At 71.1% G+C, this 57,671-nt stretch carries 44 protein-coding genes (1 of these 44 running past the window's edge); 22 read left to right on the top strand and 22 right to left on the bottom strand.

Annotated features, from left to right (window positions below; translation table 11 throughout):
- Positions 1–354 precede the first annotated feature (354 nt).
- The 4 genes from K8556_RS30850 (at position 355) to K8556_RS30865 (ending at position 4,808) form a co-directional block, all read left to right on the top strand.
- Complete coding sequence (locus K8556_RS30850; protein WP_223743690.1) at positions 355–2,703, top strand: GMC family oxidoreductase N-terminal domain-containing protein; 2,349 nt, start codon at positions 355–357, stop codon at positions 2,701–2,703.
- 104 nt (positions 2,704–2,807) lie between these two features.
- Entirely contained in the window at positions 2,808–3,323 is a 516-nt protein-coding gene (locus tag K8556_RS30855; protein WP_223743691.1) for a DUF2267 domain-containing protein, read from the top strand.
- Between the two features lie 45 nt (positions 3,324–3,368).
- Positions 3,369–3,626, top strand: a complete 258-nt coding sequence (locus K8556_RS30860) for an acyl-CoA-binding protein (RefSeq protein WP_014394349.1) — start codon at positions 3,369–3,371, stop codon at positions 3,624–3,626.
- 12 nt (positions 3,627–3,638) lie between these two features.
- Positions 3,639–4,808 (top strand): metallophosphoesterase, encoded by a 1,170-nt coding sequence (locus tag K8556_RS30865; protein WP_223743692.1) that lies wholly within the window; start codon positions 3,639–3,641, stop codon positions 4,806–4,808.
- Between the two features lie 8 nt (positions 4,809–4,816).
- Here K8556_RS30865 and K8556_RS30870 read toward each other — a convergent pair whose 3' ends face one another.
- The 3 genes from K8556_RS30870 to K8556_RS30880 form a co-directional block, all read right to left on the bottom strand.
- On the bottom strand, positions 4,817–5,245 hold the full coding sequence (locus K8556_RS30870) for a Mov34/MPN/PAD-1 family protein (protein ID WP_223743693.1): 429 nt from the start codon (positions 5,243–5,245) through the stop codon (positions 4,817–4,819).
- A gap of 65 nt (positions 5,246–5,310) precedes the next feature.
- Positions 5,311–6,555 carry a hypothetical protein gene (locus tag K8556_RS30875; RefSeq protein WP_223743694.1) on the bottom strand — a complete coding sequence of 415 codons (1,245 nt, stop codon included), beginning with the start codon at positions 6,553–6,555 and terminating at the stop codon, positions 5,311–5,313.
- Between the two features lie 16 nt (positions 6,556–6,571).
- Positions 6,572–8,332, bottom strand: a complete 1,761-nt coding sequence (locus tag K8556_RS30880) for a VWA domain-containing protein (protein WP_223743695.1) — start codon at positions 8,330–8,332, stop codon at positions 6,572–6,574.
- A 487-nt stretch (positions 8,333–8,819) separates the two neighbouring features.
- Here K8556_RS30880 and K8556_RS30885 point away from each other — a divergent pair, with 487 nt between their 5' ends.
- Together K8556_RS30885 and K8556_RS30890 are read left to right on the top strand one after the other, a co-directional pair.
- The gene (locus tag K8556_RS30885; RefSeq protein WP_223743696.1) at positions 8,820–9,491 is read left to right on the top strand and encodes an RNA polymerase sigma factor; all 672 of its coding nucleotides are present in this window, start codon (positions 8,820–8,822) and stop codon (positions 9,489–9,491) included.
- 46 nt (positions 9,492–9,537) lie between these two features.
- The gene (locus K8556_RS30890) at positions 9,538–10,728 is read left to right on the top strand and encodes a zf-HC2 domain-containing protein (RefSeq protein ID WP_223743697.1); all 1,191 of its coding nucleotides are present in this window, start codon (positions 9,538–9,540) and stop codon (positions 10,726–10,728) included.
- A 49-nt stretch (positions 10,729–10,777) separates the two neighbouring features.
- Here K8556_RS30890 and K8556_RS30895 read toward each other — a convergent pair whose 3' ends face one another.
- From K8556_RS30895 to K8556_RS30910, 4 genes are all read right to left on the bottom strand, one after another.
- Positions 10,778–12,154, bottom strand: a complete 1,377-nt coding sequence (locus K8556_RS30895; RefSeq protein WP_223743698.1) for an AraC family transcriptional regulator — start codon at positions 12,152–12,154, stop codon at positions 10,778–10,780.
- A gap of 11 nt (positions 12,155–12,165) precedes the next feature.
- The gene (locus tag K8556_RS30900; protein WP_223743699.1) at positions 12,166–12,702 is read right to left on the bottom strand and encodes a zf-HC2 domain-containing protein; all 537 of its coding nucleotides are present in this window, start codon (positions 12,700–12,702) and stop codon (positions 12,166–12,168) included.
- Entirely contained in the window at positions 12,699–13,337 is a 639-nt protein-coding gene (locus K8556_RS30905) for an RNA polymerase sigma factor (protein ID WP_223743700.1), read from the bottom strand. Before K8556_RS30905 ends, K8556_RS30900 begins: the two co-directional genes overlap by 4 nt.
- Positions 13,338–13,465: 128 nt before the next feature.
- The gene (locus K8556_RS30910; RefSeq protein WP_223743701.1) at positions 13,466–13,936 is read right to left on the bottom strand and encodes a PaaI family thioesterase; all 471 of its coding nucleotides are present in this window, start codon (positions 13,934–13,936) and stop codon (positions 13,466–13,468) included.
- Positions 13,937–14,078: 142 nt separating this feature from the next.
- Between K8556_RS30910 and K8556_RS30915 the strand changes: the two genes are divergently transcribed.
- The 4 genes from K8556_RS30915 (at position 14,079) to K8556_RS30930 (ending at position 20,903) form a co-directional block, all read left to right on the top strand.
- The gene (locus K8556_RS30915; RefSeq protein ID WP_370639989.1) at positions 14,079–16,403 is read left to right on the top strand and encodes an ATP-dependent helicase; all 2,325 of its coding nucleotides are present in this window, start codon (positions 14,079–14,081) and stop codon (positions 16,401–16,403) included.
- Positions 16,404–16,669: 266 nt separating this feature from the next.
- On the top strand, positions 16,670–18,220 hold the full coding sequence (locus K8556_RS30920; protein WP_223743703.1) for a DUF1592 domain-containing protein: 1,551 nt from the start codon (positions 16,670–16,672) through the stop codon (positions 18,218–18,220).
- Complete coding sequence (locus K8556_RS30925; protein WP_223743704.1) at positions 18,217–19,644, top strand: DUF1552 domain-containing protein; 1,428 nt, start codon at positions 18,217–18,219, stop codon at positions 19,642–19,644. Before K8556_RS30920 ends, K8556_RS30925 begins: the two co-directional genes overlap by 4 nt.
- Before the next feature lie 62 nt (positions 19,645–19,706).
- Entirely contained in the window at positions 19,707–20,903 is a 1,197-nt protein-coding gene (locus tag K8556_RS30930; RefSeq protein ID WP_223743705.1) for a lytic polysaccharide monooxygenase, read from the top strand.
- Here the strand turns inward: K8556_RS30930 and K8556_RS30935 are convergent.
- The 4 genes from K8556_RS30935 to K8556_RS30950 all read right to left on the bottom strand — a co-directional run bounded on the left by K8556_RS30935 (position 20,878) and on the right by K8556_RS30950 (position 28,406).
- Positions 20,878–23,724: a carboxypeptidase-like regulatory domain-containing protein gene (locus tag K8556_RS30935; RefSeq protein ID WP_223743706.1), complete on the bottom strand. Its 2,847-nt coding sequence runs from the start codon at positions 23,722–23,724 to the stop codon at positions 20,878–20,880. The two genes, K8556_RS30930 and K8556_RS30935, sit on opposite strands and share 26 nt — an antisense overlap.
- A 156-nt stretch (positions 23,725–23,880) precedes the next feature.
- Positions 23,881–27,126, bottom strand: coding sequence for a carboxypeptidase regulatory-like domain-containing protein (locus K8556_RS30940; RefSeq protein WP_223743707.1), 3,246 nt, complete (start codon positions 27,124–27,126; stop codon positions 23,881–23,883).
- 24 nt (positions 27,127–27,150) lie between these two features.
- Entirely contained in the window at positions 27,151–27,537 is a 387-nt protein-coding gene (locus K8556_RS30945) for a hypothetical protein (RefSeq protein WP_223743708.1), read from the bottom strand.
- A complete protein-coding gene (locus tag K8556_RS30950) occupies positions 27,534–28,406 on the bottom strand; it encodes a TIGR02587 family membrane protein (protein ID WP_223743709.1) in 873 nt (290 codons plus the stop codon). Before K8556_RS30950 ends, K8556_RS30945 begins: the two co-directional genes overlap by 4 nt.
- Before the next feature lie 119 nt (positions 28,407–28,525).
- On the opposite strand from K8556_RS30950, the gene purU reads away from it, so the two are divergent.
- Positions 28,526–29,389: a formyltetrahydrofolate deformylase gene (purU, locus tag K8556_RS30955; protein ID WP_223743710.1), complete on the top strand. Its 864-nt coding sequence runs from the start codon at positions 28,526–28,528 to the stop codon at positions 29,387–29,389.
- Between the two features lies 1 nt (position 29,390).
- Here purU and K8556_RS30960 read toward each other — a convergent pair whose 3' ends face one another.
- From K8556_RS30960 to K8556_RS30975, 4 genes are all read right to left on the bottom strand, one after another.
- Positions 29,391–30,536, bottom strand: coding sequence for a hypothetical protein (locus K8556_RS30960; RefSeq protein ID WP_223743711.1), 1,146 nt, complete (start codon positions 30,534–30,536; stop codon positions 29,391–29,393).
- A 770-nt stretch (positions 30,537–31,306) separates the two neighbouring features.
- Complete coding sequence (locus tag K8556_RS30965; protein WP_223743712.1) at positions 31,307–32,107, bottom strand: tol-pal system YbgF family protein; 801 nt, start codon at positions 32,105–32,107, stop codon at positions 31,307–31,309.
- Positions 32,104–32,694 (bottom strand): RNA polymerase sigma factor, encoded by a 591-nt coding sequence (locus K8556_RS30970; RefSeq protein ID WP_223743713.1) that lies wholly within the window; start codon positions 32,692–32,694, stop codon positions 32,104–32,106. The genes K8556_RS30965 and K8556_RS30970 overlap by 4 nt, the downstream gene beginning before the upstream one ends.
- A gap of 44 nt (positions 32,695–32,738) precedes the next feature.
- Positions 32,739–33,878 carry a hypothetical protein gene (locus K8556_RS30975; RefSeq protein WP_223743714.1) on the bottom strand — a complete coding sequence of 380 codons (1,140 nt, stop codon included), beginning with the start codon at positions 33,876–33,878 and terminating at the stop codon, positions 32,739–32,741.
- A 227-nt stretch (positions 33,879–34,105) separates the two neighbouring features.
- Between K8556_RS30975 and K8556_RS30980 the strand changes: the two genes are divergently transcribed.
- A complete protein-coding gene (locus K8556_RS30980; RefSeq protein ID WP_223743715.1) occupies positions 34,106–35,368 on the top strand; it encodes an MFS transporter in 1,263 nt (420 codons plus the stop codon).
- A 4-nt stretch (positions 35,369–35,372) separates the two neighbouring features.
- On the opposite strand, the gene K8556_RS30985 is transcribed toward K8556_RS30980, so the two are convergent.
- Entirely contained in the window at positions 35,373–36,497 is a 1,125-nt protein-coding gene (locus K8556_RS30985) for a PQQ-binding-like beta-propeller repeat protein (protein ID WP_223743716.1), read from the bottom strand.
- Positions 36,498–36,579: 82 nt separating this feature from the next.
- Here K8556_RS30985 and add point away from each other — a divergent pair, with 82 nt between their 5' ends.
- Entirely contained in the window at positions 36,580–37,743 is a 1,164-nt protein-coding gene (gene add / locus K8556_RS30990; protein ID WP_223743717.1) for an adenosine deaminase, read from the top strand.
- Between the two features lie 10 nt (positions 37,744–37,753).
- On the top strand, positions 37,754–38,209 hold the full coding sequence (locus K8556_RS30995) for a hypothetical protein (RefSeq protein WP_223743718.1): 456 nt from the start codon (positions 37,754–37,756) through the stop codon (positions 38,207–38,209).
- Between the two features lie 55 nt (positions 38,210–38,264).
- Here the strand turns inward: K8556_RS30995 and glgC are convergent, their stop codons facing one another.
- The gene (glgC, locus tag K8556_RS31000) at positions 38,265–39,494 is read right to left on the bottom strand and encodes a glucose-1-phosphate adenylyltransferase (RefSeq protein WP_223743719.1); all 1,230 of its coding nucleotides are present in this window, start codon (positions 39,492–39,494) and stop codon (positions 38,265–38,267) included.
- A gap of 207 nt (positions 39,495–39,701) precedes the next feature.
- On the opposite strand from glgC, the gene K8556_RS31005 reads away from it, so the two are divergent.
- Complete coding sequence (locus K8556_RS31005) at positions 39,702–40,583, top strand: GGDEF domain-containing protein (protein ID WP_223743720.1); 882 nt, start codon at positions 39,702–39,704, stop codon at positions 40,581–40,583.
- A 5-nt stretch (positions 40,584–40,588) separates the two neighbouring features.
- Positions 40,589–40,765, top strand: coding sequence for a hypothetical protein (locus K8556_RS31010; RefSeq protein WP_223743721.1), 177 nt, complete (start codon positions 40,589–40,591; stop codon positions 40,763–40,765).
- Positions 40,766–40,792: 27 nt separating this feature from the next.
- Here K8556_RS31010 and K8556_RS31015 read toward each other — a convergent pair whose 3' ends face one another.
- The 5 genes from K8556_RS31015 to K8556_RS31035 form a co-directional block, all read right to left on the bottom strand.
- Positions 40,793–41,821 (bottom strand): NAD-dependent epimerase/dehydratase family protein, encoded by a 1,029-nt coding sequence (locus tag K8556_RS31015; protein WP_223743722.1) that lies wholly within the window; start codon positions 41,819–41,821, stop codon positions 40,793–40,795.
- Positions 41,818–46,227, bottom strand: coding sequence for an AMP-binding protein (locus K8556_RS31020; RefSeq protein WP_223743723.1), 4,410 nt, complete (start codon positions 46,225–46,227; stop codon positions 41,818–41,820). The genes K8556_RS31015 and K8556_RS31020 overlap by 4 nt, the downstream gene beginning before the upstream one ends.
- A 17-nt stretch (positions 46,228–46,244) precedes the next feature.
- Positions 46,245–47,855 carry a lactate racemase domain-containing protein gene (locus tag K8556_RS31025; RefSeq protein ID WP_223743724.1) on the bottom strand — a complete coding sequence of 537 codons (1,611 nt, stop codon included), beginning with the start codon at positions 47,853–47,855 and terminating at the stop codon, positions 46,245–46,247.
- A gap of 33 nt (positions 47,856–47,888) precedes the next feature.
- A complete protein-coding gene (locus K8556_RS31030) occupies positions 47,889–48,554 on the bottom strand; it encodes an HAD family phosphatase (RefSeq protein ID WP_223646549.1) in 666 nt (221 codons plus the stop codon).
- A gap of 104 nt (positions 48,555–48,658) precedes the next feature.
- Complete coding sequence (locus tag K8556_RS31035; protein ID WP_223743725.1) at positions 48,659–49,651, bottom strand: NAD(P)-dependent oxidoreductase; 993 nt, start codon at positions 49,649–49,651, stop codon at positions 48,659–48,661.
- A 380-nt stretch (positions 49,652–50,031) separates the two neighbouring features.
- Here K8556_RS31035 and K8556_RS31040 point away from each other — a divergent pair, with 380 nt between their 5' ends.
- From K8556_RS31040 to hemH, 6 genes are all read left to right on the top strand, one after another.
- Positions 50,032–50,364 carry an SWIB/MDM2 domain-containing protein gene (locus K8556_RS31040; RefSeq protein ID WP_014394388.1) on the top strand — a complete coding sequence of 111 codons (333 nt, stop codon included), beginning with the start codon at positions 50,032–50,034 and terminating at the stop codon, positions 50,362–50,364.
- A 187-nt stretch (positions 50,365–50,551) separates the two neighbouring features.
- Positions 50,552–53,659: a malto-oligosyltrehalose synthase gene (treY, locus tag K8556_RS31045; protein WP_223743726.1), complete on the top strand. Its 3,108-nt coding sequence runs from the start codon at positions 50,552–50,554 to the stop codon at positions 53,657–53,659.
- Positions 53,656–55,800 (top strand): glycogen debranching protein GlgX, encoded by a 2,145-nt coding sequence (gene glgX, locus K8556_RS31050; RefSeq protein WP_223743727.1) that lies wholly within the window; start codon positions 53,656–53,658, stop codon positions 55,798–55,800. Before treY ends, glgX begins: the two co-directional genes overlap by 4 nt.
- 36 nt (positions 55,801–55,836) lie before the next feature.
- Positions 55,837–56,829 carry a TerC family protein gene (locus K8556_RS31055; protein ID WP_223743783.1) on the top strand — a complete coding sequence of 331 codons (993 nt, stop codon included), beginning with the start codon at positions 55,837–55,839 and terminating at the stop codon, positions 56,827–56,829.
- 55 nt (positions 56,830–56,884) lie between these two features.
- The gene (apaG, locus tag K8556_RS31060) at positions 56,885–57,268 is read left to right on the top strand and encodes a Co2+/Mg2+ efflux protein ApaG (RefSeq protein ID WP_223743728.1); all 384 of its coding nucleotides are present in this window, start codon (positions 56,885–56,887) and stop codon (positions 57,266–57,268) included.
- 10 nt (positions 57,269–57,278) lie between these two features.
- A protein-coding gene (hemH, locus tag K8556_RS31065; RefSeq protein WP_223743729.1) for a ferrochelatase crosses the window boundary here: on the top strand, positions 57,279–57,671 show its start. It continues 678 nt past the right edge of the window; 393 of the gene's 1,071 nt are visible here — the first part of the coding sequence; the start codon lies at positions 57,279–57,281; the stop codon falls past the right edge of the window.

Below are 57,671 nucleotides of genomic sequence, written 5' to 3' on the forward strand. Positions count from 1 at the left end.
AGCTCCTGTCCCCCTTGTCGCTTGGCAGCCGGCCAACTGGCCTCGCTATTCCGCGCAGACCTCCAGTCGGACAGGTTCTGGCTCCTCGCTCCGGTGGGCGCCGGGTCGATTTCGGCTCAAGGATGCGAGCCCTTCGCGTCTGTCCGACAGGAATGACCCCGCGGGTTGGCGGTCTGCCGTCCTGGCGGGCAGAGGGGCCCCTGTCCTCGCGGACAGGCGGTAGGCATGGGGACGGACGGCGAGTGGATCCGCGCCGCTGGACCGCGCAGCATGCGGCCCCCGTCCCGGATGTCACCGGTGGGGAATAAAACCCGCATCTGGAAGATGGCGGCGGTCAGGCCGCCCGAGGTGAGCATGCGCAGGCTGTCATCCCCGTGGAGTGAGCTGGCATCCCACTACCCCGTGGTCGTCGTGGGGTCGGGCTATGGCGGAGGCATCACCGCCAGCCGGCTGTCACGCGCGGGGCAGCAGGTCTGCGTGCTGGAGCGTGGCCGGGAAATGCACCCGGGGGAGATGCCTCGCACGCCCGCGCAGGCGGTGGCCGAGTTCCAGCTCCACTGCGCCCCGGGCCAGGGCGACCTGGACGTGGGCAGCCCCACCGGCCTCATCGAGGTCCACCGCAACGGTGACGTGTCCGTCATCGACGGCTGCGGCCTGGGCGGCACGTCGCTCATCAACGCCGGCGTGACGATGCGGCCCGACCCCCGCGTGTTCGAGGACCCCCGCTGGCCCCAGGCCCTGCGCGACGACGTGCACGGCCTCCTGGAGGACGGCTTCACGCAAGCGGAGCTGATGCTGCGGCCCCTGCCGTACCCGGAGGACCACCCGCCGCTGCAGAAGCTCAAGACGTTCGGCATCTCCGCGGAGAAGCTGGGCGGACGGCTGACGCGGCCTCCGGTGGCGGTGACGTTCGAGGCGGGCGTCAACGCCGCGGGCGTGCGGCAGCCGGGGTGCTCGCTGTGCGGTGACTGCGCCACGGGCTGCAACACCGGCGCGAAGAACACCGTGCTGATGAACTACCTGCCGGACGCGCACGCGCACGGGGCCCGCATCTTCACCGAGGTGTCGGTGCGCGCGGTGGTGCCGGACGGCGCGAAGTGGCGCGTCTACTACCGCCCCCTCAACACCGGCCGCGAGCGCTTCGACGCGCCCGACGCCTGGCTCACCGCGGACCGCGTCATCCTGGCGGCCGGCACCATGGGCACGGCGGAGATCCTGCTGCGCTCGCGCGAGCGCGGCCTGTCCGTGTCCTCGAAGCTGGGCCACCGCTTCAGCAGCAACGGCGACGTGCTGGCCTTCGGCTACAACCTGGACATGCCCGTCCACGGCGTGGGCCACGGCGAGCAGGACCACGAGACGCGCGACCCGGTGGGCCCCTGCATCGCGGGCGTCATCGACCAGCGCGACACCGCGCGCCTGGACGAGGGGATGATCATCGAGGAGGGCGCCATCCCCGGCGCGCTCGCGTCGCTGATGCCCGCGGCGCTCGCGGGGGCCGCGGCGCTGGTGGGCGAGGACACCGACGAGGGCATCCTGGACTGGGTCCAGGAGCGGCTGCGCCAGGCGGACAGCTTCGTGCGCGGGCCGGACCACGGCGCGGTGGAGCACACGCAGACGCTGATGGTGATGTCGCACGACGAGGGCAAGGGCGAGCTGCGGCTGGAGCACGACCGCGTGCGCCTGCACTGGCCGGACGCCGGCCGCGACCCGCAGCTCACCCGCATCGAGGAGCGCCTGCGCCGCGCCACCGCCGCGCTGGGCGGCACCTTCGTGCGCTACCCGCTCTGGTCCGAGGCCTTCGGCAAGGAGCTGTTGTGCACGCACCCGCTGGGCGGCTGTGTCATGGCCGAGCGGGCGGAGGACGGCGTGGTGGACCACGAGGGGCGCGTCTTCTCCGGCGCCTCCGGCCACGCGGTGCACGAGGGGCTGTACGTGTCCGACGGCTCCGTGGTGCCGCGCTCGCTGGGCATCAACCCGCTGCTCACCATCTCCGCCGTCGCCGAGCGCGCCTGCGCCCTGATGGCCCGGCGCCACGGGTGGACCATCGACTACGCGCCGCTGCCGGAGGCCTCGGCGCCCCAGGCCCCGGGGCCCGTGGGCGTGCGCTTCACGGAGACGATGCACGGCTTCCTGTCCGGTGACGTGAAGGCGCCGCACCTGGAGGCCGGCGACCCGGAGCGCGACGACGCCACGCCCCTGCGCTTCGTGCTCACCGTGACGGCCGACGACCTGGACGCGACGCTGCGCGACGAGCGCCACCCGTTGAAGCTGATGGGCACGGTGACGGCGCCGGTGCTGTCGTCCCGCCCGCTGGTGGTGACGCGCGGCGAGCTGCGCCTGATGACCCGCGAGCACGCGCGGCCGGGCGGCCAGCGGATGGAGTACCTGCTGCACCTGCTCAGCGAGGCCGGCGAGGCGTACTACCTGGAGGGCTACAAGGACCTCTACGACGACCCGGGCCTGGACCTGTGGAAGGACACCACGACGCTGTTCGTGTCCCTGCACCGGGGGGCCGGACCGGAGGCGCCGTGCATGGGCCGGGGCTTCCTGCGGCTGACGGCGGAGGAGTTCGCGCGCCAGCTCACCACCCTGCGCGTGCTCAACGCCCGGGACGGCGTGCAGCGGGCGGAGGCCCTGGCCCGCTTCGGCGGCTTCTTCTTCGGCGCCCTCTGGGACACGTACGTCCGGCGCGTGGCCGCCTAGCAGTCAGGCAGCCGGCGGACAGTGCGGCAGTCCGCGATGACGTGCCCTCCGGGGCGGGCATGGGCACCCTGTTACCCACCGGGACCGACAGGGAGGAACCCCCCATGGCTGAAGACCGTGATCCGCAGCGCCGCACCGGCGCACCCCAGGACGAGGAGCACGCGGAGGAGCGGCGCGAGCTGTCCATCGAGGAGCGGCGTGCGCGGCGCAGTGCGATGCGGGCCAGTCAGACGTATGCCCGCTTCATCGACCACCTCTGTGACAGGGGCGGCATGTCCCCGAGTGTCGCCCAGCAGGCGGCCGTCTCCGTGCTCTGCGGGCTGGAGCAGCGCATCCAGGCGGAGGAGTCCCACGACCTGGAGGCGCAGTTGCCGCGCAAGCTCACGGAGCTGTTGCACCGGTGCGAGCGCCACGACGCCGAGCCCCGTCCGTCCAGGTTCGGCCGCGACGAGCTGCTGAAGCTGGTGGGCGAGGACCTGGCCCTGAATCCGGACGCCGTGGAGCCCGTGGTGCGCGCGGTGATGGACGCCGTCCGTCATCAAATCAGCGAAGGCGAGGCGGAGGACGTGAGCGCCCAACTGCCGGAGGACATCCGCCACCTTTGGCTGCCGACGATGTGAGGCCGGCTGTTAAGGTCTCCGGCACACGCTTGCCGGAGACCGCGCATGGCCCTCGATGATGACTTCAGCGCCGCCCAGAGCCGGGTGAAGACGCTGTCCAAGGCCCCCTCGAACGACACGCTGCTGGAGCTGTATTCCCTCTACAAGCAGGGCACGGAAGGGGACGTGCAGGGCAAGCGCCCCGGCATGCTCGATATCAAGGGCCGCGCGAAGTACGACGCGTGGGCCGGCCGCAAGGGGCTGGCGAAGGACGCCGCGAAGCAGCAGTACGTGGCGCTCGTGGACAAGCTCCTGCGCGGGTAGACACGGCCCCTCATGCCCCCATGGCTCCGGATGGCGCTGTTCCTCGTGCCGGTCACCGCGCTGCTCGCGCTGGCGCACGTCTACCTGTACCGCCGGCTGGTTCGCGACGTGACGCCGAGCAGGGGCCTTCGCCGCGCGGGGATGGGGCTCTTCGCCGGGGGGCTGGTGGGCTCCCTGGGCGCCCGGATGGTCGGGGGGATGTTCTCCTCCGACGTGGCGTGGTGGACGGGCATCGCCCTGCTGGTGTGGATGGGGCTGGTGCTCTACCTGTTCATGTTCACCCTGGGGCTGGACGTGGTTCGGGGCGCTGTCACGAAGGCACGCAAGCCTCCGGAGCCGCCGTCGCCCGAGCGCCGGGCCTTCCTCGCCCGGGGGCTCGCGACGGGGGCCACCGTGGCGGGGGCGACGGTGAGCACCTTTGGCACCTGGCGCGCGTTCCACCCGCCGGACGTGCGGGACATCCCGGTGCGGCTGCCCGGGCTGCCCAAGGCGCTGGAGGGCTTCACGCTGGTGCAGCTCACCGACATCCACATCGGCGGGGTGTTGCAGCGCCGCTTCGTGGACGAGCTGGTGGCGCGCGCCAACGCGCTCAAGCCGGACCTCATCGCGGTGACGGGCGACCTGGTGGACGGCACGGTGCCGGAGCTGGGGCGCTACGTGGGCGGCTTCGGCGCGCTCAAGGCCCGGCACGGCGCGTACTTCGTCACCGGCAACCACGACTACTACTCCGGCGTGGAGGCGTGGACGCAGTTCGTCCGGGGGCTGGGCATCACCGTGCTGCGCAACCGCGCCGTGTCCATCGGGGACGCGGGCGCGTCCTTCGACCTCCTGGGCGTGGACGACTGGAGCGCGAGCCGGTTCGGTGAGGCCGGGTATGACCTGGACGCGGCGATGAAGGGCTTGAGGCCGGACCGCGCGTCGGTGCTGCTGGCGCACCAGCCCTCCAACTTCGAGGTGGTGGCCCAGCGGGGCGTGGGGCTCCAGATTTCAGGCCATACGCACGGCGGGCAGATGTTCCCGGGCAACGTGCTGGGGCAGCTCATCTGGGGGGAGCAGAACGCGGGGCTGAGCCGGTTGGGCGGCTCCCACCTCTACGTCAGCCGCGGGTGCGGCTTCGTGGGGCCTCCCATGCGCGTCGCCGCGCCGCCGGAGATTGCCCGCATCATCCTGCTGCCGGGCTGAACAACGGCTCACGGCTTGCGGTGGGCTCCGTCCAGGAGCAGGCCGTCTTCCTGGAGGATGGTGGGACCGGGACGGGGCCGGCCATACAGGAGCCCCGAGGCGATGCGCAGCGGCGCGGCCCAGGCGGGCTCGTCGCGCACCAGCACGTCCTCGCCGCCGATGCGGACCACCATGCCGTCGGGGGCCACCACGGAGAATCTCAATGGCCGGCCCAGCGCGGCCTGGAGCGCGGCCATGGTCGTCTCGTCCTCCTGCGAGAAGGCCAGCGGGCCCTCCGGGTGGCTGTGGGTGATCTCCACCAGCGTGTCCCGCAGGCTCCAGATGGCTTCCCACCGGGGGCGGGAGTCCGGCAGCGCCAGGGGGTCGTCGAAGGAGTCGCCCCACAACACCCGGTCCTCCGGTCCGATGAGCAGGCACACCTCGCGCGTCGTCGACATGAAGTCCTTCCTCCCGAATGGCCCGTACCGACGTGGGGGAAGGGCCCTGCCCGACAACGCGGGTTTCAGGCGTGCCGGGTGATGACCAGCGCGTCCGTGTCGATGGCCTCCTTGAGCACGGACGGCAGGCTCTCCAGGGTGACCCGGTGGTCCGCGCCCGCCAGGCACACGCCCGCGTCGCGCACCCGCAGCGTCGCGGCCTCCACCACCGTGACGAAGCGCTCGCCCATGAACGTGTAGATGACCTCGAGCAGGCCGTCCCCCAGACGGCGGTGGTCCAGCAGCCGCGCGCCGGCCTTGTCCAGCGCGCGCTCCACCCGCATGTCGGCCTCGGACTCCGCGCGCCAGCGCTCCTGGCGCGCGGGGCCCCGTCCGGTTCGCGTGCCGGCGCGCGCCGAGGCATCCCGCCGCGCTTCCCACGCCTCGCGCTCGCGTGCGGACGGTGTCACCCCGCGGACCCGCTCCGGCCCGGCCCACGCGGCCTCACGGACGTCCGCGCCATGAGGGGGCCGAGCCGAGCCGGGCCCCTGGCGCATCCGCGTACGGGCCCCGTCGCCGTGAAGGACCTCCCAGCTTTCGCGCTCACGCCCTGACAACGCCCGCCCGACTTCGCGTCCCTCCGCGTCCCGCCAGACCTCCGGCGTGCCGGTCTCCTGCGTCCACGCGCGCGCCGCTGCTTCGCGCCGGGCCTCCTGCTCCGCCTGCATCCGGATGAAGCGCGCACGCTCCTCCGCCAACCGGCGCAGGCAACGCTCCGCCTCCGCGCGTCCCTCGCGCGCCACGTCGAGCACCCGCGCACGGGCCTCCACCGGCGCGAACGGGATGCCCGTGGCTCGCGACGCCGTCTCCAGCACCGCGAAGCCGAACGCCGCGCGCAGCGACGCGCTCACGCCTCGCGCGTCCCCCAGCGCACGGTCCTCCTCCAACGCTCGACGGGCCGTCTCCTCCGCCTCGCCCTCGAACTCCACGCCCTCGAAGAGCAGCGTGCCGTCATGCCAGCGGCGCGCCGTCACCGGCGACAGTCGCGGAGGCTGCTCCTCCGGCATCAACGCCAGCGGCTCCGCCACCGCGCCCTCGCGCACCAGCCGCGTCCCCCAGACATGGCCCCGCACGCGCGGCAGCGCCTCCATCCCTTCGGGAGACGCCGGCTCTCGCGCGGTGGCCTCGCGGCCCTTCACCTCGAAGCGCCACCAGCCCGGGGCGACGGGACTGGTGACGCGCAGGCGGCGTGAAGGCGCGTCCACGGTCCCGCCGCCGAAATACGGCAGCACCGCCGACTCCACCTTCCCGAGCAGCTTCCGGTAGTCCACGCCCCTGCCTCCTGCTTCACGCCGCCTTCAAGAGCGGCGTGCTCATCACCCGGTCCACCCAGCCGGACTGGCTGGCCCCCGCCTCGCGCGGAGCGTCCATCAGCGCCTGGAGCACGCGCGGCACCTGGTAGGGGTCCGCGAACTGCCCCACGCTCACCTCGCTGAAGGGCACGCCCAACTGCTTCGCCCCCGAGCGCACCGTGTTGCCGCGCGCCCCCGCCACGCTCACCAGCAGCGCCAGGGCCGCCACGCTGTAGCCACACGCGTGGAAGGCCCGGGCGAACTGGTCCCCCGCCTCGCCCGCCTCGTCACCCACCACCATCACCACCAGCTTCGCCTCCGCCGGGATGCGCACCCCGGCGCGGTGCAGCGCGTGGACGCCGGCCGCGTGCACCGTGCCGCCGGACGCCTTCAGCCCGGACAGCATGTGCTGCACCGCCGTGCGGTTCGCCGCCTTGGGCCGCAGCACCGTCCCCATGGTGTCGAACGCCGCCACGTGCAGCTTGTCCATCGGGAAGCCCGCGAGGATGCGCGACAGCGCCTCCTTGGACTGCTCGATGGCGCCCTCCATGGACCCCGACTTGTCGATGAGGAACATCACCCGCACGTCCGTCTCCGCCGTCGCCTCCGCCACCGCCTTCTTCACCGCGTTGTCGCTCGCCTCCTCCAGCTTGCGGCGCACGTCCTCGCTCCGGACGTTCTTCGCGATGTTCAGCGAGCGCTGATCCGTGGCGCTCGCCACCGCCCGCTCCCAGCGCGCCTTCACGGACGGCTCCTGCAACAGGCCCAGCTCCTCCAGCGTGGGCGTCATCAGCCGCAGGTCGCGGTCCGACAACGACGGCAGCAGCGTGGCCAGGATGGCGGGCGTGAGGCCCACGTCCTTCGGCAGCCGGCCCACGACCTCCTTGTAGGAGAGCCGCTCCAGCTCAATCCACTCGCAGATCTCCGCCTCGGAGAGGCCGTCGAAGCGCTCGCGCTTCACCAGCGTGAGCCCCCGCAGCCCCACCTGCCGGTGGCCGCCGTCCGCCTGCTTCTGCTTCCAGCCGAGCACCTCGAAGAAGCCCTGCGACTGGGGCTTGTAGCCCGCCTTGCGCGCCAGCTTCTTCAGCGTCTCCTTGTAGCCCGCCTTCACCAGGCCCTGGAGCATGGGCAGGTTCGCCTCACGCGCGGCCAGCCACTTCTGGGCCACGCGCTTCCAGCGGCCCAGCGGCGGCTTGCGCGACGCAGGGTCTCCGAAGCCCGCGGCGCGGTTGAGGCGCGCGATCTCCGGCGTCTCCAGCAGCTCCGCCACGCGCAGCACGGCCTTGGGCGTGAGCATCCGCGTGGAGCGGCGCACGTAGTGCAGCACCATGGCCTCGCCGATGGCGCGGTAGTCGTCGTCGTGGAAGGCGATGGCGCCCTGGCCGTCACGCACGGGCTGGCCCGCGTGCTCCTGCACCAGCATCAGCGCGCAGGTGGCCACCTTCAGGTCTCGCCAGTCCGTCTGCGTCAGCGCGTACGACGCGAAGTGCGCCATCAGCGTCGGGTTGAGGCGGTGGAGCTCCAGCAACTGGCCGTACAGCTTCACCGCGGCGGGCACGAACAGGCCCGGCGCCACCTTGCGGCCGTGCGCGCGCGCCTTGGCGTCCGCGTTGGCGGCGGCCACCCAGGTGCCGTTCACGTCCAGGCCGGGGCGGTGGTGCCACAGGTGGGCGGAGCCGCCGAGCACCACGTCGAGCAGGCGCTCGGCGGGCCCGCGCTGCGTCTCCGGAAGGGTCGTCTGGGTGCGAGCGGTCATGGCGGTCGTCCCCCTTTCGGGGCAGAGGCATGCCCGGGAGGGCTGCCTGGAGTTGGGAGGGAAAAGGTGAGCGCCCGAGTGAGGAAGCCGGAAGGCTGAATTACGAATTCAGTGCCGGACCGCCGGCGGTCCCCCCGCCTTGCGAGCGGAGGGGTGGAGTCGAACCACGGCGTGTAGGGCCTCTTCGGCCGGGCGCTCGAAAGCGATGCGCCCCTGGACGCCCCCTGGCCGGAATCCTGACGGCGCCATTTCCAGGCCTTTTTCCGGGGCCTTGCGCGTCCGTCCGGACCTCCATGGAGGCGACCTGCCGCGTCATCCGGGGGCTTCTGGAAAAAGCGTGTCAGGAAACGCGGGGGGCCGGAGTCGGGGGTTCTGGTAACCAGTCGGAGGCTGTTCGCGGATGCAACGTGTTAATTTGCCGCGCCACATCCCCGTAACCCAACCTCCCGGGACGAGGACCTCCCGGGACAGCCTCCAGGGTCTTCCGGTGTACGAGCAGCTCACGGATGAGGAATTGTTCGCGGAGGTGACCCGGCGACGCGCCACGGGCGAGGCCGTCGGGACTCCGCTGGGGGCCCTGTGCGCGCGGTGGGCGCGCCCGGCCCGTTACGTCATCGGCAGGATCCAGGGCAGCTACGGCCGCGGTTCGCCGGCGGACGCCGACGAGCTCTTCCAGGACGCGGTGGGGAAGTTCCTCGACCGGGGCCTGGACCAGTTCCGGGGCGTGTCCGAGCAGATGCCGGGCAGGAGCGCGTCTCCCAAGACGTTCTTCCTGCGCATCGTCAAGCACGTCGCCATCGACTTCTACCGGCGGCACCGGGAGGAACTCGCGCCCGCGCCGTCGTCGCCCGATGACGTCATGGAAGAGACCCCGTCCGAGGTGGCCCGGGCGGTGGAGGGCGCACGGCGTCGCGAGGAGCGCGCCGAGGCGCAGGAAATGTACTGGGCCGCCTACGCCAGGCTCCAGCAGGAGCATCCAAAGGAGGCTTCCGCATGGGAGCTCTATCACCACGAGGACGTGGAGGATCACGAGGAATGCGCACGCCGTTTGAACATCAGCGTGGTGAACTCGTACAAGCGCGTCAGCCGCGCCCAGGCATACCTGCGTCTGTACCTGCTGGAGTTGCAGCGGGACGGAATGCCGGAGGAGCCGTCGTGACGTCTCGCGGGAGTCTGAAAGCTTCCGCCTCGCCCGGGATGTCGCGATGAAGGGCGACGCGCTGTCCCGCTACCAGGCCCGGTACACGCGCCTGGGCGCGGGCCCCCTCTCGGTGGGTGAGCTGTTGGAGGTGGTGGGGGATGTGCTGCGGCGCTCGGACCGGCTCGGCACCCACGGGGTGGAGGAGGCCTTGAAGGGCCTGGGCCGCCCCGAAGTGGAGGCCTGGCTTGGCCAGCAGAAGCCGCAGGCGCTCCAGCCGGTGCTCCTGCGCGCCGCCGAGGAGTCGATGGAGGTGGCGCTGGGCGAGGAGGGTGAAGAGGCGGAGCTGTGGCGCGCGTCCGCGCTGGAAGGACTGGCCGCCCGGGACCGGGCCGCCTCCGCCGCCCGCGCGCTCGTCACCTGGGAGCTGTTGAAGGGCCCGCTGGAGGGGGACGCGGCCGCCGCTCGCGAGCGCTTCCTCGGGGCGCTGGGCCACCTGGACTCCGCGCTGCGCTCCCGGGCGCGCTGGTTCATCCCGCTCAACGCGGAGCGCCGCGCCGAGCGCGACCTGCTGGACCCCGTGGAGCGCCCCGGCGCCTGGTGGTTCTCCGCGAGGGCCGGCTGCGATGACCTGGTGGCGTCCTGGACGGGCCGCCCCATGAAGGACCCCGAGCACCTGAAGGACTGCGCGAGCTGCCGCGCGGACCGGGCGGACACGGCGGTGGTGGATGCTCCCCCGCGTCGCCACCTCACCGACGACGAGCTGTGGAGGCTGGACTCCGGCGAGATGGGCCGCGAGGAGCGCGAGCGCGTGGAGGCCCACACGGCCGGCTGTGGCGAGTGCGCCCAGGCCGTGCTGGCGCTGGAAGAGGGCGACGCCGCCATCGACGAGGCGCTGGAGCTGGATGAGGAAGGCGCGCAGGCCCCGCGCGCGGCGCGCGACTCCCGCGCGGACGTGGCCCGGCGCCCCGGCGCGGCCCGCCTGCCGGAGCACCGCGAGGTGCTGGAGGAGCGGCGCGACTTCCGCGTGGTGCTGGTGCGCGAGCGTCAGCGGGTGAGGCTGCTGGTGCAGCCCCTGGGCGCGAGGCCCGTGACGGCCGCCGTCTTCCTGTCGCCCGGGCGTCCGTCGCTCAAGCCGACGCAGGGACCGGAGGGGCTGTCCTTCGACCTGTCCACGGCGCTGGCCACCGGCGCGCACGCGGCCCACCTCACGGTGCAGGCCGGGCAGGAGACGCTGGAGCGCGACTTCGCCTTCTGAGTGAAGCGCGGAGCGGCGGAGGGTGGGAGCCTTCCGCCTGCGCTCCGCCTCACTGGAGCTGCGAGGAGGGCACGTCCCGGCCGGACGCGTCGTAGGGCTGGGTCGAGCGCACCGGCAGGCGGGGCGGTGGGATGGGGCCCCGCGAGGCGCCGGCCCGCACGCCTCCGGACAGGAACGCCGCCACGAGCTGCGTGAGCGGCGGCCGGGTGGCGAGCGCCACGCCGCACACCTCCAGCCACTGCCGTTCGAAGCGCCCCCGGGTCTGCCGGTACGCGTTGCAGCCCTTGGGCGTGGAGGCGCTCAGGTCCCGCTCGAAGTGCTGCTCATCGGTGCCCCAGCGGATGCGGAGGGAGTCCGGCGTGAGCCGGATGCGCAGCGGCTCTCCGCCCCAGGTGCCCTCGATGAGGGTGGCGGAGCCGCCGGCGCGCACCTTCACCGAGAGGTCCCGCTGCTCGTAGGTGCCGTTCACCTCGATGCCGTGCTCGAAGAGCTCGTCGCCGAACTCGCCCTTCCACGAGGGGCCCTTGCCGAGCACGAGCGGCGTCGCCGTCTGCACGCGCCGCGTGTCGAACCAGGCGGTGCCGACCCGGCCCAGGGGCGCGTTCGCCGTGGGCTGGGGGCCGTCCTCCAGGCCCTGGGGACCGGAGGGCAGGGGCTGCGGAGGGGAGAGCAGGTCCGTGGTCTTCACCGACGCGTCCACCGTCTCGAAGCGCACGCCGCCGAGCCACGCCTGGCCGGTGCCGCTCATGATGAGGCCCGCCATGATGGTGGTGGCCTCCTTCGGCACGTCCAGCACCACGTCGTAGCGCTTGCAGCCGTGGGTGCCCACCAGCGCGCGCGACTGCATGTTGTCGAAGGCGAGCGGCTGCCTGGGGTCCGCGCCCTCCACGCGCATCCACAGCCCCGCCCAGCCCTTCACGTCCTGGTGCCGCACGGCCGCGGAGAAGCGCAGGCGCTTGCCCCGGAAGTCCTGCGCGCTGAAGGCCTGCATGAACGTGCCGAAGCTGTCCGTGGCCTGCGTGCGCGAGCGCAGGAAGGCGCTGCGCGCGCCCTCGCACGGGGAGGCCTCGTCCACGCCGGCCTCGTAGTGCTGGGGCGCGCTCTCCGTGACGTACCAGCCCTGCGGCAGCTTCGTCCGAGAGGCGTCCGGCGTGGCGGGCATGCCGCCGGATGAGGCCGGAGCCGCCGCGCCTGGCTGGGGCGTGGACGCGGCGGTGGCCGTCGTGACGGAGGCCACCTCCGCGCCGGACTTCGCCGCTGGGGTCCGGGGCGGGGGCGCCGGGCTCGGCTTTGGCGCCGCGGCTTCGGGCGTGGCCGCCGCCGTGGACGCGAGCGCCGTCGTGGCGACGGCGGGCGGAGTCCGGGCCGCCGCGAGGGGCGCCCAGAGCGCGAGCAGCAGGCCGGGGATGCGGGTACGGAGCGTCATCACGGAAGTCCTCACAGGGCGGCCGGCCGCGAGCTCAGCGCCACCTGCGTCAGCCCGCTGGACGCGTCGTAGCGGGGGACCTCGCCCTGTCCACCGGGGTGATACACGAGCAGCCCGCGCGCGCTCGCGGACCTGAGGCAGTGCTCCTGCGTGGCCAGGTCCGGGCACGCGACCACGATGTCCCGGGGCGCCTCCTCCGGCTCCCGCGCCGCGAGGACCGGCGCCTCCACGGGCGTCACGGACGGGGAGACCGCTTCCCCTCCGGGCCTCAGCAGCAGGAGCGCGGAGGCCGCCACCGCGACCAGCGCCGCGGCGACGGCGGCGGGGCGGTGCCAGCGGGCGGGGCGCACGACGACAGCGTCTCGCGGCGTGGCGGCGGCGATTTCGTACAACTGCTCCTCCAGCAGGGCCTCCTCCTGGAGCAGCCGCGCGCACGGCTCGCACGTGAGCGTGTGGGCCTCCAGCTCCGCGCAGGCTTCGGGCGGCAGCGCGCCCAGCAGGTACTGCTCCGTGCGGTCGCGGGTGAGGTGGGGCGTGGGCGCGGTCATGGTTGTTCCTCTTCGAGCGCGGTGCGCAGCTTCTTGCGGACCTCGCACAAAATCTGTCGCACGCGCTGGACGGACAGCCCGACGCGGGAGGCGACCTCGGCATGGGGAAGCCCCTGGCCGTCACAGGCCAGGAGGAAGACGTTGCGCGCGCCCGGGGACACCTGCTCCAGCGCGTCCCGGGCCCGGGCGAGCTGCTCCTCCGACACCAGGCGCTTCTCCGCGGACTGCGCGGGGTCCACCGGCTGCTGCCGCTCCGGCAGGTCCTCCACCGTGCCGTCCACCGACTCGCGCCGCGCGCGCCGGGCGTCATCCGCCGCGAGGAACGCCGCCTGCGCGAGCGCGAGCGCCGGCAGCCGCAGCTCCGTGAGCAGGCCCCGCTGCTGCTGCTGGATGAGGCGCGCCCAGGTCTCCTGCGTCAATTCCTGGGCCCGGTCCACCCGGATGCCCCGCGCGAGCAGCGACACCACCACCCGGCGCTGGTGCCGCGCGATGAGCGCGTCCCACGCGGCCCGCTCCCCGGAGAGCGCGCGCCGGGACAGGGCCTCCTCGTCCGGGGCCGCCGGCCGCGCGGCCCTGCCTGTGTCCTGCCGCGACTGGAGGGTCGTCATCCCCAAGCCCTGTACGGCTGCATCCATGCCGTCTTCCCGTTGCGCGCCGCGCTCGTCCCCCGGAGGCCGTTCCTGCCCCGGGCTTCCAGGGAAACGCGCCTCCAGGCCGGACATATCGACGGGAATGGGCAAGGGGGGCCCGGGGTGGGGGGATGTCAGTTGGTGGCGGGGCTCTCGCCAGAGGCCCACGGCTGGTTGGAGACGCGCACCACGCCCTGGCAGCGGGCGCACACCCGGCCTTCCGAGTCCATCAGCTTCGCGGAGGCGAAGAGGGTGGACGGGCCGCCGTTGTCGATGACGGCCTCCACGCGGAGGTGGTTGCCGGTGGCGGGGCGCTCGAAGCTCATGGAGAGCTGGACGGTGGCGCAGCGGCGGGTGGGGTCCCTGAGCGCCGGGGTGCAGCCGATGGCGAAGTCGAAGAGGGCGGAGAGCACGCCGCCGTTGACGGCGGAGGCCCCCAGGCCGCCCCGGTGCTGCGCCTGCACCTCCGGGAGCTCCACCACCACCATGCGGCCTTCGGGGAAGGACATCCGGGCGCCGAAGTGGCGCAGGGTGAGGCTCTGGTTGAAGAGCTCCGCGAAGCGGTCGAGCTGGGCCTGGGACGGGCGGGACGGGGTGTCGGACATGGGCGGTGGGGCCTTTTATAGCCCACGCTCCTGCCCGTCCCGAGGGCGGACGGCCCGGCGGGCGCCAGGGCTGGCGGAAGACCCGGCACCGGTGCGCGAAAGACGTTAGAAGGCGGGGTTCTTCCCCCTGGTGGAACCCTCCGTGAACGCCCACGAAACCGCCCTCCTCGAAGACCTCAACCCGCCCCAGGCGGAAGCCGTGCTCCACGGCGACGGCCCCCTGCTCGTGCTCTCGGGCGCCGGCAGCGGCAAGACGCGCGTCATCACCCGCCGTGTGGCCCACCTGGTGAAGGTGCGCCGCGTCTTCCCGTGGCGCATCCTGGCCGTCACCTTCACCAACAAGGCCGCGCGCGAGATGCGCGAGCGCCTCACCCAGTTGTTGGGCGCGCAGGCCAACGACCTGGTGGTGAGCACGTTCCACTCGGCCGCGGCCATGATTTTGCGCCGCGAGGCGGAGGCCGTGGGCCTGACGCGGTCCTTCGTCATCTACGACGACGGCGACCAGCTCAACCTGGTGAAGCGCGCCATGCGCGACACGGGCGTGGAGCCGGTGATGCAGCCGCGCGAAATCCTCCACCGCATCGACCAGGAGAAGAACGCCGCGCGGCTGCCGGAGGACATGCGCGTGGAGCAGGAGGACATCCGCGGGCAGATCGTCAAGCGCGTGTACGCGGGCTACCAGAAGCTCCTGCGCGCGGCGAACGCGGTGGACTTCGGGGACCTGCTGCTGCTGCTCGTGAAGCTCTTCCGCGACCGGCCGGACGTGCTGGACCGCTACCGCACGCGCTTCACGCACGTGCTGGTGGACGAGTTCCAGGACACCAACCCCGTGCAGTACGCGCTCCTGCGGCAGCTTGCCCCGCCGCCGTCCGCGAACCTGGTGGTGGTGGGCGACGACGACCAGTCCATCTACCGCTGGCGCGGCGCGGACGTGGACAACATCCTCCAGTTCCCCAAGCAGTACCCGGGCGCGAGGGTGGTGAAGCTGGAGCAGAACTACCGCTCCGACCAGAACATCCTCACCGCCGCGCACGAGGTCATCTCCAAGAACCCGCGCCGCATGCAGAAGAAGCTCTGGAGCGAGCGGCCCAAGGGAGAGAACCTGGAGCTGCTGCTGCACCGCGACGAGCGCGCGGAGGCGCAGGAGGTGGCCCGGCGCATCCTGGCCGTCCAGCGCGAGGGCTTCATCAAGTTCTCCAGCATGGCGGTGTTCTACCGGACCAACGCGCAGAGCCGCGTGCTGGAAGAGGCGCTGCGGCTGGCGCGCGTGCCGTACCAGTTGGTGAGCGGGCGCAGCTTCTACGACCGCGCGGAGGTGCGCGACGCGTCCGCGTACCTGCGGCTGATGGTGAACCCGCGCTCGGACGCGGACCTGCTGCGCGTGCTCAACGTGCCGGCGCGCGGCATCGGTGACACCACCGAGGAGCGGCTGACGGACTTCGCGAACGAGCAGGGCCTGAGCCTCTACGAGGCCCTGGGCGAGCGCCACCGCATCCCGTCCCTCAACGCCACCGCGCAGAAGCGCCTGGGCGGCTTCCACCAACTGCTCCAGTCGCTGCACGCCTTCTCGCTGACGGCGAAGGACGCGGCGGGCGCGGTGGACCAGATGCTGAAGGAGACGAAGCTGGTGGAGACGCTCGTCGCGGAGGGCAGCGACGAGGCGCTCACCCGCGCGGAGAACTTGAAGGAACTGCTGGGCGCGGCGCAGGAGTTCGACCTGAAGCGCGCGGCCGACATGGTGGCCTCCGCCCAGGCGGCGGAGGCGCGCGAGGAGGAGGCGCCGGAGGGCGTGGACTCCGCGCCGCTCACCGCGGACATCCCGCCCCTTCAGTCCTTCCTGGAGCAGATCAGCCTGGTGGGCGAGGCGGACGCGGAGGTGAGCGAGGGCCGCGTGGCGCTGATGACGCTGCACGCGGCCAAGGGCCTGGAGTTCGACGCCGTGTTCCTCACCGGCCTGGAGGAGGGCGTCTTCCCGCACTCGCGCGCGCTCAAGAGCGACGACCCGGACGGCGGCGAGGAGATGGCCGAGGAGCGCCGGCTCTGCTACGTGGGCTTCACCCGCGCGCGCAAGCGGCTCTTCGTGAGCCTGGCGCAGTGCCGCTCCCTCTTCGGTGAGCTCAAGTACAACCCGCCCAGCCGCTTCCTCGCGGACGTGCCGCAGGCGTTGTTCGGCTTCAAGGAGAACGACCTGCCGCCCCCGCCGCGCGCCGCCGCCATGCCGCAGCGCCGCCGCAACTGGGACGATGACGAGGCGGGCCCGCGCGTGGACCGCAGCTATTCACAGGCCTCGTCCGACATGGACGGCGTGGGCGGCGACGTGCGCGGCATGCGCGTGCGCCACGAACAGTTCGGCTCCGGCCGAATCGTCGCCGCGGAGGGGTCCGGCCCCAACGCCAAGGTCACCGTGGAGTTCGGCGGCAACGTGGGCCTCAAGCGCGTCATCGCGCGCTTCCTCATTCCCGGTTGATCCGGTGCCGGCGGCGGTTTCCAGTATTCGTGTGAGACGCCGCCTGCCCGGCCGGGGTGCGGATTGACTTCCAGACGTATCCCCAGTGGGATGACCTCCAACGAACGGAGGCGCTTCCCCCCATGGCGCAACGTCGACGCTGGAGGAGTTCCGCGCTGCTCGCGGCCTCCCTGAGTTTCCTGACTGCCTGCGAAGGCCAGATTTCTGACGCGGCGAATCCGCGCGATCCGGGCCCTGGCGGGACGAACAAACCTCCCCCGGCCGGCGTGGAGCAGCCGGCGCGCTCGGTGCGCGTCGCGCGGCTGACGCATGCGCAGTGGGTGAGCAGCGTGAAGGACCTGCTCAAGCTGGACGCGGCGCCCACGGCGCTGGCGCAGTCGTTCCGCGCGGATCCGTCCCAGAGCGGCTTCCTCTTCGACAACGACGCCCGCGCGCTGTCGGTGGACGAGGCGCTGTGGGGCGCCTACCAGCGCGCGGCGGCGGACCTGGCCGGGCAGGTGGCCACGGACGCGACGAAGCTGGGCAAGCTGCTGCCGGCGGGGAGCACCACGGACGAGGCTCGCGCGAAGGCGTTCGTGGAGTCCTTTGGCCTGCGCGCCCTGCGCCGCCCGCTGGCCGCGGACGAGGTGGAGGCGTACCTCAAGCTGTACCGCGAGGGCCCCAAGGCGTACCCGACGATGGCCGCGTTCCAGGGCGGCCTGCGGCTGGTGCTGGAGGGCTTCCTCCAGTCGCCCCTGTTCCTCTACCGCGTGGAGCGCAGCACGCAGGCGGCGGACGGCAAGGTGCCGCTGGACGCGTTCGAGGTCGCGTCCCGCCTGAGCTACGCGCTCTGGAACTCCATGCCGGACGACGCGCTGTTCGCCGCCGCCCGCGAGGGGTTGCTCGCGAAGCGCGAGGGCGTGGCCGCCGAGGCGCGCCGGATGATGGCGGACCCCCGGGCGCGCGGCGTGGTGGACGCGTACCACCAGGCCGTGTTCGACGTGCCCCGCTACGCGAGCATCCGCCCCAACACCACGCGCTTCCCCAACGTCACCGCGAAGCTGGCGGAGTCCGCGGCGAAGGAGAACGCGCTCTTCGTCCAGGACGTCGTCTTCGGGCGCAAGGGGCGCTTCGCGGACCTGCTCACGTCGCGCGACACCTTCGTCAACGACGAGCTGGCGCGCATCTACGGCCTCACCGGGACGTTCACCGCGGACTTCGTGCCGGTGACGCTGGACGGGGCGCAGCGCCGGGGCGTGCTCACGCAGGTGGGCTTCCTCGCGTCGCACGCGACGTCCATCGACCCGGACCCCATCCACCGGGGCGTGTTCCTGTCGGAGCACCTGCTGTGCCAGAAGATTGGCGCGCCGCCGGCCAACATCCCCGCGCTGCCCGCGCCCAACGGCCGCACCAACCGCGAGGTGGTGACGTCGCACACGGAGGCCCCCGGCACGGTGTGCGCGTCCTGCCACGCGACGCTCATCAACCCGCTGGGCTTCCCGTTCGAGAACTTCGACGCCGTGGGCGGCTACCGCACGACGGACAACGGGCACCCGGTGGATGCCTCGTCGGCGCCGGGCATCGGCGGACAGCAGGTGTCGGTGAAGGACGCGCTGGACCTGGCGGACGCGCTCGCGACCACGCAGGCGGTGCACGAGTGCTACGCGCGCCACTGGGTGGAGTTCCTGAGCGGACGCCCCGCCGCGGCGGAGGACGACGCGCTGGTGGCGCGGCTGGGCAAGCTGTCGCAGTCCGGGCAACTGTCCATCGTGGACCTGGTCGTCGAGGTCGTGACGGGCGTGGGCTTCGTGACTCGCCACCCGGAGGAGCTGCCGTGAAACTGAGCCGTCGACGCGTGTTGCAGGGCCTGGGTGGGGTCATGCTGGGGCTGCCGGTGCTGGAGGGGCTCTTGCCCCGCAAGGCCCAGGCGGCGGATGCGAGCGCGCTGCCCTTCGCCATCTTCCTTCGCCAGGCGGATGGCGTGGCCGCCGCGCAGAGCACCTCCGAGCTGGGCAACGAGCCGGAGCGCTTCTGGCCGGAGCCGCTGGGCAACCTCACCACCACCACGCTCGCGGGCAAGTCGCTGGTGGAGCTGGCGGACCACCGCGCGCGCCTGCTGGTGGTGCGCAACGTCAACATGAAGGACTACAACTACGGGGACGGCCACGCCCGCGGGGCGCTGCAGTGCCTCACCGCGCGGGGCCCCGCCGTGGAGGGCGCGGGCGGCGACTCCGAGGCGTCCGGCGAGTCGCTGGACCACCGCATCGGCCGCGAGCTGAACCCGCAGAAGCGCGACTCGCTCTACCTCTACGCGGGGCAATCCGGCGGGTGGCTGGGCGGCCCCTGCATCTCCCACCGGGGCAGCGCTTCACGCCGGGCCGCGCTGCACGACCCGTGGGTGGCGTACCAGACCATGGTGGGCGGCCCCGGGGGCCTCACGCCGGAGGCGCGCGAGCAACTGCTGGTGCGCCAGAAGAGCCTCAACGACCTGGTGTCGGGCCAGTTGAAGGCGCTCCAGTCGAGGCCGGAGCTGAGCAGCACGGACCGGCAGCGCCTGGACCTGCACCTGTCCAACGTGCGCGACCTGGAGGTGGCGCTGAGCTGCCGCGCCCGCGCGGACGAGGAGCTGCGGCTCCAGCAGCAGGCGCCCGGCTACAACAGCACGGACGGCGACGAGGTGCTGGCCACGGTGCGGCTGCACATGGACATCGCGGTGCTGGCGGTGGCGTGCGGCACCACGCGCTCGGTGGCCATCCAGGTGGGCAACGGCAACGACAGCGCCACGCGCTACCGCGACCCCACCACGGGGCAGTTGATGGAGAACTTCCACTACATCTCCCACCGCCGTGCGTCGCATGACGCGTCCGGCGGCATCATCGCCGGGTCGGACGTGCTGCACTCGCGCGTGGACGCGCAGTTCGCGCAGACCTTCAACTACCTGCTGGACCAACTGGCGGCGTACACCCTGCCGGACGGCAAGAAGCTGGTGGACCAGGGCGTGTCCGTCTGGTTCAACGACCTGGGCAACGGGCCGGCGCACTCGGCGCGCCACATCCCGTTCATCCTGGCGGGGAGCTGCAACGGCTACCTCAAGCAGGGCGTGGCGGTGACGGCGGCCGGCGGCAGCAGCAACCCCAACCTCAACAAGATGCTCAACACGATTGGCGCCGCGGTGGGCCTGAAGAACGCCGCCGGGGGGCCGCTGGATGACTTCGGCGACCCCACGCTGCCCAAGGGCCTGCTGACGGAGCTGCTGGCCTGAGCGGCCGTTGACCCGATTCGCCCTGGCCTTTCCTCCTTTGTTTTCGAACAGAGGAGGAAGGGATGTTCCCAGCAATCCGCAAGGCCTTCACCGCGTCGCTCGCTTTCGTCTCCCTGCTGTCCGCCGGTCCAGCGGCGGCGCACGGCTCCATGGAAGTACCGCTGAGCCGCGTCTATGGATGTTTCAAGGAGGGGCCGGAGAGCCCCAGGTCCGCCGCGTGCACGGCCGCGGTGCAGGCCGGTGGGACGCAGGCGCTGTATGACTGGAATGGCGTCCGGCAGGGCGCCGCCAACGGGCGTCACCGGGAGCTCATCCCCGACGGCAAGCTGTGCAGCGCCGCCAATGAGAGTCACAAGGGGTTGGACCTGGCGCGCACGGACTGGCCGTCCACGCTCATCACCCCGGACGCCAACGGCCGCTTCGAGTTCGTCTTCCACGCCACCGCGGTGCACGCCACGGGCTACTTCCAGCTCTTCGTGACGAAGGAGGGCTACAACCCGGCGCTGCCCCTGAAGTGGTCGGACCTGGAGTCGACGCCGTTCTGCAACGTCACCAACGTGTCCGCGGTGAACAACCGCTACCGGCTCGACTGCCCCTTCCCGGCGAGCCGGACGGGCCCGCACGTCATCTACGCCATCTGGCAGCGCGCGGACAGCCCGGAGGCCTTCTACGCCTGCACGGACGTGAAGTTCAGCAACACGCCGCCCCCGCCGGCGGCGTGGAAGGAATTGGGCCAGGTGCAGGCGCGCGAGGACCTGCCCAAGTCGAGCAAGGTGACCTTCCGCCTCTTCGACAGCGCGGGCGGCGACGCCGAGTCGCATCCGCTGACGCTCGACGCGGCCACGCCCGCGGCCACGTGGATGTACCGGCTGGCGCAGCAGGTGAACGCGGGCTCCAGCCGCGTGCAGGTGGGCGTGCTCCAGACGACGGGCGTCGTGACGCCGGTGCAGGACGCGCTGGGCAACCGCGTGTACGCGAAGGAGACGGGCTACGCGTTCCAGGTGGACATCGAGAAGCCCTCCACCGGCGGCGGGACGGCGCAGTACAAGTACCCGGCGGGCATCGACAGCTACACGGCGGGCACGCTGGTGGAGGGCACGGACGGGCTCCTCTACCGCTGCAAGCCCTTCCCGTACTCCGGCTGGTGCAAGGGCGTGGCGTCGTACTACGCGCCGGGCACGGGCATCGCCTGGCAGGACGCGTGGGAGCGCGCCAACCAGGCCTCGCGGCGCTTCAGGGGGGCCCTGCCTCCACGGTGAAGGTCACCTCGCCCCGGGGGGGAATCAGCACCTTCCGGGACGTGAAGAGGGGGCCTTCGGCCGGGTCGGCCGCGCGTGCGTCCAGCACGTACTCGCCGGGCTCGACGCCTCGGAGGACGAGGGTGCCCCCCGGGGCGACGTCCTGGTAGCGGGTCATGTGAACCCCGGGGCCCGGCTCCTTCAGCGAGATGAGCGCGGGCAGGAGCGTGCCGTCCGTGTCCCGGGCCAGGAGCCGCACCGTCGCGGCGCGGTCCAGGGCCACGGTGAGCGTGTCCACGCGGGCCGTCACCTCCTGCTCGAAGGGACGCGTGTTCCGGCTCCGGAGGTCCAGGGTGAAGGGCGGCGGCGGCAGTTGCGACAGGGTGTAGACACCGTCGCGAAGGGGGACGCTCCGGGGGCGTGTCATCGCGCGGGTCACGTCGGGGTTCCCTGGCGCGGTGAGGGTCGCCCGGAAGGAGTCCAACTGGGACAGGACCTCGCCCGTCTCCGCGTCGTGGAGCTCGAGCCGCAGCGTCCAGCCGGGGTCGAGTGTCAGCACGCCCAGGTCCAGGTCCACGCCCTCCGTCAGCGTCACGGCGCGCTCCAGCGGCATGAAGCCGGGGGCCTCCACGGTCAGGTTCGCCGGGCCCCCATCGGAGAACGGAATGTCGAAGGCGCCGTCTGGCGAGTCGTTGGGCTGTTCGACGTACGCAGGGCCGGTCACCTTGAAGGACGTGACGGCCTTTCCTCCGGGTTCCACGACGCGGCCCCGGATGCGTCCGTCGCGCTCCAGCACGAGTCGCAGGGGCGCCTCGCTGGAGTCCACCCCGAGGCCACCGGTCTCCGTGTCGGGCTCGCCTCCCTGGGAGCGCCCGGGACGGAAGGTGTATCCCGCCAACTGGGCCCACACGACGTAGCGGGGGGCCACGAGCCCGCGCAGCGTGAAGCGTCCGTCCGGGCCCGTGCGGAGGCCGGCGGGCCCCTCGTCCGGGGCGTAGCGCCACGCGGAGGACGCGCTCTCGGAGCGGTCCGCGGTGATGACGACGTCCGCGAGCGGCTGGCCCTTCCCATCCACCGCGATGCCGGAGCGCTCACGGCCTGCTTCCAGGCGCAGGGACACGTCCCGGTGTTCACCCGCCTGGAGGGTGACGGGCTGGGACACCGATGCGTCCATCAGGTCTCCCCGGACGACGGCGCCCAGCAGGTAGGTGCCCGGGGCAATCCCTTGCAGATGGAAGCGGCCCTGTTCGTCCGTCAGGGTCTGCCGCGGCTCTTGGTAGGGCGCGTCCTCCTGCGCTTCCGCCCCCAACGTCACGGTGGCTCCCCTCAGCGGCAGCCCCTGGGGGTCGGTGACGGAGCCGGACACGGAGGCGCCCCGGTCCAGCACCACGACGACATCCCGCGAGGGGACGCGCACCGCGAGGGTTTGAGGCTGGAAGGACGGGTCCTCCACGGACAGCTCCCCTGTCCCCGCGCGCTTCACGTCCAGGATGAAGTGCCCGTTGGCATCCGAGCGCCGGGCGCCGCCCGCGTCGATGTCGTCGCCCTCGCCCAGGCGATGGCCTGACAGCGACAGGAGGATGCCTTCCAGCGGAGCGCCCGACGTGTCGACGACGCGGCCCTCCACGCTTTGTGCGCGCTTGAGGGTGAAGTCCAGGGGCGCCATGCGCTGCTGGAGCTTCTGCGCGTGCTGCTCCACGTCCAGGTGATGGGGCGCGAGGATCCGGAAGGTATGCGGCCCGGGCCGCGTGGGGCCCAACTGGTAGCGGCCCCCGGCGTCCGTCACGGTGGTCGCCTCGGCGGCGACGGGACCGCCGTCCTCGCGGTAGGTCTCCACGCGCGCATGGGGGATGGGCTGGCCCGCGTCGTCGCGCACCGTGCCCGTGACGAACACGCCGGGCTGGAGCCGCAGCTCCACGTGCTCCACGGGCGGCGTCACGTCCAGCGTGGCGAACGCGCCCCCGGACTCCGCGGTGAGCTGGTGGAGGACGGCGGGCGCGGTGAAGCGGAAGCGCCCCTCCCCATCGGTCGTGGTGCGCTGGGTGGACGCCGTCGCGCTGTCACCATCGAGGTGCACCAGGATGCCCGGCACCGGGGCTCCTTCCGGAGAGCGGACCTGCCCCGTGACGGGGAGCGCGCGCGCGAGCACCACGGTCGTGAGGGAGGTGAGCGAGTCGAGCTTCGGCTGGAACCACGGGGACCGGCCCTCCGCGGTGACGAAGGCGGCGTAGTCGCCCTGGGGCAGGGGGCCCACGATGAAGCGGCCCTCGGCGTCGGTGGCCCCGTCGAAGAAGCGCGTGTGCCAGCGGGAGACGAGCGTCACCCGCGCGTCGGGGATGGGTGTCTCGCGGTCCGTGTCCGTGACGGTTCCCTCGAAGAGGATTCCCTGCTCCAGCGTCAGCGTCACGCCGTCCGAGCCCACCTCGACGCCGCCCTGTGACACCGCGCCCGTGTCGCCCAGGGCCCAGAGCGTGACGTGGCCCTCGGGCAGTCCCTCCAGCGCGAAGTGGCCTTCCGCGTCCGTGGTCGCCTCCGCGAACACGGGGGCTTCGCCGTCGCGGACCTCCACGGACTCCCACTGCATGCGCTCGGCGTCGAAGCTGCACGCGTCGCTCTTGAGGAGGGGCGCCCGCGCGTCGTCCTGGCCCGTGGTCGAGGGGCAGGGGCGCTCCGACAGCGTGACCCCGGGCTCCACGCGGGAGGCGGAGACGCGCACGCCCGCGGCCGGGCCGTGGGTTCCCAGCACGTGCCCCGTGATGCGCGCGGTGCCCGCGGGACTCGGCGGCGTGGTCACCCGTGCCGGCCGGGCCACCGGCTTCCGCGTGGGCGACCCCGTGGGCACGGGCGAGTCCTTCGCGGACGCAGGCGGCTCGGTGTTCCACAGGAGGAGGGCGAGGAGCGCGACGACGGCGAGCGCGACGGCTCCCAGCCAAGGCTTCAGTCCCCCAGGTCTGCCATTCCCCATGCGCGGCAGGATAGCGGGCCCCTGCGCCGTGCGTCAGCGCGCGAAGGGCCGCCACACCGGCTTCATGTCGCGGGACACGCTGCCTCCGGCGGGCACGTCCAGCTCTTCGCGGTGGATGCGGTCCCCTTCGCGGTTGCGCGCGAGGACGGTGTAGTGGCCGGCGGGCACACGGCGGAACGTGACGGACATGCCGGTCCATTCCTTCACGGGATGCTGCTGCATGAACAGGTGATGGAAGTCCATGCGGCTGTCGGGGAGGGGAGCCTGTCCGGACAGCAAGAACGCGGTGTCGACGTCCTCTGGCAGCCGGAGCGTGACGGTGGTGCCCGTGCCCAGGGCGTCGAATTCGAGCGTGACGTCGCCACTGCTGGGGATCCGCACGGCGCGGGGCTGGAAGAGGACGTCCGCCGACCGCTCCTCCGCCCAGGCCTCCACCGTGTAGAGCCCCGGGGGAATGGCCCTGAGCGTGAAGTCACCCGCGGGGGGCCAGCGTCGATGCGTCGTGCCATCGGAGCGCGTGAAGTGGAGCCGGGCCTTCACGGGCTGGCCTTGCGCGTCGCGGGCGTGGCCCGTCACCCGGGCGCCCTTCTCGAGCGAGAGCGTGGTGCTGTCCTGCTGCGCGCCCACCGTCACGCGCAGCGGCAGGTGGACCTGGGTGTCCACCTCGAGCGTGCACGCCGTGGTGGGCAGCCGCTCCAGCAGCAGTGAGCCGTCCTTCGCGGGCACGACTTCCGTCGGCGTCCGGAAGGAGGGGCCGTCCGCGACGCCGTCTTCCTCGACGTGATGGCTGACGGCCACCGTCACCTCCTTGCCTGAGTCGTCGCGAACGCGTCCGGTGTACGGCGCACCCGTCGCCGCCTCGCGCAGGAACACCCTCAGGGTCCTTCCCCGCGTCAGCAGGAGCGTGCCGAGGTCCACGTCGTCTTCTCCGTCCGGTGTGACGGTGCGGTCCACCGGCGCGAACCCTTCGGCCTGCACCACGATCCGCTGGGGGCCGCTGGCTTCGTACAGGGGCCGGTCGAAGCTGCCATCCGGGGTCGTGTACGGATGGCCATTCACGTCAAAGGACTTCAGGGGGGCTCCGCCCTCCGCTTGCACCCGGCCCCGCACATGCGGGATGCGCCGCAGCACCAGCCGGACCTCCGTGGTGTCCCGGTCCAGCACGGCGAAGTCGGTCCCTTCAGGACGGACGCCCTGCGAGGTCTGGACGTCCAGGGCATATTCATCGAGCGTGGCGGTGAGCTCATGGCGGGCGGCGGTCAGCGAGCGCAGGATGAAGTGGCCTTCGGCATCCGTGTGGACCCCCACGGTGCGCTGCGCTCGTGTCCTGAACCGTTCGCCACGGTAGAGGGGCCGGTCCGCGTCCAGGATGTTCGCGCGGATGAGGACTCCGTGCAGGGGGCGACCCTGGGACGTCACGACGACGCCCCGCAGGGTCCGGCCTTCCTCCACCCTCAGCGTCACGGACGGCGCCTCTCCCTGCTGGACCTCCAGCGGTCGCGAGGCGTTGACATCCACGTCCCGTCCTGGAACCAGGGCCTCCGCCACGTAACTGCCCGGAGCCACCCCCTGGAGCGTGACCTGGCCTCGCGCATCGGTGACAGCGGCATGGTCTGACTCGCCGCGCGCATCGCGCTTCCAGAGTGTCACCAGGGCGCCCCGCACCGGCGCACCCGCCGCGCTCAAGACGGTGACAGCGACGCTCGCGCCCCGGCGCAGCACCAGCCGTACGTTGTTCGACGGAAGCGTCACGGTGAAGCGCTGGGGGATGAAGGTCGCGTCCTCGACGTCCAGCCACGCGGAGCCCGCCTCCTCCGCGTCCAGGAGGAAGCGTCCGGCTTCGTCCGTCACGGTCAAGTCCGTGATGGCACCCAGGTAGGGGGGCGACGGCCGGCCCCGATGCAACTGCACTTCGAAGCCCGCGAGCGGCTGGTCCGCTTCGTCGACGAGGACGCCCTCCACGGAGACGGCGCGAGGCAGGGTGAAGTCGAGCGAAGCCTCGTCCTGTCCGGGTTCCTCGTACTCCACCGTCTTGTCGACGTGGCGCTCGGCGTGGGCCCCCACGAAGAGCGGCAGCCGGAACAGGGGCCCCAGCCGGTAATGGCCTCGGGCATCCGTGACGGTCCTGCCTCGCTGCGACGGTGCGGTCTCATTGCCGTGAAAGGCCTCGACCTGGGCGCCGGGAATCGGGTTTCCGGCCTCATCTCTGACGGTGCCCTGGACGACCATGCCGGGCCCCAGCGTGAGGATGATGTCCTCGCGCGGCTCGGTGCCCAGGTGCGCGAAGCCGTCGTGCGCCGGGGACTCCGCGAAGAACTCGGCGGACATGCCTTCAAGGGAAGGGAAGGAGAAGCGTCCCTGCGCATTTGTGAGGGCGGTGCGCCATTCGGGAGTGATGCTGGGCAGGAAGAAGCGGACGGAGACTCCGGGCGCGGGAGCTCCCTTCGCCGTCAATACCGTGCCCGCGTGCTTCGCGGGGCGGTAGAGGAGGAAGGTGGTCTTCAGCGGATCCGCTTTCACGCTCAGGAGCGGACTGAACCCCGGGGCCGTGATGAGGATGCCATGGTCGGCCGGCGGTACCGGCCCGATGCGGAAGCGTCCATCCGCGCCACTGGTCGCGGGAAAGAAGCGCGTGTGTTCCAGGGAGAAGACGGTGATGCGAGCCCCCGCGATGGGGTTGGCTTCCGGCACATCACCCAGGACCACGCCCTCGAAGAAGAGACCTTCGTCGAGCACGAGGACCACGCCCTGCTGACCCGTCGTCACGTCCGGGATCATCGCCACGCCCTGGCCGCTGGAGGCCTGGAGTGAGACCTGCCCGTCGGCAAGGCCATCCAGGACGAAGGTGCCGTCCTCCGCGCTGGTGGTCTCCGCGACGATGGGGGCTTCTCCCTCGCGCTGGTCCACCTGGTCCACGAGTTCGTCGAAGGCTTCGTTCCAGCACTGCGTCAGCCAGCGCGAAGACGCAGCGGACGCATCCTCGGAAGGGGGACACGAGCGCTCCGACAACGTGACCTCCGGCTCCGCGCGGGATGCGAATACGCGCGCGCCCGCGACAGGGCCCCGCGCGTCACGCACGACGCCGGTGATGCGCAGCGAGCCCTCCGCACGCGGAGCCCGCAGCGGAGCGAAGCGCGCTCTCGCGTGCCCTGTCTCCGCATCGCGAGCCCCCGGATTCGAGGATGCGTCCTGGCCTCGCGGCTCCCGGAAGGACACCCCGGCCACGCCCAATCCGAGGACGAGCACGGCGGCCCACCACCACGTCTTCCTGGCGCGCATGTGCCGCCAGGATAGCAGCGGGTGTCAGGGCGTGGCGAAGCCCACCGCGCGCGCCTCCACGCGCTCGGGAGTCGGCTCCTGCCGGAAGGAGACCCAGGCCTCCCGCTGGGAGTGGCGTGGCACGTACGCCAGCACGAACTCCGCCTCCTCCTTCGGCTCCTGGCCGCCTCGCGGCGACACACGCACGTGGACCTCCTCCGCCGCCGAGTCGCCGTGGTTCGTCACCGTGACGGGCACCCGCCACTCCCTCGCGTTCGCGCTGGCCACCGGCGTGCCCACCCGCACGGTCAGGTCCGGCGGACCGCTGCTCGTCGTCCACGCGTCCACCGCCAGGTAGCCCATGACCAGCGCCACCAGCACGCAGCTCGAGATGAAGACGACGCCCTCCAGCCAGTTCCAGTTCGCCTTCATGATTGGATGAGCAACCTCCCCGCCGAGGCCCCCAGCGTCGAGGCCAGTCCCAGCACCACCACCTGCGCCACGCAGACGCTCAGTCCGTTGCCGGTGAACCGGCCGAAGAACCACAACACCAGGGCGCTCGACAGCAGCGCGACCGCGTACGTGACGAACGTGCCCGCGAACACGTCCCTGCGCAGACGGCGGCGCGTGAAGCGGTGCGCGCGGGTGAAGTCGCTCTGGAAGAGGATGAGCCCGCCCAGCAGCAGCGACAGCAGCGCGAGCCCCAGCAGGCACCCGGGCTGCGTCTCCACGGCGATCATCACGATCTCCTCCGTGGGCGCCACGTTGGCCGCGAACAGCACCGCGCCGCAGAGCGAGATGACCAACTGGCCCGGGACGTGGTCCGCGGACTCCAGCCGCTTCTGGTCCTCTTCTTCGTTCTCCTCGCGGTGCTGGCCGCCCAGTTGCGCGGTGCCCACCGACACGCCGATGGCCACCGTGCCGGCCTCCACCACCACCATGCACACCGCCTCCTGCAGGGACGTGCCCTGGCCAATGCGGCCAATGAGCACGAGCACGGCCGTGGACACGAGCAGCCCCAGCCCCAGCTCCTCCAGCGAGTCCGTGAAGACGTCGAACCAGGACACGTCCCGCCGGAAGCCGCCGTAGCGGTTGTATCCGAGCAGCAGCACGTACGTGGCCACCAGGTAGCCCAGCACGTTGCCTGGATGGGACGTGAAGCCCGCCCACCACACCTCCATCGTGTAGAGCAGCGGCAGGCTGAAGAGCAGGCCCCCCGCGATGCCCCGGCCGTATTCGCGCAGGGAGTCCGGCACCGGTCTGCGGCTGCGGGGCCCGTCGGCTGTGAGGCGGTCGGCCATCTCAGGCCAGAGTCCAGGTTCGCTTTCCGGGGAGGGAAGTGTCGCGCGCATGGCACCGGACAATCCCCGCCGCGCCAGGGACGGGCCTTCCCTCCGCGGGGCTATATTCGCCACCGCCCATGACCGAGCGTCCCGCCCAATACATCCTCACGCTGTCGTGCCCGGATCAGCGCGGCATCGTCCACGCCGTCTCCGGCTGGCTCACCGAGCACGGCTGCAACATCCTCGACAGCGCCCAGTACGGCGACCCGCGGACGCGGCTGTTCTTCATGCGCGTGCACTTCGCGGATGAAGAGGGGAAGGCGGAGCCCGCGGCGCTGCGTGAGGCCTTCGGGGCGCTCGCGGGGCGCTTCGCGATGGAGTGGCACCTGCACGACGCGGCGGAGAAGCCCCGCGTGCTGTTGATGGTCTCGAAGATCGGCCACTGCCTGAACGACCTGCTGTATCGCTACCGCAGCGGCATCCTGCCGGTGGAGATCCCGGCCATCGTGTCCAACCACCGGGACTTCTACCAACTGGCCGCGTCCCACGACATTCCGTTCCACCACCTGCCGGTGACGCCGGAGAACAAGGAACGGCAGGAGGCGCGCCTGCTGGAGCTGGTGCGCGAGCAGCGCGTGGACCTGGTGGTGCTCGCCCGGTACATGCAGATCCTCTCCGCCGGGACGTGTGATGCGCTGCGCGGGCGGCTCATCAACATCCACCACTCGTTCCTGCCCAGCTTCAAGGGCGCGCGGCCGTACCAGCAGGCCTACGACCGGGGCGTGAAGCTGATTGGCGCGACGGCCCACTTCGTCACGGGCGACCTGGACGAGGGGCCCATCATCGAACAGGACGTGGAGCGCGTGGACCACACGCTGTCGCCGGAGGCGCTGACGGCGATGGGGCGCGACGTGGAGAGCGTGGTGCTGGGCCGCGCGGTGACGTGGTTCGTGCAGCACCGCATCCTGCTCAACGGTCACAAGACCGTGGTGTTCCGCTGAGTCAACCGGCGGGGCACGCGGCGCCCGCGCCGAGCACGTCCGCGTCGTGGTGCACCCGCACCGCGCCGGACGCCTCCAGGTGGCGCACGAACAGCGAGCCGAAGACCTCCGTGTTGCCGCTCAGGTTGAGCTGGGCCTGGGGCGCGTAGAGGTTGCCCGCGAGCGTGCTGCCCGCGGAGATGTCCAGCGCCTGCGAGCCCGCCACGTAGACGCGCACCCGCGAGGGCAGGGCGGCCGAGCCCAGCGTGAGGTCGCCGGACACGATGAATCCTCCCGAGAGGAAGAGGTCCAGCTCGCCGGGAGGTTGCACGTCCACGGTGAGCGCTTCCTTCAGGTCCACGCCGCCGGGGATGAACAGCGCGGTGCGGCCCCGGATGCGCAGCGTGGCGTGGCCCGGCCCCGCGATGCGCGTCAGCAGGAAGCGGCCACAAGGCAGCTCCAGCACGCGCTCGCCGGTGACGTCCGTCAGCGTCGCCGGGTCCAGGTCGATGGCCGCGTTGTCGTTGTCCACGGTGTGGTGGGCGATGAGCGCGGCCGGGTCGAAGCGGGAGCCCTCGTCGCAGTCACAGGGGATGACCGGGGGCACGGGCTCACGGCGCAGTTCCGACGCCTGTGCCGGGCCCGGGGAGAACTCCGGAGGGACGGTGAGCACGCCGCCCACGGTGAGCGCGGCGAGCCCGATATCCCCGTTCACCCGCGCGTCACCGGCGACAGTGGCGGTGGCGCCGGGGCCGGAGAGGGGGCCGTTGCTGTCCAGGCCACCGCCCACCGTGAGAGGACTGCTGAGCTGGACGCCGCCCACCTGGAGCGAGCCGCCCACCGTGACGCGGTCGTTCGCGGACAGGACGCCGTTCACGCCCACGTCGCCGCCCGGACTGCCGGGAGCGTAGGGACCCGCGCTGCTGCGGAACGCATCCACGGTGAAGGGAGCACTGAGGGACAGACCCTCGCAGGAGCACGCCGCGCGGAGGAACAGCCTCTGCGCCAACTGGCCGCTGCACACCTGCGGGCCCGCTGCGGGGTTCCCCAGCAGGAGTGGAGGTCCGCTGTCCGCGCAGTGCGCCGCCCATTCATCCGGAACATCGGTCCCCGCGTCGGGCGAACGCAGCGTGGCCACCGGATCATCCACCGTGCAAGAGGCACCCATCAGCGCGGTCCAGACCACGAACCCTGCGACGCGGAGCCGCATGGGGGCGTCACCGTGAAGCGTCATACGAGGAGTCCTCCTGCCAGAGCCAAGGGAGCCTCGTCAGGCCAATGCGCACAGCCCATGGGCCCCAGGCCCGAAGCGGCCAAACCTGTCCGACAGTCGGACCGGTTTCCAGGGCTCGGAGGGCACAGGCGCGCCGCCCGCCACGCCAGGCACTCGGGCTCGGAGCGCCCCAAACCTGTCCGACAGTCGGACAAGTTTCCATTGCTCGGAGGGAGTGGGCGCACAGCCCGCCACGCGGCGCACCCAGGAACCGACGTTCCTCCGAACCTGTCCGACAGTCGGACCCGTTTCCACAGCTTGAAGGGCGCGGGCGCGCCGTCCGCCATGCGGAGGCCCGAGACGGCGGTTTCCTTCGAAGCTGTCCGACAGTAGGACCGGTTTCCACGGCTCGGAGGGCGCTGGCGCGCCGTCCGCCACGCTGGGCCCGAGGAGGGGGCGTTCCTTCGAAGCTGTCCGACAGTCGGACCGGTTTCCGCTGCTCGGCCGGAGCGGTAGCCCCCTGCCCCCAGCGGGTGACGAGGCGGGTCCGCTGGAAGACCTCTGGGGGAGCGCGCTGGCGCGGCCCAGACCTGTCCGACTGTCGGACAGGTTCGCGCTGCTCGCCGCGGACAGGGCGGCCCCGCAGGGTTCTCACCTTCTCATCCATGGGGCGGACTTCGTGTCCGAAGGTTTGGGAGAAAGGCCGTGCCTTGGCGTTCGCAACCTCATGGCGGTGACAGCTCCCGAAGCCGCGCGCGCGACGCCGCGCTCAGCGGTGAGTCCGGATGCAGCGTGAGGAACTCTCCCAGCGCCCGGGCCTCCGCCGCGGTGTCGCCCAGCGCCCGGTGGGCCTCCGCCATGCCGTGGCGCGCCTCCGGATCCAACATGCCACCGGGTTGCAGCCGCACCGCGTCCTGGTACTGACGCAGGGCGCCTCGCGCGTCACCCAGGTGCTCCAGCCGCAGCGACCCCGACGCCACGCGCGCGACGTACGCAGCCAGCGACGATGGCTCCGCGCGGATGACGCGCAGGTACAGGCCCTCCGCGTCCCTCCACTTGCCCTCGGACCGGAGCGCGTTGGCCTGCCGCAGCAGGTCCTCCGGCTTCGATGATTCCTTCACCGTGATGCTCGGACGCAGCGGCCGGGGATGCTCGATGACGAAGGGCTCGGGCGGCGCGGGCGGGGGCAGGGGGACCGGCTCCAGCGTGGCCATCCGCGTCGGCTCCGGCACGGCCGGCTTCAGCACCTGCGGGGGCGGCTGCTCGGGCCGCGCATAGCGCCACACGGCGGCGGCCGCGGCCCCCGTGAAGACGAGCGCCGCGCCTGCCATCAACCACACGGGAGGCCGCCTGCGTCTTCGCGGAGGCTCCGGCGCCTGCTGGAGCGCCGCGTCCAGCGCCGCCTGGACGAGCGCGCTCGACCGCTGCCGGGACAGCCGCCGCGCGGGCCCGCTGCCGTTGTCCAGGGGCCGCAGCAGGTCGTCCAGCGGCTCACCGTCACCGTCGCCGGGGGGGCGGGGGCTCATGACGACTCCCCCTCGGGTGACTCGCCGTCCGAGGCCAGCGCGCGCAGGGCGGTGCGTCCCAGGCGCAGCCGGCTGCGCACGGTCTCGAAGGGGACGCCCAGCTCTGTCGAAATCTCCTGCACGCTCAATTCCAGGACGTGGTGCAGCACCAGCGCGTGCCGCTGCTCCGTCGACAACCTGTCCAGTAACGCCACCAGGTGACGGCGGTGCAGATATTCGTCCGCCGGCGCTTCGTCGGATGGCACCGCCAACAGCTCCACCGGGTCCCCACTGTAGCGGGCCTCGCGTCCGCGTGAACGCTTGAGCCACGCGAACGTGGTGCGCACCACCACCCGGTCCACCCAGCCGTGGAAACGCCCGTCGCCGCGATAGGTGGGCAGGCCCCGCACCAGCGCGATGAGCGACTCCTGGGCGATGTCCTCCACGTCCGAGTCCCCTCGCACCAGGTAGCGCACCAGGTTGCGCACGCGCGGCAGCAGCTCCAGGAGCAGGGACTCGGTCGCGTCGCGCTGTCCCCGCATGGCCGCCGTCAGCCGGGCGTCCTCGCCCCGGGGCGCGACGGTCGCATGTGAGCCCGAGCTCCTCATGCCCCCCAAGGAGAAGGGACGCCGCCAGATCGGGTCATCGGTGCTCACGGAAAAATCACCATCCCCACTCCCAGGCGGGGACGCACGGACGCCCCGTCCTCCCGGAGCACGAACTCGCCGTCCACCGAGTAGCCCAGCCGGGGCCGTCCCAGGAGCACCTCTCCCGACAGCGCCACCTCCAGCGCGAGCGCCGGCGCCACCCGCCACGCCACGCGCACCGCCGGCCCCACGACGAAGGCCGCGACCATCCGCGACGGCGTGGGCTCCACCTCCGCGGCCCGGGCCTCCGTGCGCCGCCAGAAGGCCACGACCCCCGCCCCGAGACCCACCGTGCCTTCCCACGCGCCCGCCTTCACGAAGGGCACGTCCGCCCACGCCAGCACGGCGCCCTGCATGAGGCGGATGTCCGCGTACGCGTCCCGAAGGTGCACCGGCAGCGCCGCCAGCACCTGCGCGCGAAGGCGAAGCTCCCGGCCCGCCCATCCCGCGCCCACGCTCAGCCCCTGCTGTCCCCAGGCGTGATACCCGTCCAGCGCCGCGTGCATGCCCACCTGGACGAAGGCCCCGTCCGCCGGAGCCTTGGCCACGGGAGCCTCGGCTACCTGAGCTCTGGCCACCGGAGCCTCGGCCACTGGAGCCTCGACTACCTGAGCTTTGGCCACCGGCGCCTCGGCCACCGGCGGCGCCACCACGGGCGGTGGGGGAGGGGGCGCGACCACTTCGCCCAGCGGTTCGCCCGCGTCCACCGCGCGCAGCGCCGAGCGCACCGCCAACGCCAGGGCCTCCGCGCCCACGGACCACGTCAGTGTCTCCGGCGCGCCCTCCACCCGTGCGCTCCTCACGAACAGGTGGCCCGTCTTGGGCGCCGCCACCGACACCCGCAGCGCCGCCCCGTCGCGCGTGAACCACAACACCGCGCGAGCGTCCCTGCGCGAAGCCAGCCGCTCCGCCTCACGCCACGCCCCACCAGGGCCCGCGTCCATGGACCGGCCTGCCTCCACCTCCAGCACCACCGGCAGGTCGCTGCTCTGCCCCCGCACCCGCTCCAGCAGTGCGCGGTCCTCGGCGGACACCACGCGCGCGACCACCCGCCACGGCCCGTCCGCCCACGCGGGGCTCCACAGGCCCAGCACCACGGCCAGCACCACCACGCGCTGCCTCGCCACGGCCTCCAACACGGACATGCCGTAAAACCTACCTTCCAGGGAATTCTTCTGGAAGCACCGCGCGGTGTGGATCTCCTGTCACGCCCGGATGGGGACGGCGGGAGGGCGGAGGCCCCGCGCGCCGCTTCTCCCGGGCCGCCCGGGTGGGCAGGCGTGGAGGATGTCTGTGTTTGCCCGGGCGGCAGTCAGCGCGGGCGCTGGAGTCGTCCTTCCCGCCCGGGCCAGAAGCGGTAGGGTCGCGCGCCATGAACCGCCTCCGGGAACTGCGCTCGGTCCTGAACCTCACCGTCCTCGTGGCGGGCCTGGGCTACTTCGTGGACCTCTTCGACATCACGCTGTTCGGCGTGGTGCGCGTCGCGTCGCTGAAGGACCTGGGCCTCACGGACCCTTCCGACATCTTCCAGAAGGGGCTGTTCATCTACAACGCGCAGATGGCGGGGATGATGGTGGGCGGCCTCTTCTGGGGGCTGCTCGGTGACAAGCGGGGGCGGCTGTCCGTGATGTTCGGCTCCATCCTCCTGTACTCGGCGGCCAACCTGCTCAACCCCTTCGTCTGGGACGTGAACAGCTACGCCGCCTGCCGCTTCCTCGGAGGCCTGGGGCTGGCGGGCGAGCTGGGCGCGGCCATCACCCTGGTCGCGGAGTCCCTGCCCCGGGAGAAGCGCGGCCTGGGCACCACCGTCGTCGCCACGCTGGGCATGCTGGGCGTCGTCGTCGCGGCGCTCGTCGCGCAGCACCTGCACTGGAAGACGGCCTACGTGACGGGCGGCGTGCTGGGCCTCCTGCTCCTCTTCGCGCGCTTCAAGGTGTCCGAGTCCGTCCTCTTCACCCAGAGGGCCGGCCCCGCGAAGGGGAACGCGCTCCTGCTCCTCACGGGGGGCCGCTTCTCCAAGTACCTGGGCTGCATCCTCGTGGGCGTGCCCATCTACTTCACCACCGGCATCCTCTTCGTCTTCGCCCCGGAGCTGACCGCGGGCCTGCACGTGCAGGGCACGGTGACGGCGGGCAACGCCATCCTCTTCGGCAGCGTGGGCCTGACGCTGGGGGACCTGCTGTCCGGCGTGCTGAGCCAGTGGCTCCAGAGCCGCAAGCGCGCCGTGGGCTTCAGCCTGTGCGTCTGGTTCGCGCTGGTGCTGGTGTACGGGCTCGTGCCGGGCCTCACCCCGGCGCTCGTCTACGCGCTGACCTTCCTCATCGGCCTGAGCGTGGGCTACTGGGCGGTGCTCGTCACCATGGCCGCCGAGCAGTTCGGCACCAACATCCGCGCCACCGTGGCCACGTCGGTGCCCAACTTCGTGCGCGGCTCCGCGGTCATCGCCGCCACCGCCTTCGGCCAGCTCAAGGGCTCCCTGGGCGTGGCGCACGCGGCGCTCGCCGTGGGCGCGGTGTGCTTCGTCCTGGCGCTCGCCGCCCTGGCGCGGCTGGCGGAGACCTTCCACCGGGACCTGGACTACGTGGAGTCCGCGAACCGCGAGAGCGCGGACCTCCCCACCGGCTCCGGCGCCTGAGTCCTCAGCCGGGCCGAGGCACCCGCAGGCGCCACGCCAGCACGCGGCCGTCCAGTCCCAGCACGAACACCCGCGCCCCGCGCACCACCGGCCGCGTGCGCAGCGGCGTGTCCGCCCGCACCGTGAAGGCGGGCGTCCAGCCCGGCGCCTTGAGCGCGATGAGGCGTCCCTCGTGGCCGGACGTGGGCACCAGCAGCAGGTCCTCCAGCCCCACCTGCACCCGGCCCACCAGCGGCGAGGGCAGCGCCACCCGCGCCACCTCCCGGCCCTCCGAGGTGGACAGCCCCACCAGCGAGGACGGGCCCGCGCCCACCCACAGCGCGCCCAGCGCCCGCGCGGGCGGCCCCGTCACCCCGTCCGCGAAGCGCTGCTCCCAGCGCGTGCTCCCGTCATTCACCGACAGCGCCAGCACCCGGCCCGGCCGCGTGGCCACGAACACCGTGTCACGCTCCGAGTCCAGCCCCACCACGTCCGTCACCGGCTGGGACCAGCGCGGCTCACCGCTCCGGGCGTCCAGCGCCCACAGCCCCGAGTCGAGCGGCACCACCAGCACGCCCGCCAGCAGCACCGGCGCCGCCCGGAGCCCCGGGGCCACGGACCCCCGCGGCTCCAAGGGTTTCACCGGAGCGGACCCCGGAGCGGACCCCGGAGCTGTCGCTGGCGGAGCCTGTCCCGGTGAGGTCCGCGCCGCGGCCACGGGCGCCGGCCGCTTCCAGCGCTCCTGGCCGGACTCCACCGCCAGGGCGCGGACCGCGCCGTCCGGGGCCACCAGGAAGACGGTGTGGCCCGTGTCGTCCACCACGGGCGGGGTCAGCACGGGCGGCTCGCCTCCCAGGCGCCAGCGCTCCCTGCCGTCCTGGAGCGACAGACAGGCCACCTCGCCCACCACTGTCCCCACGACGACGCTCTCGCCGGCCAGGGCGGGGGGCACCGCCACCTCGCGGCCCAGTCGGGCGGTCCACACCGGCCGGCCCTCGCGGTCCAGGCGCACCACCGCGCCCGCCTCGTTGCCCAGGAGCACCCCGTCCGCCAGGGCCGTGAGCCCCGTCCGGGAGGGCGCATCGCTGGAGTACTGGAAGGCCGGTTCCACCGGCGAGCGCTGGCACGCCATGACCGCCAGCGTCAACATCAGGCAGGTCACCAGGGGCAGGCGTGGACAGGCGCGGGACGGCATGGTTTGGGGAGGATGACGCAAGCGAGGAACTTCGACCATGCCCACGATTCGTGACGACGAAACCCCCAACGCCACCGGCATCCCTTCATCCGCCCGGCGTACGGACATCATCCCGCCCCCCACGCTGGCGGTGACGGAGGAGCTGCTCCACGCGCTCCCCAAGACGGACCTGCACTGCCACCTGGACGGGTCCATGCGGCTGAAGACCATCCTGGAGCTGGCCGAGCAGCAGAAGATCAAGCTCATGGCCGACACCGAGGACGGCCTGGCCAGGGCCATCCACATGGGCCAGGTGTGCAAGAGCCTGGAGGAGTACCTCGTCGCCTTCGACGTGACGCTCTCCGTGCTCCAGACGGCCGAGTCCCTCTACCGCGCCGCCTACGAGCTGGCCGTGGACGCCGCCGCGGAGAACGTGCGCTGGCTGGAGGTGCGCTACTCGCCCGCGCTGCACCTGCAGAAGGGCCTGAAGATGACCACCGTCATCGACTCCGTGCTGGAGGGCCTGCGCGCCGCCAAGAAGGAGACGGGCATCAAGTGCGCCGTCATCGTCTGCGGCATCCGCCACATCAACCCGCAGACGTCCATGCGCCTGGCGGAGCTGTCCGTGGCGTACAAGAACCGCGGCGTCGTGGGCTTCGACCTGGCGGGCGCCGAGGCCAGCTTCCCCGCCAAGGACCACCTGGACGCCTTCCGCCTCATCCTCAAGAACAACGTCAACTGCACCGCGCACGCCGGTGAGGCGTACGGCCCGGAGTCCATCTCCCAGGCCATCCACTCGCTGGGCGCGCACCGCATCGGCCACGGCACCCGGCTGCGCGAGGACGGGGACCTGCTCAACTACGTCAACGACCACCGCATCCCCATGGAGGTCTGCCCGTCCTCCAACGTCCAGACGGGCGCGGTGTCCTCGCTGGAGTCCCACCCGCTCAAGTTCTACTTCGACTACGGCCTGCGGGTGACCATCAACACGGACAACCGCCTCATCACGGACACCACCGTGACGAAGGAGCTGTGGCTGGCCCACCGCAACCTGGGCCTGTCGCTGGAGGACCTCACCACCATCATCGTGTCCGGCTTCAAGAGCGCCTTCCTCCCGTTCCGGGAGAAGCAGGACATGCTGCGGCAGGTGAACCAGGAGATCGCCACCACGCTCGCCGCCTTCGAGAAGCGCCCCGTCGCGGCGATGCGCCAGCCGGCCTGAGGCCCCCGCCATGGACGAGACCCACGACCTCCCCCCAGCGCCGGACTTCAACCCCTCGCGCGCGAAGGCCGCCCAGGAGCTGTCCATCCCCGCCATCCTGATGCTGGTGCTGGCGGGCCTCAGCTTCCTCTACGCGCTGGTGAGCATGGTGACCCCGGTGGACACGCAGAAGCTCGCCAGCTTCTTCGACAATCCGCAGGTCCCCCAGCAGTGGAAGGACGCCGTCACGTGGCTGCTGACCCCCATGGGCCGGGTGGTGACGACCGTGCCCGGGCTGGTGCTCAACGCGCTGGTGGCCTTCGGCGCCTGGCAGATGAAGAACCTGCGCAGCTACGGCTGGTCCATGACGGCCGCCATCATCTGCTGCATCCCGTGCTGCGGCCCGTGCTCCTGCCTGTCGCTCGTGCCGGGCATCTGGTCGCTCATCGTGCTCAACCGGCCGGACGTGAAGGCCGCGTTCCGCTGAAGTCAAAAGCAAGGCGGGCGCCCCGGGAGTGGCTTTCCGGGAGCGCCCGCGGCGCTCAGGTGACCTTCATCCCCTTGGGGATGACGACGACGCCGCCGGACGTGACGTGGAAGCGGCGCTTGTCCTCCACCGGGTCGTAGCCAATGGTCATCCCGGGCGGAATCTCCACGTTCTTGTCGATGATGGCCCGCTTGATGCGGCAGCGCCGGCCGATGGTGACGTTCTCGAAGAGGATGGAGTCCTCCACCTCCGAATAGGAGTTCACCCGCACCTTCGGCGACAGCACGGAGCGGTGCACGTGGCCGCCGGAGATGATGCAGCCCTCCGCCACCAGCGAGTCCGTGGCGGTGCCCACGCGCTTGTTCTCCCGGTCCGCGAAGACGAACTTCGCCGGCGGGTAGTTGTTGGGCTGGGTGTGGATGGGCCAGCGGTCGTTGTACAGGTTGAAGGTCGGGTCCACCTCCACCAGGTCCATGTTGGACTGGTAGTACACGTCGATGTTCCCCACGTCCCGCCAGTAGCCGCGCTCCTTGTCCTCCTGGCCGGCCACCGTGTTCTGGGCGAAGTCGTACACGTACACGGGCTCGTGCTTGTACAGCTCGCTGATGATGGACTTGCCGAAGTCGTGCGCGCTCTTCTCGTCCGCCGCGTCGCGCACCACCTGCTTCACCAGCGTGTCCGTGGTGAAGAGGTAGTTGCCCATGGAGGCCAGGCACATCCTCGGGTTGCCCGGCATGGGCGGCGGGTCCTTGGGCTTCTCCAGGAACTGGAGCATCCGCCCGTCCGGCCCCACGTCGATGATGCCGAACTCGCGCCCCTGCTCGATGGGCACGGGGATGGCCGCCACCGTGCACGCGGCCTTCCGCTCGATGTGGAAGTCCAGCATCTTGCGGACGTCCATCCGGTACACGTGGTCCGCGCCGAAGACGAAGATGTGGTCCGGCTCCTCGTCCGTGATGATGTTGAGGTTCTGGTAGATGGCGTCCGCGCTGCCCTTGTACCAGTCCACGCCGGTGCGCATCTGCGCGGGCACCGCCTCCACGTAGTGACCCAGGAACGCCGTCATGCGCCACGCGCGCGACAGGTGGTTGTTGAGCGAGTCGCTCTTGTACTGGGTCAGCACCTTCATCCGGTACACACCGGAGTTGGCGAAGTTGGAGAGGACGAAGTCGATGATGCGGTAGCGCCCACCGAACGGGACCGCGGGCTTCGCCCGCTCACGGGTCAGGGGCTCCAGGCGCGTGCCCGCGCCTCCCGCCAGAATCATGGCCAGCAGCTTTGACATAGGTAGCGGCCACGTTAGCCCCCGGCCGCCGCCCCACAATGCCCGTCCGGCCCGTGCAAGCCTTTCCGTTGAGTGCCCAACCGGGCGGGGTGGATGGGCGGAAGGCGACCTCCCGGTTTCGCGGCATGTAGGAGGAGGGGCGCAACCTCGTGCGTCCTCTTGGCTTGCGTGGCTTCCCCGGACCTTGCGTGCTAGCGTGGCCGGGCGATGTCTGGCGACCAAACGCGAGTCACCAAGATCTCCAGCCTCACCCCCGGTCCCGAGCGTGGCACCGAGTGCTGCCTCGTGCAGATCCACGGACCGGAGCTGGGCAAGAAGTACGTGCTGGAGGAGTCCGAGTTCACCATTGGCCGGGACCAGCACAACCACATCGTGGTGGACCTGGACAACGTGTCGCGCCGCCACGCGCGCATCTGGAGCCGTCAGGGCAAGACCTACGTGGAGGACCTCCAGTCCACCAACGGCACCTACCTGAACGACCGGGAGGTGCTCCAGGCGCAGCCGCTGCGCAGCGGGGACCTGGTGAAGGTGGGCGGCTCCATCTTCAAGTTCCTCGATGGCGACAACATCGAGACCCAGTACCACGAGACCATCTACACGCTGACCATCGCGGACGGTCTCACCGGCATCAACAACAAGCGCTACTTCCTGGAGTACCTGGAGCGGGAGATGGGCCGCTCGCATCGGTACCAGCGCACGCTGTCGTTGATGATGTTCGACATCGACCACTTCAAGCAGATCAACGACGTCCACGGCCACCTGGCCGGCGACTACGTGCTGCGGGAGATGGCCCAGTCCATCAAGCGGCTGGTGCGCCGCGAGCAGTGCTTCGCGCGCTACGGCGGCGAGGAGTTCGCCATCGTCATGCCGGAGGATGGGCCGGACAAGGCGCGCCTGTTCGCGGAGAAGATCCGCAAGCTGGTGGAGGACAAGCGCTTCATGTTCGAGGACAAGGAGATCCCCGTCACCATCTCCATCGGCGTGGCGGAGGTGGCCTCGGAGATGTCGGAGCCGTCCCAGTTCATCAAGGTGGCGGACGCGAACCTCTACAAGGCCAAGAAGTCCGGCCGCAACCGCGTGGTGGGCTGAAGGCCATGGCGGACTCGGACGGCGGTCCGTCCTTCCTGGCCCGGCTCATCCTCGTGCTGCTGGGCCTGGCCTTCCTGGGCGCCGCCTGGGTGTGGCACCAGAAGGACACGGACCCGAACGCCGCCCGGCTCGTGGAGCGCGTGAGCGGCGGCCGGGTGCACGGCGGCGCGGCGAGCCCGTAGGCCGCCGCGCCATCTCTTCACCGCGCGTCAGGTGCCTTCGCGCGTCTCGGCCAGCCGGCCGCGGGTGCCGGGCAGGTTCCCGGGCGGCATCTTCCCGTAGATGTACTGGACGGTGTCCAGCAGCGTCTCGTGGACGTCGCGCGCCTTGAAGCCCAGCTCGCGCTCGGCCTTGGCGGGCTCCAGGTAGAAGAAGTGCTCGCCAATCTCGACCTCCTGCGGGTCGAGCTTGGACGTGACACCGCGCCACTTCGCCACCTGCTCCAGCAGCTTGCCGCCCCAGATGTTCACCTCGCGCGGCAGCTTCATGCGCGGGGCGGGCACGCCGGTGAGGCGCTGGAGCCGGTCGAAGAAGTCCGACATGGCCATGTTCACGCCCATCAGGTGGCGGCCGTACACCTCGCCCCGGGTGAGCGCCTGCAGGAAGGCGTCCGCCGCGTCGCGCGCGTCCACGAAGGAGATGCCGCCGCCGGGCATGGACGGAATCTCCCGGTTGAGGAACTTCACCACCGTCCAGGTGGAGGACAGCCGGTCATCCCCGGGGCCCATCAGCAGGCTGGGGTTGAGCACCACCAGCGGGATGGAGTGCTTGCGGCAGTACTCCAGCGCCAGCTTCTCTTCGTAGATTTTCGACAGGTAGTAGGGCCAGTGGGCCACGGTGGTGATGGGGTAGTCATCCTCCTCCGTGCCCACGCGGTCCTCCTTCGACACCGCGATGGTGCCGGAGGTGGAGCCCAGGATGACGCGCTTCACGCCCGCTTCGCGCACGTCGCGCAGGAACTCGCGCGTGCAGTCCACGTGCAGCTCGTACATCCGCCGCGCGTCCTTGTTCTGGAAGGAGACGAGCCCCGCCAGGTGGTAGACGGCGTCCACGCCCTCCAGCGCGCGGCGCACGGCGTCCCGGTCCTTCAGGTCGCCCTGGCGCACCTCCGTGTTGGCGAACGCGGGGCCCGACGGCTTCGAGCGCGCAATGAGGCGCACGTCGTGGCCCGCGGCCACCAGCTTGGGCACCAGGTGCGTGCCCAGGAATCCCGTGCCTCCGGTGACGAGCAGCTTCACGCGTCCTTCCCTTCCGGCAGGGCCCGGGCGGGCGGGGTGAAGTCCCGGTCCGCGCCCACCTGCTCCAGGTCCAGCACCTTGCCCGCCCTCAGCGAGCGCACCGCCTCCTCCGCGATGTGCGTCACGTAGCGGTAGCCCTCCGAGCGCGACATGCCCTGCGCCCGGGCCTTCAGCGACGCGTGCTCCAGCGCCGGGCCCACGTGGACCTCCAGCTCCTTCGTCTTCGGGAACATGGAGCCCTTGGGCAGCGCTTCGTACGCGCCGTGGATGTACAGCGGCAGCACGTCCACCCCGTAGGTGAGCGACAGGTAGCCCAGCGTCGGCTTGAACTCCATCAGCTCGCCCGTCTTGGAGCGCGTGCCCTCCGGGAAGATGAGGACGTTGAAGCCCTGCCGGAGCGCCTCGCCCGCCACGCGCAGCGATTCACGCAGCGAACCCTGCCGGTCGATGGGGATGAGGTTGGTGAAGTTCTCGAACCACGCGCGCTTGAGCGGCGTGTCGAAGAAGTAGTCGCGCGCGGCCAGCGACACCAGCCGCTCGCCCTGGTCGCCCAGCACCACGCGCACCAGGCCCGCGTCCAGGTGGCTGGCGTGGTTGGCGATGACCAGGAAGTTGCGGTTCTGCGGGATGAACGTCTTGCCCGTCACCTTCACGTCGAAGACGCCGCCGTAGAGCACCTTCTGCCCGAAGGACAAAAGCTGCCGGCCCAGCGCGGACACCGACTCCGGCACCGGAATCTCCGCCTCCTCCGCGCGCTCAGCCTCCTTCTTGATGTCGCGCGCGCGCGTCTCCTGCGAGGGCCGGCGCCCGGAGGCCACCACCAGCTTGCGCAGGTCCTCCACCGTCTGCACCTGCGTCAGGTCTTCAATGGCGGGCAGCGGCACGCCCGCGCCCTCCAGCGCCACGGACATCTCCGTGAGCATCAGCGAGTCGAAGCCCAGGTCGCCAATGAGCTGCGCGTCCGCCCGCACGTCCGACACGGGGCGGTGGCACACCTCCGCGACGAGCGGGAAGAGCCAGTCCGACACGCCGCCCGTGGTGGGCGCCGCCTGCGCCTTCTCCTTCACGCGGCCCGCGCTGGCCGCCACGCGGTCCAGCCGCTGCAGCTCCTCCACCACGCGCTTGCGCTTCACCTTGCGCGTGGACGTGCGCGGCAGCTCGCCGTCCCAGAAGCGCAGCACCTTCACGCGCCGGTAGAAGGGCATGCCCGCGCTCACCTTGCGGAAGTGCTCCTCCAGCTCGTGGCGGACCTCCTCGCGCGGGCGGTCCTTGAAGTCCGGCACGCACAGGCACGCCACCTTCTCGCCGCCGGCCTCGTCCGGCAGGCCGACGATGGACAGCTCCTTGATGTGCGCGTGCTCCTGGTACAGCTCCTCCAGCTCGTCCGGGTAGACGTTCTTGCCGTTGGCGTCGACGATGACGTCCTTGGCGCGGCCCATGAGGTACAGGCGGCCCTCGTCGTCCATGCGGCCCAGGTCGCCCGTGTGCAGCCAGCCGTCCTTCACCACGGCCTCGGTGGCCTCGCGGTCCCCGAAGTAGCCCGCCATCACGTTCGGGCCCTTGGCCAGCACCTCGCCAATGCCGTCGTTGTCCGGGTTCAAAATCTTGAACTCGATGCCCGGCAGCGCCTTGCCCACCGTGCCCTTCACGCGCTTGTTGGTGGCCTCGGACACCGCCAGCACCGGCGCGGCCTCCGTGAGGCCGTAGCCCTCGCGCATGGTGAAGCCCAGCTCGTGGAAGGCCTGGTGCACCTCTTCCGACAGCGCGGAGCCGCCGGACACCAGCACCTTCACCCGGCCGCCGAACTTGCGGTGCACCGGCCAGAACAACAGCTTGCCCAGGTTGAGCGAGCTGCGGTTGCGCAGCTCCCCGTTGGCCGCCATCAGCGCCTTGAGCGCCTGCTCCACCACCGGCGGGCGCGCGGCCATCTCCTGCGTAATCTTGCGGTGCAGGAGCTGCCAGAGCGCGGGCACGCCAATCATCGCCGTCACGCGGCCCGTCTCGAAGACGTCCCCCAGCCGGTCCGACGTGAGCTCGTCGATGTACGTGATCTCCGCGCCGCGCATGAACGGCGTGAGGAAGCCGGCGGAGAACTCAAAGGTGTGGTGCAGGGGCAGCACGGACAGCACGCCGTCCCCCACGCCCACGTCGAACGCGCCCGCCAGCTTCGCCACCAGCGCCGCGAAGTTGCGGTGGGTGAGCATCACGCCCTTGGGCGTGCCGGTGGTGCCGGAGGTGAAGATGACGCTCGCCACGTCGTCGGCGGCGGCGGACTTCTTCACCGGGCCGATGCGGTCCGGGTACGCCGGGTCGCCCGTCATGGCCTCCGCGAGGCTCGCCACGCCCACGCCCTCGCCCAGCGCGGCGAAGAGGCCGGGGAAGTCCTCCGCGGCCTGCTCGGACACCAGGCACTGCTTCGCGGCGGCGCGCTTCGCGATGTTGACCACCTCCGCCTCGGTGAGCGAGGGGTCCACCGGCACGGCGGTGCCGCCGGCGCGCAGGATGCCGAAGTAGCTGATGGCCCACTCCGGCCGGTTCTCCGACACCAGCAGGACGCGGTCGCCGCGCTTGATGCCCTGGGCCATGAGGTAGCTGCCCACGCGGGCCGCGTAGCGGTGCACCTCGCCGAAGGTGAAGCGCTCCTCCTTCTCCCCCGCGGCCATGCGGAACGCCACCCGGTGGCGGTACGCGTGCACGGTGGCCTCGAACAGCTCCAGCAGGTCGCGGTGCGCGGGGATGGCGGTGCGCTTCTCGCGCTCCTCGTCCAGGCCCGGGAACACCCACTTCTCCAGGCCGGGCAGGTGCGTGCCCAGGAAGTACTCGCGCCAGTCGATGCGGTCCGGCGCCCAGTCAATCTTCGCGCGGTCCGCCGGCACCATGCGCTCGTAGACGGAGCGCGTGTTGTCGCAGCGGAAGACGTAGCGGTTCTCCCAGAGGAAGGGGAGGAACAGGTCGATGAGGCCGGTGAGGCTGCCCGCCTGGGACTCCACCTCGTCCAGCGCGACGCGGGCCTTGTCCATCATCGCCTGCACGCGGGGCGCGCCCCACGCGGGCCGCACCTCGTCCATGGCCTTCTTGAGCAGCTTCGCGCCCTTCGCCAGCATGGGCGCGCTGAGCAACTGGAACTCCTGCTTGCTCACCGGCTGCGGCTCGATGCGCGAGCGCAGCGAGTTGACCAGCGAGTTGCCCGTCTCGCGGTTGCGGTAGAAGCGGCGGCGGTACAGGCCCACCAGCTCCACGGAGCGGCTGGCGAGGAACGGGTTCACGTCACCGGACGCCAGGTTGTAGACGCGGCGCTCCTCCACCTGCATCGCGTGCGCGGTGATGCCCAGCGTGGCGCCCGCCACCTGGTCCACCGGGATGATGTCCAGGATGGCGTGGTCGCCCGCGGGGATGCCGCGCTGGCCCTTGATGCCCGCGTACGCCAGCGGCGCGGACGTGGTGAAGCCCTCGTTCCAGCCGGGGAAGGGGAAGTGCGCCGCGCTCTCCACGATGGAGGGCCGCACGATGGAGTAGCGCAGCCCCGGCGTCCCGGCCATCACCTGTTCGCCCAGGTGCTTGGCGTAGGTGTACGTGTTGGGCCAGCCCCAGTGCTGCGCGCGCTCCATGCCCGCGCGGACCAGCTCGCCGGACAGCCACAGCTTGCGCTCGCGGCCCACGGCCAGGCGCAGCGTCTTCTCGTCGGTGGCGTCGCGGCCCTCCTCCTCCAGGCGGTCCAGCGCCTTCTGCCGGAAGAGGGAGGTGAGCGCCTTGTCATCCGCCTGTTCGCGCAGGCGGGCGACGATCTTCTCCGCGTCCGCCAGCTCCTGCTCCAGGCTGAAGTCGCGCCCGTCCATCTCCTCGTGCTTGGGGAAGTAGCCCAGCACCGGCTCGTCCTCGAAGACGAGCCCGCTGCGGTTGCCCACCACGAACGCGGTGGACATGTGGATGAGCGGCACGCTCCAGCGCAGCGCCAGCGCCACCGCGTTCTTCACGCCGTGGGTGTTGACGTTGAGGCCCACCTCCAGCGACGGGTTGAAGGAGACCAGGCCCGCGCAGTTGACGATGGCGTGCACCTGCCCGGTGAGCGCCTCGACCTGCGCCTCCTCCAGGCCCACGAAGGGGTCGGTGATGTCGCCATCCAGGATGGTGCACTTCGCCTGGATGAACGCCATGGCGCCTTCGTCGCCCAGGCGGTCGCGCAGCGGCTGGAAGGGCTCGCTGGGGGCCACCTTGTCGAAGAAGCGGCGCTCCGCGGACGCGGCGCTGCCCTTGCGCACGATGACGTAGACCCGGTCCAGCACGTCGCCGTAGTGGGACAGCAGCATCGACAGCGTCACCTTGCCCACGAAGCCGGTGGTGCCGACGAAGACGATGCGCTTGCCGGTGAAGACCTCGGTGACGTTCAGCGGGGGAAGCGTGGTCATGTCCGTGAGCGACCCTTTCACTTCACGTCCACCATCACCGTGGGCGCGATGCGCAGCAGGCTGATGGACGCCGAGCGCCCCATGAAGCCGCGCGCCTCTTCAATCGCCTCGGAGAGGGTGTCCGTGCGCTCCCAGCCGAGCAGGGCCGGGACGTGGTTGTTCTCCGCGCCCGCGACGATGACCTTGCCCACGTGCTGGCGGCCGTTCTCGCCCCAGTACCACATGTAGAAGGGGTGCACGCCGTGGTAGGCGTTGCCCTTCCGGTACAGGTGCACGTAGCTGGGGTTCTCCGCGAACTCCTTCTCGTACTTGTGCTCCAGCTTCATGGAGTCCCGCGTCTCCGGCAGCAGCCGGTGGAAGAACTCGATGTAGCTGGGGTGCTGCACGGGGTCGAACTCGTCGTAGGCCGGGTGCAGGAGGATGAGCACGCCCCCCTTCTTCACCAGCGGCACGCCCCGGTTGAGGTTGTAGAAGTAGCCCAGCCCCATCACCTGCACGAGCAGCGGGTTGAGGATGGAGTTGACGCTGTAGGGGCTGACGAACGGGATGGGGAAGATGACGATGTCGCTCTGCCCCTCCACCGGCACCACGTACTGCTTCCAGCTCTGCTCCAGCGTCTTGGCGTGCGTGGGCTCCGTGGCCCCCGCGAACACGCCCGTCACGTCATAGGGCGCGGGGATGGCGTTGAGCACCTTGCGCGCCGCCGCGCGGGGCAGCTTGGACAGCGTGAAGCGCAGGGCCTGGAACTTCAGCCGGTCCGCCTCCGTGTAGTCCTCTTCCTTCTTCGCCAGGAAGTCCGTGGGCGCGCCGAACATGCGGTTGTTCAGCGTGGTCTCGATGTGGAAGACCTTCAGCGTCTTGTCGATGACCGTCCCGATGCGCGAGTTCTTCGTGTAGAGCGCGCTCGCCTTCGGCTCCATGTAGGAGTCCGAATCGCGGATGGTCTTCGGGTTGTGGTGGTGCCGCAGCGACGCGTAGTTCGTCACGCCCGTGCCCATGGACTTGTGCCCGCCGTTCATGGGCACGAAGTTGATGTTCACGTAGACGATGAGGTCGCTCTCCGCCACGCGGCGGTTCACGGCCACCACTTCATTGTGGCTGGTGCGCTCCAGCTCCGTGATGCCGTCCGGGTCTTCCGCGTCGTGGTTGTAGTAGCGGTCCGGGTAGTAGGCGTCGAAGATCTTCTCGCCCACCATGCGCTTCATCTCGCCTTCGGTCATCCGGCGGTGCAGCGCGTTGGCGATGACCAGGTGCACGTCATCCACGCCGCTGTCCGCGCACAGCTCCAGCACCACCTCCAGGATGGACTGGCGCACGTCCGGGGTGACCATGGGCGGCAGGGGGACGCTGATGTCGTCGATGACGCACGTCAGCCGCATGCCGGGCTTGAGCAGCGCGTGCAGCGGGTCCATGCCCTCCGGGTGGTTGATGGCCCAGCGGATGGCGGCCTTCACGTTGGGCACGCCCTCCAGCGGGGGGCGGGGGAAGATGACCCGGGTGCCCACGGGCAGGTCTTCCTGGAGGAAGCCCTCGCCGTAGAAGAGCGCCCGCGGGGGGCTGCCCTTCTCCGTGATGACCACCTGGCTTTCCTCGTCGTACAGCTTCTGGAGCGTCTTGAGCGGGCGCATGGATGAAGGGGGGCGGCGAAAAGGGGTGGGGGGTTACTTCAGGTCCAGGATGGGCCAGTTGTACGCGCGCGCGAGCGAGCGCAGCCGCAGGTCCGGGTTCACCGCGGTGGGCCGTCCCACCACGGCGAGCATGGCGTAGTCGGAGGCGCTGTCCGAGTAGCCATGGCACTGGTTGAGGGCCAGGCCCTCGCGCTCGCAGTAGGCGCGGATGGCGTTGGCCTTGTTGGCGCCTTCGATGATGGGCGGAATCACCTTGCCGGTGGCCTTGCCGCCCACGAACTGCATCTTGTTGGCGATGACGTCGTCACAGCCCAGGTGCCGGGCCAGGGGGCGCATGGTGAAGTCCAGCGCGCCGGTGACGAGCACGATGCGGCAGCCGGAGCGGCGCGCCTCGTCGATGAGGTCCTGCGTCTGCTCGTACAGCGCGGGCTTCAGGACGTCCTCGAACATGTCCTCCGCGATGGTGACGAGCCGGTCCTCGCTGAGGCCCGAGTAGTACCGGTAGAAGAATTCGTTGAAGGCCTTGCGGTTGACGGCATCCAGGATGCCGAACACCGGCAGACCCAGGGCGGTGCCCAGGGTTCGGCCCGCGATACCCCGGAGCGAGCCCCGGTTCGTCGCGTAATAGGCATAGACGTGGACGATGTTCGTCCGGACCAGCGTCCCGTCGACGTCGAAGAAGGCTGCTTTGGCGGGCACTTTGGGGGGCATGGGCGGTCGGGCTTCCTCCCATCCTGGAGGGGGTGTGGTCAACGAAAGCGCAAAGGGCCGGGGTGGGCTGCCGGCCCTTTGGGCGCATGGGGCTATAACCAGCCCTGTGCGCGATACCATTCGCCACTGCGGGTGATGGACTCCGCCAGCCCCCGGCGCGGCCGGAAGCCCAGCAGGCGCTCGGCCTTGGCCCCGGAGCAGGTCCAGGCCGGGGCCAGGAGCTGCCGCGCCAGCTTCCGGTTCAGGGGGAGCTTGCGGCCGGTCAGCCGCGTCACCCCGTCCGCCGCCGTGGCCAGGGCGGTCAACACCGCCGGGGACAGCCGCCAGGTGCGCGTCTGGAAGCCCAGGGCCTTCGCCCCCAGGTCCTGCATCTCCTCCAGGGTCAGCCGCTCCGGGCCGGCGCAGAAGAACGCCTCGCCCAGGGCCTCCGGCTTCTCCGCCAGGACGAGCAGCAGGTCCACCACGTCCTCCACGTCCACCAGGGACAGGGGCCGGGGGCCGCCGGTCAGCTCCAGCCGGATGCCCTTCTTCCCCAGCTTGAAGAAGGTCAGGTTTTCCCGGTCTCCAGGCCCCAGGATGCGCGGCGGGCGGATCACCGTCACCGGCAGCCGGTCCTGGAAGGAGAACGCGATGCGCTCACCCTCCGCCTTGCTCTCGCCGTACCACTCATGCGGGTGGAAGGCGTCCTCCTCCACGTGGGGGCGCTCCGGGGTGGAGGGGCCGTGGGAGGCCAGCGAGCCGCACATCACCAGGCGGGGGCGGGGCTGGGGCAGGGCGGCCATGGCCTCGCAGAGGAGGCGGGTGCCCTGCGCGTTGACGCGCATGAACTCGTCGCGCACCGCGGCGCGGCGGATGCCGGCCAGGTGGAAGACGACGTCCACGCCCTTCACCGCTTGAGCCAGCGAGGCGGGGTCCGTCACGTCGCCCACCACCCGCGTCCAGGGGTGGCCTTCCAGGGCCTTCTCCAACTCGCGGGTGTCCGTGGTGGGGCGCAGCAGGCATGACACCCGGTCGCCGCGCGCGGCCAGCGCCCGAGCGAGCCAGGTCCCCAGGAAGCCACCGGCACCAGTGATGAGGGCATTCATGGACGCTGTTTCATCCGAAAAGCCACATCCCGTCCACCGCCGAAAAGGGCGGGGTCGCGCCCGAGCGGCGGAACGCTCCGGATGCCGACTTTCCGCCTCCGGACGCGCCGCGAGGCACAATCCCCGAGGGAAAACGGCCTCCGGGGCCGGTTTCTGGCGCTCCGGACGCGCCGCGGGGCTTCCATTCCCGAGGGAAGAATGCGCTGCGGGGCCGAGTTCTAGGCTCCGAATCCATTGCTCCGAGGGGCCCCAGAGGGAAAAAGCGCGCGATGGACGCTGTTTTTCGCTCTAGGCCGTGCTACTACGCGCCATCGGCTCTAGCTTGAAGATGCAAGCACGCCGTGCAACGTCCCCTTCGGAGGGGAGGAGACACAAGACGAATGGCCGCCAAGAAAGCCGCTGCGAAGAAGTCTGCCCCTGCTGCCGCGAAGAAGGCCCCTGCCGCGAAGAAGGCCGCGGGCCGTAAGCCGAACGCCGCGTTCATGAAGGAGATGACGCCCTCCGCTGAGCTGGCGGCGATCGTCGGGTCCAAGGCGCTGCCCCGCACCGCGGTGGTCAGCAAGATCTGGGACTACATCAAGAAGAACAACCTCCAGGACGCGAAGAACAAGCGCCAGATCAACGCCGACGACAAGCTCAAGCCCATCTTCGGCGGCAAGAAGAACGTCACCATGTTCGAGATGACCGCGCTGGTGAACAAGCACCTGAGCTGAACGGTGCAGGGCCCGTCGGGGCCGTCGCCGGTCGCCCGAAGGACCCTGGGGGCTCGTCACGCATCGCGCGCGACGGGCCCTCCGCTTTTTCTCCCTCCGCCAACCGCTCGCCCGGAGCGTTGAAAAGGGGGCTAAGGCGCATCTGCCCGCTGGCGGACGCGCCGCGTCGGGCCTACCTCTGGGGCCCATGTTCCACGACAGCCTTGAGGCAGGGGAGCGCTCCGCGCGGCAGGCGGACGCGGATGGCACGCACACGACGGTGGAAGCCCAGGCGGAGGGCCTGTTCGAGCAGGTCCGACGCGAGCTGCAATCGCGCCGCGTCACGCCGCTGTCCACCTACCGGATGCAACTGCACCAGGGCTTCACCTTCCAGCAGGCGAAGGCGCTGGTGCCGTACCTGGCCCGGCTGGGCGTGAGCGACTTCTACGCGTCGCCCTACCTCAAGGCCACGCCCGGCAGCACCCACGGCTACGACTGCGTGGACCACCAACGGCTCAACCCGGAGGTGGGCACGCCCGAGGAGCACGCGGCCCTCTGTGACGCCCTGCGCGAGCACGGGCTGGGGCAGGTGCTGGACGTGGTGCCCAACCACATGGGCATCGAGCGGGACAACCGCCTGTGGCTGGACGTGCTGGAGAACGGCCCGTCGTCCATCTACGCGAAGTTCTTCGACGTGGACTGGCGGCCGGTGAAGGACGAGCTGGCGGACAAGGTGCTGCTGCCCATCCTGGGCGACCAGTACGGCATCGTGCTGGAGCGCGGCGAGCTGAAGCTGTCCTACGACGCCGGCGCCTTCCACCTGCACTACTACGACCACCGGCTGCCGGTGGCGCCGCGCCAGTACGCGAGGATCCTCGGGCACGGCCTGGAGCGGCTGGAGAAGCAGTTGGGCGCGGAGTCGCCGCACCTGGTGGAGCTGCTCTCCATCCTGACGGCCCTGGACCACCTGCCGCCGCGCACGGAGGTGAGCACGGCGAAGGTGATTGAGCGGCACCGGGAGAAGGAGGTCATCAAGCGGCGGCTGGGCGCGGTGGTGGCGGACAGCCCGGAGCTGGCGGCGTACGTGGAGGAGAACGTCCGGGTGTTCAACGGCACGCCGGGCAACGTGCGCTCCTTCGACCTGCTGGACGCGCTGCTGCAGAACTGCAGCTACCGGCTGGCGCACTGGCGCGTGGCGGGCGAGGAGATCAACTACCGCCGCTTCTTCGACATCAACGGCCTGGCCGCCATCCGCGTGGAGGACGCGGACGTCTTCCAGGAGGCGCACCAGCTCATCTTCGAGTGGCTGCGCGAGGGGCGCGTCACGGGCCTGCGAATCGACCACCCGGACGGCCTCTTCGACCCCACCGCCTACTTCCTGGACCTGCAGGAGCGCTTCTTCGTGGAGCGCGCGCGGGCGCGCTTCGACGCGGGCCGCGAGGAGGGCGGCGCCGCGCGGTGGCCGGAGGTGGAGGCGCTGTTGCGCGCGAAGTGGCGGCGCGAGGTGATGGACACGCCGGACAGCCCGCTGCGCAAGGCGCTCTTCGTGGCGGTGGAGAAGATTCAAGGCGGCCGTGAGCGCATCCCGGACGCGTGGGCGGTGCACGGCACCACCGGCTACCGCTTCGCCAACGCGGTGAGCGGCCTGTTCGTGCACCCGGCCGCGGAGGCGCACCTGACGGAGACGTACGAGCGCTTCGCGGGCGGCACGCAGGACTTCGCGGAGCTGGTGTACCAGAAGAAGCTGCTCATCATGCGCGTGAGCATGGCCAGCGAAATCAACGTGCTGGCGCACGAGCTCAACCGCATCTCGGAGATGAACCGCCGCACGCGCGACTTCACGCTCAACAGCCTGAGGCGCGCGCTGGTGGAGTTCATCGCGCTGTTCCCCGTCTACCGCACCTACGTGGACGGCTGGCGCGCGGAGCTGGACGTGCGCGACGTGCAGTACATCGAGTGGACCCTCCAGCGCGCCAAGGAGCGCAACACCACCACCAACGCCTCCATCTTCGACTTCCTGCGCGACATCCTCCTGGGCCGCTACCCGGAGCACGTGGGGGACGACGAGAAGGCCGTCATGCTGCGATTCGCCATGAAGCTCCAGCAGGTGACGGGCCCCGTCATGGCCAAGGGCCTGGAGGACACGGTCTTCTACATCTACAACCGGCTGGTGAGCCTCAACGAGGTGGGCGGCGAGCCGGAGCACTTCGGCATGCGCGCCACCACCTTCCACCTGCGCAACCAGGAGCGCGCGGAGCGCTGGCCGGCGAGCATGCTCACCTCCAGCACCCACGACACCAAGCGCAGCGAGGACGTGCGCGCGCGCATCAACGTCCTCACGGAGCTGCCGGAGGCGTGGCGGGAGAAGGTGCGCGCCTGGGCGGACCTCACCCAGGCCTTCGTCAGCCACCTGCCCACGGGCCCCGCGCCGTCGTCCAACGACGTCTACCTCTTCTTCCAGACGGTGGTGGGCGCGTGGCCCATGGGGGATGCGGTGCCCCGGGCCGAGCTCCAGGAGTTCCACCGCCGCGTGCGCGAGTACATGGGCAAGGCCATCAAGGAGGCCAAGGTCCGCACGTCGTGGACCAACCCGGACGGCGCCTATGACGACGCGGTGGCGCGCTTCGTGGACGCGTGCTTCGACCCCGCGAGGAGCCAGGCCTTCCTGGACGACGTGAAGGCCTTCAAGCGCCGCATCGAGCGCGCGGGCCAGCACAACGCGCTGGGGCAACTGCTCCTGAAGCTGGCGTCGCCGGGCGTGGCGGACACGTACCAGGGCTGCGAGCTGTGGGACTTGTCGCTGGTGGATCCGGACAACCGCCGGCCGGTGGACTACGCCCTGCGCGAGCGGCTGCTCACGGCGCTGGACGCCGCGGCGGCGAAGGACCGGCCCGCCCTGTGCGCGCGGCTGTCCCGGGACTTCGACGACGGGCAGGTGAAGCTCTTCGTCCTGGCGGAGGCGCTGCGGCTGCGCCAGCGGTACGCGGACCTGTTCCGCGCCGGCGGCTACGGGGCGCTGGAGCTGTCCGGGCCGCGCTCGCCCGCGGCGGTGGGCTTCGCGCGCACGCACGGTGACAGCGTGCTGATTGCCTGCGCGCCGCGTTACACCCTGGAGGCGCTGGAGTCCGGGGGGCTGGCGCAGGCGTATGACGGCACGTTCCTGAACCTTCCGGAGGCATATGCGGGCATGATGTTCCGCAACGTCTTCACCGGGAACACCGTCCGTCCCCAGCAGGGGCCGGGAGGCGTGGGGCTGGCCCTGGGGCCGCTCCTCGCGGAGTTCCCGGTGGTGCTGCTGGAGAGGAGCACTGGATGAGAAGGGCCGAGGTGCTTCCAGGGAAGCCGTTTCCCCTGGGCGCCACGTACGACGGGAACGGCGTGAACTTCGCCGTGTTCAGTGAGCACGCGAAGAAGGTGGAGGTCTGTCTCTTCGACCCCGCCGACCCGAAGAAGGAGACGCGCCGCTTCCCGTTGCTGGAGACCACGAACCACGTCTGGCACGGCTACATGCCGGGCGTGCACGCCGGCTGTCTGTACGGCCTGCGGGTTCACGGTCCGTATGAACCGAAGAAGGGCCTGCGCTTCAACCCGCACAAGCTCCTGGTGGACCCCTACGCCCGCGCGCTGCACGGGCAGGTGGACCCCAAGGCGCCCATCCACGCGTACGTGCACGGGGGCAAGGAGGAGGACCTGGTCATGGACACGCAGGACGACGCCTGGGGCGTGCCCAAGGCGGTCATCCTGTCGGACGGGTTCGACTGGGAGGGCGACAAGCGGCCGGAGGTCCCCTGGAACAAGACGGTCCTCTATGAGCTGCACGTCAAGGGCTTCACCAAGCTGCACCCGCGCATCCCCGAACACCTGCGCGGCACGTACGCGGGCCTGGCGCACCCGGCCAGCATCGAACACCTGAAGAAGGTGGGCGTGACGAGCGTGGAGCTGCTCCCCATCCACGCCTTCGTGGACGAGCCGTTCCTCACCCAGAAGGGGCGCTCCAACTACTGGGGCTACAACACGCTGGGGTTCTTCGCACCGGACGCGCGCTACTGCGCGTCGGGCTCGCTGGGCGAGCAGGTGGCGGAGTTCAAGGGGATGGTGAAGCTGCTGCACCGCGCGGGCATCGAGGTGATCCTCGACGTGGTCTACAACCACACCTGCGAGGGCAACCACCTGGGGCCCACGCTGTCCTTCAAGGGGCTGGACGCCGGCGCGTACTACCGGCTCAGTGAGAAGGACCCGCGCTACTTCATGGACTTCACCGGGTGCGGCAACTCGTGGAACGCCACGCACCCGTACGCGCTGAAGCTCATCGCGGACAGCCTGCGCTACTGGGTGGAGGTGATGCACGTGGACGGCTTCCGCTTCGACCTGGCGACGACGCTGGGGCGGGACCGGCACGGCTACGACACCCGCGCGGCCTTCTTCCAAATCCTCCACCAGGACCCCGTGCTGAGCCGCGTGAAGCTCATCGCGGAGCCGTGGGACGTGGGGGACTACGGCTACCAGGTGGGCAACTTCCCGGTGCTGTGGAGCGAGTGGAACGGCAAGTACCGCGACACCATGCGCCGCTACTGGAAGGGGGACGACCGGCAGGCGGCGGAGATCGGCTCCCGGCTCACGGGCAGCTCGGACCTGTATGCGCTGTCCGGCCGCAAGCCCACGGCGAGCGTGAACTTCGTCACCGCGCATGACGGCTTCACGCTGCACGACCTGGTGACGTACAGCCAGAAGCACAACGAGGCCAACGGCGAGGACAACCGCGACGGCGCCAATGACAACCACGCCTGGAACTGCGGCGTGGAGGGGGAGACGAACGACCCCAAGGTGAACGCGCTGCGCGAGCAGCAGAAGCGCAACTTCCTGGCGTCCCTCTTCCTGTCGCAGGGCGTGCCCATGCTGGTGGCGGGCGACGAGATGGGCCGCACGCAGAAGGGCAACAACAACGCCTACTGCCAGGACAACGAGCTGTCGTGGGTGAACTGGGAGCTCAACGAGCAGCAGCGCCAGTTGTTGGACTTCACCTCCCGCATCATCAAGCTGCGGCGCGAGCAGCCGGTGCTGTCCAAGCGCCGCTTCTTCCGCGGGGCCCACATCTGGGACAGCGAGCTGAAGGACCTGGCGTGGTTCCGGCCGGACGGCAAGGAGATGAAGCGCGAGGACTGGGAGAAGCCCTACGTGCGCTCCCTGGCCTTCCTGCTGGGAGGCGACGCCATCGCCACGCCGGACGACGAGGGCCACCGCATCGTGGGGGACACGTTGCTGGTGCTGCTCAACGCGCACCACGAGCCCATCACCTTCATGCTGCCCGCGCTGGAGTGGGGCGCGGACTGGGAGCTGGTGGTGGACACCGCGGCGACGGGGGAGTCCCTGCGCACGCACACCCCGGCGGGCGGCAAGGTGCAGGCGGTGGGGCGTTCCCTGGTCGTCTTGCGCCGGCCGGCGACGGAATGGGAGTAGCCGCCGGGGCCGTCCCGGAGTAGGCAGCGGGGCGTGATGACGCACTCGCTCTGGCCCTGGGTGGCCTTCAACGTCTTCGTCCTGGCGATGCTCGCCATGGACCTGGGGCTGTTCCACCGCAAGGAGCACGCGGTGTCGCCGAAGGAGGCGACGCTGTGGACGCTGGTGTGGGTGAGCATCAGCCTCGCGTTCTGCGGAGGCGTCTGGCACTACGGCGGCAAGGGGCCGGCGCTGGAGTGGCTGACGGCGTACGTCGTGGAGTACGCGCTGTCCGTCGACAACCTCTTCGTCTTCCTGATGGTGTTCGGCTACTTCCGGGTGCCGCCGCAGCACCAGCACCGGGTGCTCTTCTGGGGCATCCTGGGCGCGTTCGTGATGCGCGCGCTGCTCATCGTCGCGGGCACGGCGCTGGTGGCCCGCTTCGAGTGGCTCATCTTCCTGTTCGGCGCGTTCCTCGTCTACACGGCCTCCAAGATGCTGTGGGCCAAGGACGACGAGGACGTGGACCCGGAGGCGGGCTTCATCGTCAGGATGTCCCGGCGCCTGCTGCCGGTGTCGCGCCAGGGCGAGGGCAGCCGCTTCTTCGTCCACGAGGACGGCCGGCGCAAGGTGACGCCGCTGTTCATCGTGTTGCTGGTGGTGGAGGCCACGGACCTGCTCTTCGCCATGGACTCCATCCCGGCGGTGCTGGGCATCAGCAAGGACCCGTTCATCATCTACACGTCCAACGTCTGCGCCATCCTGGGCCTGCGCTCGCTCTTCTTCGTCGTCTCCAGCCTGATGGAGAAGTTCCACCTGCTGAAGGTCGCGCTGGGCGTCATCCTGGCCTTCGTGGGCGTGAAGATGCTCATCGAGCACTGGTTCAAGATCCCCATCGGCATCTCGCTGGCGGTGATTGCCGGGTGCCTGCTGGTGGCCATCCTGGCGTCGCTGGTGTTCCCCAAGCCCCCGGAGGCGGAGGGGTCCACCCCGGTGGCGGACGCGGACAAGGCCCCGGACGCGCCGGCCCGGGAGCAGGAGCGCGGCTGAGGAAGGCCCTGCGTTTCGCTTGCATCGGGCGGGAGTCGCTGCCAAGTCTCCCGCCATGTCCACCGCCACCACCGACGGCATCCGCGTCACCGTGGAGCCGACCTTCTGGCCGGAGCGCAGCACGCCCGAGGCCGGGCAGTTCGCCTTCATGTACAAGGTGGTGCTCCTCAACGAGGGCACCGTCCCGGCGCAGCTCCGGTCCCGGCATTGGATCATCACCGACGCCCAGGGCCACATCGACGAGGTGAAGGGCGAGGGCGTGGTCGGCCGTCAGCCGCACCTCAAGCCGGGCGAGCGGTTCGAGTACACGAGCTGGGCGATGCTGAAGACGCCCTTCGGCACCATGCGCGGCGGCTACGAGATGGAGCGTCCGGACGGGACGCGCTTCGAGGCGCGCATCGCCGAGTTCGCGCTCACGTTGCCTCACGCGCTGCACTGAGGCCTCGCACATGCCTGTGCCGACCACGAAGCGGGGGCTGCTGCTCGTCAACCTGGGGACGCCGGACGCGCCCGAGCCCGGGCCGGTGCGCCGCTACCTGCGCGAGTTCCTCAACGACCCGCGCGTCATCGACATCAACCCCGTGGGGCGCTGGTTCCTCCTGAATCTCGTCATCCTGCCCTTCCGCCCCGCGAAGAGCGCGGAGGCGTACCGCAAGGTGTGGATGACAGAGGGCTCGCCGCTGCTCGTGTACAGCCGCGCGCTGGAGGCGCGGGTGCGGGAGCGGCTGGGGGACGACTACGAGGTGGAGCTGGCCATGCGCTACGGCAACCCGTCGCTGCCGGACGCCATCGCGCGGCTGAAGGCGAAGGGCGTGTCGGAGTTCACGGTGCTGCCGCTGTAC

This window comes from Corallococcus sp. AS-1-12, assembly GCF_020036995.1.
Classification (GTDB): Bacteria; Myxococcota; Myxococcia; order Myxococcales; family Myxococcaceae; genus Corallococcus.

What these genes read in the sequence shown, in the direction of transcription:
- K8556_RS31055 (WP_223743783.1), top strand. Translation starts at nt 55,837, where the DNA reads ATGACGCACTCGCTCTGGCCCTGGGTGGCCTTCAACGTCTTCGTCCTG.
- K8556_RS30895 (WP_223743698.1), bottom strand. Translation starts at nt 12,154, where the DNA reads ATGACGCTCCGTACCCGCATCCCCGGCCTGCTGCTCGCGCTCTGGGCG.
- K8556_RS30910 (WP_223743701.1), bottom strand. Translation starts at nt 13,936, where the DNA reads ATGTCCGACACCCCGTCCCGCCCGTCCCAGGCCCAGCTCGACCGCTTC.
- K8556_RS30965 (WP_223743712.1), bottom strand. Translation starts at nt 32,107, where the DNA reads ATGAGCCCCCGCCCCCCCGGCGACGGTGACGGTGAGCCGCTGGACGAC.
- K8556_RS30945 (WP_223743708.1), bottom strand. Translation starts at nt 27,537, where the DNA reads ATGAAGGCGAACTGGAACTGGCTGGAGGGCGTCGTCTTCATCTCGAGC.
- K8556_RS31025 (WP_223743724.1), bottom strand. Translation starts at nt 47,855, where the DNA reads ATGCGCCCGCTCAAGACGCTCCAGAAGCTGTACGACGAGGAAAGCCAG.
- K8556_RS31010 (WP_223743721.1), top strand. Translation starts at nt 40,589, where the DNA reads ATGGCGGACTCGGACGGCGGTCCGTCCTTCCTGGCCCGGCTCATCCTC.
- K8556_RS31040 (WP_014394388.1), top strand. Translation starts at nt 50,032, where the DNA reads ATGGCCGCCAAGAAAGCCGCTGCGAAGAAGTCTGCCCCTGCTGCCGCG.
- glgC (WP_223743719.1), bottom strand. Translation starts at nt 39,494, where the DNA reads ATGTCAAAGCTGCTGGCCATGATTCTGGCGGGAGGCGCGGGCACGCGC.
- K8556_RS30960 (WP_223743711.1), bottom strand. Translation starts at nt 30,536, where the DNA reads ATGGGTGCCTCTTGCACGGTGGATGATCCGGTGGCCACGCTGCGTTCG.
- K8556_RS30865 (WP_223743692.1), top strand. Translation starts at nt 3,639, where the DNA reads ATGCCCCCATGGCTCCGGATGGCGCTGTTCCTCGTGCCGGTCACCGCG.
- apaG (WP_223743728.1), top strand. Translation starts at nt 56,885, where the DNA reads ATGTCCACCGCCACCACCGACGGCATCCGCGTCACCGTGGAGCCGACC.
- K8556_RS30860 (WP_014394349.1), top strand. Translation starts at nt 3,369, where the DNA reads ATGGCCCTCGATGATGACTTCAGCGCCGCCCAGAGCCGGGTGAAGACG.
- K8556_RS30940 (WP_223743707.1), bottom strand. Translation starts at nt 27,126, where the DNA reads ATGCGCGCCAGGAAGACGTGGTGGTGGGCCGCCGTGCTCGTCCTCGGA.
- K8556_RS30855 (WP_223743691.1), top strand. Translation starts at nt 2,808, where the DNA reads ATGGCTGAAGACCGTGATCCGCAGCGCCGCACCGGCGCACCCCAGGAC.
- K8556_RS31020 (WP_223743723.1), bottom strand. Translation starts at nt 46,227, where the DNA reads ATGACCACGCTTCCCCCGCTGAACGTCACCGAGGTCTTCACCGGCAAG.
- K8556_RS30930 (WP_223743705.1), top strand. Translation starts at nt 19,707, where the DNA reads ATGTTCCCAGCAATCCGCAAGGCCTTCACCGCGTCGCTCGCTTTCGTC.
- K8556_RS30985 (WP_223743716.1), bottom strand. Translation starts at nt 36,497, where the DNA reads ATGTTGACGCTGGCGGTCATGGCGTGCCAGCGCTCGCCGGTGGAACCG.
- K8556_RS31035 (WP_223743725.1), bottom strand. Translation starts at nt 49,651, where the DNA reads ATGAATGCCCTCATCACTGGTGCCGGTGGCTTCCTGGGGACCTGGCTC.
- K8556_RS30995 (WP_223743718.1), top strand. Translation starts at nt 37,754, where the DNA reads ATGGACGAGACCCACGACCTCCCCCCAGCGCCGGACTTCAACCCCTCG.
- treY (WP_223743726.1), top strand. Translation starts at nt 50,552, where the DNA reads ATGTTCCACGACAGCCTTGAGGCAGGGGAGCGCTCCGCGCGGCAGGCG.
- K8556_RS30890 (WP_223743697.1), top strand. Translation starts at nt 9,538, where the DNA reads ATGAAGGGCGACGCGCTGTCCCGCTACCAGGCCCGGTACACGCGCCTG.
- K8556_RS31005 (WP_223743720.1), top strand. Translation starts at nt 39,702, where the DNA reads ATGTCTGGCGACCAAACGCGAGTCACCAAGATCTCCAGCCTCACCCCC.
- K8556_RS30850 (WP_223743690.1), top strand. Translation starts at nt 355, where the DNA reads ATGCGCAGGCTGTCATCCCCGTGGAGTGAGCTGGCATCCCACTACCCC.
- K8556_RS30950 (WP_223743709.1), bottom strand. Translation starts at nt 28,406, where the DNA reads ATGGCCGACCGCCTCACAGCCGACGGGCCCCGCAGCCGCAGACCGGTG.
- K8556_RS30905 (WP_223743700.1), bottom strand. Translation starts at nt 13,337, where the DNA reads ATGGATGCAGCCGTACAGGGCTTGGGGATGACGACCCTCCAGTCGCGG.
- K8556_RS30870 (WP_223743693.1), bottom strand. Translation starts at nt 5,245, where the DNA reads ATGTCGACGACGCGCGAGGTGTGCCTGCTCATCGGACCGGAGGACCGG.
- K8556_RS30900 (WP_223743699.1), bottom strand. Translation starts at nt 12,702, where the DNA reads ATGACCGCGCCCACGCCCCACCTCACCCGCGACCGCACGGAGCAGTAC.
- K8556_RS30975 (WP_223743714.1), bottom strand. Translation starts at nt 33,878, where the DNA reads ATGTCCGTGTTGGAGGCCGTGGCGAGGCAGCGCGTGGTGGTGCTGGCC.
- purU (WP_223743710.1), top strand. Translation starts at nt 28,526, where the DNA reads ATGACCGAGCGTCCCGCCCAATACATCCTCACGCTGTCGTGCCCGGAT.
- K8556_RS30970 (WP_223743713.1), bottom strand. Translation starts at nt 32,694, where the DNA reads ATGAGGAGCTCGGGCTCACATGCGACCGTCGCGCCCCGGGGCGAGGAC.
- glgX (WP_223743727.1), top strand. Translation starts at nt 53,656, where the DNA reads ATGAGAAGGGCCGAGGTGCTTCCAGGGAAGCCGTTTCCCCTGGGCGCC.
- K8556_RS30880 (WP_223743695.1), bottom strand. Translation starts at nt 8,332, where the DNA reads ATGACCGCTCGCACCCAGACGACCCTTCCGGAGACGCAGCGCGGGCCC.
- K8556_RS30980 (WP_223743715.1), top strand. Translation starts at nt 34,106, where the DNA reads ATGAACCGCCTCCGGGAACTGCGCTCGGTCCTGAACCTCACCGTCCTC.
- add (WP_223743717.1), top strand. Translation starts at nt 36,580, where the DNA reads ATGCCCACGATTCGTGACGACGAAACCCCCAACGCCACCGGCATCCCT.